Annotated in this window: 44 protein-coding genes, 1 other RNA gene and 1 pseudogene; 25 read left to right on the forward strand and 21 right to left on the reverse strand. The window is 68.5% G+C overall.

The window, feature by feature from the left end; translation table 11 throughout:
* From HWY45_RS34235 to HWY45_RS34260, 6 genes are all read left to right on the forward strand, one after another.
* Positions 1 to 893: PqiB family protein (locus tag HWY45_RS34235; RefSeq protein ID WP_176118435.1), on the forward strand; the 893-nt coding region annotated here is incomplete at its 5' end.
* Positions 890 to 1606, forward strand: coding sequence for a PqiC family protein (locus tag HWY45_RS34240; protein ID WP_059880758.1), 717 nt, complete (start codon positions 890 to 892; stop codon positions 1604 to 1606). The genes HWY45_RS34235 and HWY45_RS34240, both read left to right, overlap by 4 nt.
* A gap of 411 nt (positions 1607 to 2017) precedes the next feature.
* On the forward strand, positions 2018 to 4141 hold the full coding sequence (locus HWY45_RS34245; RefSeq protein WP_059880755.1) for a site-specific recombinase: 2124 nt from the start codon (positions 2018 to 2020) through the stop codon (positions 4139 to 4141).
* A gap of 169 nt (positions 4142 to 4310) precedes the next feature.
* The gene (locus HWY45_RS34250) at positions 4311 to 5609 is read left to right on the forward strand and encodes a THUMP domain-containing class I SAM-dependent RNA methyltransferase (RefSeq protein ID WP_059565212.1); all 1299 of its coding nucleotides are present in this window, start codon (positions 4311 to 4313) and stop codon (positions 5607 to 5609) included.
* 353 nt (positions 5610 to 5962) lie between these two features.
* Positions 5963 to 6361, forward strand: a complete 399-nt coding sequence (locus HWY45_RS34255) for a VOC family protein (RefSeq protein WP_059565470.1) — start codon at positions 5963 to 5965, stop codon at positions 6359 to 6361.
* A 73-nt stretch (positions 6362 to 6434) separates the two neighbouring features.
* Positions 6435 to 7121, forward strand: a complete 687-nt coding sequence (locus HWY45_RS34260; protein WP_059565211.1) for a helix-turn-helix transcriptional regulator — start codon at positions 6435 to 6437, stop codon at positions 7119 to 7121.
* 174 nt (positions 7122 to 7295) lie between these two features.
* Here the strand turns inward: HWY45_RS34260 and HWY45_RS34265 are convergent, their stop codons facing one another.
* The 3 genes from HWY45_RS34265 to HWY45_RS34275 are packed head-to-tail and all read right to left on the reverse strand — an operon-like array spanning position 7296 to position 10225.
* Entirely contained in the window at positions 7296 to 8750 is a 1455-nt protein-coding gene (locus HWY45_RS34265; protein WP_059880752.1) for an NAD(P)(+) transhydrogenase (Re/Si-specific) subunit beta, read from the reverse strand.
* The gene (locus HWY45_RS34270; protein WP_059880749.1) at positions 8747 to 9073 is read right to left on the reverse strand and encodes an NAD(P) transhydrogenase subunit alpha part 2; all 327 of its coding nucleotides are present in this window, start codon (positions 9071 to 9073) and stop codon (positions 8747 to 8749) included. The genes HWY45_RS34265 and HWY45_RS34270 overlap by 4 nt, the downstream gene beginning before the upstream one ends.
* A 12-nt stretch (positions 9074 to 9085) precedes the next feature.
* Positions 9086 to 10225 carry a Re/Si-specific NAD(P)(+) transhydrogenase subunit alpha gene (locus tag HWY45_RS34275; RefSeq protein ID WP_059880746.1) on the reverse strand — a complete coding sequence of 380 codons (1140 nt, stop codon included), beginning with the start codon at positions 10223 to 10225 and terminating at the stop codon, positions 9086 to 9088.
* A gap of 282 nt (positions 10226 to 10507) precedes the next feature.
* Here HWY45_RS34275 and HWY45_RS34280 point away from each other — a divergent pair, with 282 nt between their 5' ends.
* The 3 genes from HWY45_RS34280 (at position 10508) to HWY45_RS34290 (ending at position 13891) form a co-directional block, all read left to right on the forward strand.
* Entirely contained in the window at positions 10508 to 11017 is a 510-nt protein-coding gene (locus HWY45_RS34280) for an NUDIX hydrolase (protein WP_059565207.1), read from the forward strand.
* Positions 11014 to 12153: a tRNA 2-thiouridine(34) synthase MnmA gene (mnmA, locus tag HWY45_RS34285; protein WP_059565206.1), complete on the forward strand. Its 1140-nt coding sequence runs from the start codon at positions 11014 to 11016 to the stop codon at positions 12151 to 12153. The genes HWY45_RS34280 and mnmA overlap by 4 nt, the downstream gene beginning before the upstream one ends.
* Before the next feature lie 118 nt (positions 12154 to 12271).
* Positions 12272 to 13891, forward strand: coding sequence for an FMN-binding glutamate synthase family protein (locus HWY45_RS34290; protein ID WP_059565205.1), 1620 nt, complete (start codon positions 12272 to 12274; stop codon positions 13889 to 13891).
* 94 nt (positions 13892 to 13985) lie between these two features.
* Here the strand turns inward: HWY45_RS34290 and HWY45_RS34295 are convergent, their stop codons facing one another.
* On the reverse strand, positions 13986 to 14600 hold the full coding sequence (locus HWY45_RS34295; RefSeq protein ID WP_059565204.1) for a glutathione S-transferase family protein: 615 nt from the start codon (positions 14598 to 14600) through the stop codon (positions 13986 to 13988).
* A 177-nt stretch (positions 14601 to 14777) separates the two neighbouring features.
* On the opposite strand from HWY45_RS34295, the gene HWY45_RS34300 reads away from it, so the two are divergent.
* The 9 genes from HWY45_RS34300 (at position 14778) to HWY45_RS34340 (ending at position 23986) form a co-directional block, all read left to right on the forward strand.
* Positions 14778 to 16175: an aminopeptidase P N-terminal domain-containing protein gene (locus HWY45_RS34300; protein ID WP_059565468.1), complete on the forward strand. Its 1398-nt coding sequence runs from the start codon at positions 14778 to 14780 to the stop codon at positions 16173 to 16175.
* Positions 16176 to 16215: 40 nt separating this feature from the next.
* Positions 16216 to 17403 carry a UbiH/UbiF/VisC/COQ6 family ubiquinone biosynthesis hydroxylase gene (locus HWY45_RS34305; protein ID WP_059565203.1) on the forward strand — a complete coding sequence of 396 codons (1188 nt, stop codon included), beginning with the start codon at positions 16216 to 16218 and terminating at the stop codon, positions 17401 to 17403.
* A 110-nt stretch (positions 17404 to 17513) separates the two neighbouring features.
* A complete protein-coding gene (gene dusB / locus HWY45_RS34310) occupies positions 17514 to 18584 on the forward strand; it encodes a tRNA dihydrouridine synthase DusB (protein ID WP_059565466.1) in 1071 nt (356 codons plus the stop codon).
* Positions 18581 to 18814, forward strand: a complete 234-nt coding sequence (locus tag HWY45_RS34315; RefSeq protein ID WP_017333386.1) for a Fis family transcriptional regulator — start codon at positions 18581 to 18583, stop codon at positions 18812 to 18814. Before dusB ends, HWY45_RS34315 begins: the two co-directional genes overlap by 4 nt.
* A 44-nt stretch (positions 18815 to 18858) precedes the next feature.
* The gene (gene purH / locus HWY45_RS34320) at positions 18859 to 20424 is read left to right on the forward strand and encodes a bifunctional phosphoribosylaminoimidazolecarboxamide formyltransferase/IMP cyclohydrolase (RefSeq protein ID WP_059880743.1); all 1566 of its coding nucleotides are present in this window, start codon (positions 18859 to 18861) and stop codon (positions 20422 to 20424) included.
* A gap of 153 nt (positions 20425 to 20577) precedes the next feature.
* Positions 20578 to 21120: a crossover junction endodeoxyribonuclease RuvC gene (ruvC, locus tag HWY45_RS34325; RefSeq protein WP_059565201.1), complete on the forward strand. Its 543-nt coding sequence runs from the start codon at positions 20578 to 20580 to the stop codon at positions 21118 to 21120.
* Between the two features lie 132 nt (positions 21121 to 21252).
* Positions 21253 to 21834, forward strand: a complete 582-nt coding sequence (ruvA, locus tag HWY45_RS34330; protein WP_059811071.1) for a Holliday junction branch migration protein RuvA — start codon at positions 21253 to 21255, stop codon at positions 21832 to 21834.
* A gap of 99 nt (positions 21835 to 21933) precedes the next feature.
* The gene (ruvB, locus tag HWY45_RS34335; RefSeq protein ID WP_059565199.1) at positions 21934 to 23001 is read left to right on the forward strand and encodes a Holliday junction branch migration DNA helicase RuvB; all 1068 of its coding nucleotides are present in this window, start codon (positions 21934 to 21936) and stop codon (positions 22999 to 23001) included.
* A 25-nt stretch (positions 23002 to 23026) separates the two neighbouring features.
* A complete protein-coding gene (locus tag HWY45_RS34340; RefSeq protein WP_059811070.1) occupies positions 23027 to 23986 on the forward strand; it encodes an oxygenase MpaB family protein in 960 nt (319 codons plus the stop codon).
* Positions 23987 to 24120: 134 nt separating this feature from the next.
* On the opposite strand, the gene HWY45_RS34345 is transcribed toward HWY45_RS34340, so the two are convergent.
* Genes HWY45_RS34345 through tyrS form a run of 3 tightly spaced genes read right to left on the reverse strand, consistent with a single transcriptional unit; the run spans position 24121 to position 26508 of the window.
* Positions 24121 to 24786, reverse strand: a complete 666-nt coding sequence (locus HWY45_RS34345) for a histidine phosphatase family protein (RefSeq protein WP_059565197.1) — start codon at positions 24784 to 24786, stop codon at positions 24121 to 24123.
* Positions 24787 to 24811: 25 nt separating this feature from the next.
* Positions 24812 to 25270 (reverse strand): D-aminoacyl-tRNA deacylase, encoded by a 459-nt coding sequence (gene dtd, locus HWY45_RS34350; protein ID WP_059880740.1) that lies wholly within the window; start codon positions 25268 to 25270, stop codon positions 24812 to 24814.
* A complete protein-coding gene (gene tyrS, locus HWY45_RS34355) occupies positions 25267 to 26508 on the reverse strand; it encodes a tyrosine--tRNA ligase (RefSeq protein ID WP_059565195.1) in 1242 nt (413 codons plus the stop codon). Before tyrS ends, dtd begins: the two co-directional genes overlap by 4 nt.
* Before the next feature lie 198 nt (positions 26509 to 26706).
* Between tyrS and HWY45_RS34360 the strand changes: the two genes are divergently transcribed.
* Complete coding sequence (locus HWY45_RS34360) at positions 26707 to 27801, forward strand: anhydro-N-acetylmuramic acid kinase (RefSeq protein WP_230942064.1); 1095 nt, start codon at positions 26707 to 26709, stop codon at positions 27799 to 27801.
* A 79-nt stretch (positions 27802 to 27880) separates the two neighbouring features.
* Here the strand turns inward: HWY45_RS34360 and erpA are convergent, their stop codons facing one another.
* The 3 genes from erpA to rplM form a co-directional block, all read right to left on the reverse strand.
* On the reverse strand, positions 27881 to 28252 hold the full coding sequence (gene erpA / locus HWY45_RS34365) for an iron-sulfur cluster insertion protein ErpA (protein ID WP_059565193.1): 372 nt from the start codon (positions 28250 to 28252) through the stop codon (positions 27881 to 27883).
* 218 nt (positions 28253 to 28470) lie between these two features.
* Positions 28471 to 28863, reverse strand: coding sequence for a 30S ribosomal protein S9 (gene rpsI / locus HWY45_RS34370; protein WP_059565192.1), 393 nt, complete (start codon positions 28861 to 28863; stop codon positions 28471 to 28473).
* Positions 28864 to 28874: 11 nt separating this feature from the next.
* Complete coding sequence (rplM, locus tag HWY45_RS34375; protein WP_009687896.1) at positions 28875 to 29303, reverse strand: 50S ribosomal protein L13; 429 nt, start codon at positions 29301 to 29303, stop codon at positions 28875 to 28877.
* 297 nt (positions 29304 to 29600) lie between these two features.
* Between rplM and HWY45_RS34380 the strand changes: the two genes are divergently transcribed.
* Both HWY45_RS34380 and HWY45_RS34385 read left to right on the forward strand, forming a co-directional pair.
* The gene (locus HWY45_RS34380; RefSeq protein WP_059880737.1) at positions 29601 to 29903 is read left to right on the forward strand and encodes a DUF1090 family protein; all 303 of its coding nucleotides are present in this window, start codon (positions 29601 to 29603) and stop codon (positions 29901 to 29903) included.
* Between the two features lie 418 nt (positions 29904 to 30321).
* On the forward strand, positions 30322 to 30786 hold the full coding sequence (locus tag HWY45_RS34385; RefSeq protein ID WP_081059826.1) for an OsmC family protein: 465 nt from the start codon (positions 30322 to 30324) through the stop codon (positions 30784 to 30786).
* 66 nt (positions 30787 to 30852) lie between these two features.
* On the opposite strand, the gene rnpB is transcribed toward HWY45_RS34385, so the two are convergent.
* The 3 genes from rnpB to pyrC all read right to left on the reverse strand — a co-directional run bounded on the left by rnpB (position 30853) and on the right by pyrC (position 33229).
* Positions 30853 to 31266, reverse strand: an RNA gene (gene rnpB / locus HWY45_RS34390) — RNase P RNA component class A.
* Positions 31267 to 31295: 29 nt separating this feature from the next.
* The gene (locus HWY45_RS34395; RefSeq protein ID WP_059880734.1) at positions 31296 to 32168 is read right to left on the reverse strand and encodes a DUF3025 domain-containing protein; all 873 of its coding nucleotides are present in this window, start codon (positions 32166 to 32168) and stop codon (positions 31296 to 31298) included.
* Complete coding sequence (gene pyrC / locus HWY45_RS34400) at positions 32165 to 33229, reverse strand: dihydroorotase (protein ID WP_059880728.1); 1065 nt, start codon at positions 33227 to 33229, stop codon at positions 32165 to 32167. Before pyrC ends, HWY45_RS34395 begins: the two co-directional genes overlap by 4 nt.
* A gap of 211 nt (positions 33230 to 33440) precedes the next feature.
* On the opposite strand from pyrC, the gene HWY45_RS34405 reads away from it, so the two are divergent.
* Positions 33441 to 34343: a class II glutamine amidotransferase gene (locus HWY45_RS34405; RefSeq protein WP_059565187.1), complete on the forward strand. Its 903-nt coding sequence runs from the start codon at positions 33441 to 33443 to the stop codon at positions 34341 to 34343.
* A gap of 96 nt (positions 34344 to 34439) precedes the next feature.
* Here the strand turns inward: HWY45_RS34405 and HWY45_RS34410 are convergent, their stop codons facing one another.
* The 6 genes from HWY45_RS34410 to HWY45_RS34435 form a co-directional block, all read right to left on the reverse strand.
* Complete coding sequence (locus HWY45_RS34410) at positions 34440 to 35165, reverse strand: amino acid ABC transporter ATP-binding protein (protein ID WP_059908072.1); 726 nt, start codon at positions 35163 to 35165, stop codon at positions 34440 to 34442.
* On the reverse strand, positions 35162 to 35839 hold the full coding sequence (gene gltK, locus HWY45_RS34415) for a glutamate/aspartate ABC transporter permease GltK (RefSeq protein WP_059564509.1): 678 nt from the start codon (positions 35837 to 35839) through the stop codon (positions 35162 to 35164). Before gltK ends, HWY45_RS34410 begins: the two co-directional genes overlap by 4 nt.
* Positions 35839 to 36579 (reverse strand): amino acid ABC transporter permease, encoded by a 741-nt coding sequence (locus HWY45_RS34420; protein WP_017333367.1) that lies wholly within the window; start codon positions 36577 to 36579, stop codon positions 35839 to 35841. The genes gltK and HWY45_RS34420 overlap by 1 nt, the downstream gene beginning before the upstream one ends.
* An 84-nt stretch (positions 36580 to 36663) precedes the next feature.
* Positions 36664 to 37557, reverse strand: a complete 894-nt coding sequence (locus HWY45_RS34425; RefSeq protein WP_059880853.1) for a glutamate/aspartate ABC transporter substrate-binding protein — start codon at positions 37555 to 37557, stop codon at positions 36664 to 36666.
* A 217-nt stretch (positions 37558 to 37774) separates the two neighbouring features.
* On the reverse strand, positions 37775 to 39061 hold the full coding sequence (locus HWY45_RS34430; protein ID WP_059564510.1) for a Glu/Leu/Phe/Val family dehydrogenase: 1287 nt from the start codon (positions 39059 to 39061) through the stop codon (positions 37775 to 37777).
* 186 nt (positions 39062 to 39247) lie between these two features.
* A complete protein-coding gene (locus HWY45_RS34435) occupies positions 39248 to 40201 on the reverse strand; it encodes a LysR substrate-binding domain-containing protein (protein WP_059564511.1) in 954 nt (317 codons plus the stop codon).
* A gap of 407 nt (positions 40202 to 40608) precedes the next feature.
* Here HWY45_RS34435 and HWY45_RS34440 point away from each other — a divergent pair, with 407 nt between their 5' ends.
* The gene (locus HWY45_RS34440) at positions 40609 to 42000 is read left to right on the forward strand and encodes an MFS transporter (protein WP_059880850.1); all 1392 of its coding nucleotides are present in this window, start codon (positions 40609 to 40611) and stop codon (positions 41998 to 42000) included.
* A 325-nt stretch (positions 42001 to 42325) separates the two neighbouring features.
* Positions 42326 to 43714, forward strand: coding sequence for an adenylosuccinate lyase (purB, locus tag HWY45_RS34445; protein ID WP_059564513.1), 1389 nt, complete (start codon positions 42326 to 42328; stop codon positions 43712 to 43714).
* Positions 43715 to 43872: 158 nt separating this feature from the next.
* Here the strand turns inward: purB and HWY45_RS34450 are convergent, their stop codons facing one another.
* Positions 43873 to 45291 carry an NAD(P)/FAD-dependent oxidoreductase gene (locus tag HWY45_RS34450; protein WP_059564514.1) on the reverse strand — a complete coding sequence of 473 codons (1419 nt, stop codon included), beginning with the start codon at positions 45289 to 45291 and terminating at the stop codon, positions 43873 to 43875.
* A 286-nt stretch (positions 45292 to 45577) separates the two neighbouring features.
* On the opposite strand from HWY45_RS34450, the gene HWY45_RS34455 reads away from it, so the two are divergent.
* Positions 45578 to 46234 (forward strand): TetR/AcrR family transcriptional regulator, encoded by a 657-nt coding sequence (locus HWY45_RS34455; RefSeq protein ID WP_059564515.1) that lies wholly within the window; start codon positions 45578 to 45580, stop codon positions 46232 to 46234.
* A 52-nt stretch (positions 46235 to 46286) separates the two neighbouring features.
* On the opposite strand, the pseudogene HWY45_RS34460 reads toward HWY45_RS34455, so the two are convergent.
* Positions 46287 to 46463, reverse strand: a pseudogene (locus tag HWY45_RS34460) (gluconokinase); the annotation flags it as partial.

A 46463-nucleotide genomic window follows, 5' to 3' on the forward strand; every position in this document is an offset into this window, starting at 1 on the left:
GGCTGAAGCTGAACACGCAGTCGCTCGCGACGGTGATCCTCGGCGGCATCGCGTTCCAGACGCCGCCGAACCAGACCACGGGCGCGACGGCGCCGGGCAACACGACGTTCCGCCTCGCCGCCGACCAGGCCGACGCGATGCGCGACCCGGATGGCCCGCCGCTTCAGGTCGTGATGGACTTCAACCAGTCGCTGCGCGGGCTGGCGGTGGGCGCGCCGGTCGACTTCCGCGGCATCGTGCTCGGCGAAGTGACCAACATCGGCATCGACTACGACCCGAAGACGAAGAACTTCACGATGCCGGTGACGATGAGCATCTTCCCGGAACGGCTCGGCCGGCGCTTCCGCGAGTCGATCGAGAGCAAGGGCGAACCGGCCCGCCGCGAGATCGTCGAGCGGCTCGTCGCACGCGGGCTGCGCGGCCAGCTGCGCACCGGCAACCTGCTGACGAGCCAGCTGTACGTCGCGCTCGACTTCTTCCCGAAGGCGCCGGCAGTGAAGATCGACGCGGCGCGCGTGCCGCTCGAGCTGCCGACCGTGGCGAACGAGCTCGAGGAGCTGCAGGTGCAGGTCGCCGACATCGCGAAGAAGCTCGACAAGGTGCCGTTCGAGCAGATCGGCAAGAACCTGAACAGCACGCTCGCGAACGCCGACCGGCTGTTCAAGCAGCTCGACTCGCAGGTCATGCCCGAGGCCCGCGACACGCTGTCGGCCGCGAAGCAGACCTTCTCGGCCGCCGAAGCGACGCTGCAGCAGGATTCGCCGATGCAATCCGACGTGCGCGGCGCGCTGAAGGAACTCACGCGCACGCTGCAATCGCTGAATGCGCTCTCCGACTATCTGGAGCGCCACCCCGAATCGCTGCTCAAGGGCAAGCCAGGAGATCAAAAATGACGACACGCGTGAACGGTTTCGCGAGCGGCGCGGCGGCGGTGCTCGCCACGCTGGCGCTCGCCGCGTGCAGCTCGCCGCCCGCGCGGTTCTATACGCTGAGCCCCGCCGACGCGGCGCGTGCGGTGCGCACGACGCCCGCCAATCCGCCGTTCCTGATCGAGGTGCCGGCCGTCGGCGTGCCCGAGCAGGTCGCGAAGAGCCAGCTCGTCGTGCAGAAGGACAGCGCGCAGGTCGACGTGCTCGAACTGGAACGCTGGGCGTCGCCGCCCGCCGACGAGATCCGCCGTGCGCTGTCCGACGATCTCGCCGCGCAGCTCGACACGATCGATGTCGTGAATTCCGCGTATCCGCCCGGCACGCCCGTGTACCGGGTGAGCGTCAACGTGCAGCGCTTCGAGTCGTGGCCCGGCAAGCGCGCGGCGATCGACGCGGTGTGGAGCGTGCGCGCCGTCGGCACGCAGACGGTGATGACCTGCCGCACGAGCGTCGCCGAGCCGGTCGGCAGCGGCTACGACGCGCTCGTCGCCGGCCACCGGCGCGCGCTCGACGCGATCGCGACGCAGGCGGCCAGCGGCGTGCGCGCGATGGCCGCGCGCCGCGCCGCCACGCCGGCGGCGACATCCGGCGGCAAGAACGCCGCGCCGCCCGTGCCCTGCCCGGCCAACACGGCGTCCGGCGACGCCGCCGGCGCGACCGGGAAGAACGGGACGTAAGCGGCCGCGGCCGCCCGTGCGCGCGACGTCCGCGACGCACGGGCCGCCGGGCCGCCGGGCCGCCGGGCCGCTGGTCCGCTGGTCCGCCAGTCCGCGATCTTGCATTGTTTGTCAAAATCCACCGGAACCGGTGCCCGGCCATCCGGTCGACTTGCGTTTTTACGTCCGATTGACGATCCTACGCACGTTTGCGCCTTGACCGGCCGTCGACTGCGCCGCTCACCCGCACGAGGCAGCACGAAGCCGCACGCAGGCGCATCGCAATTCGCCCGCGCACGATGCCGCGCGGGCCGTAGTATCGAACGGGCCGTTCCCGGGCCATCGCGCCCGCCGGGCGGACCGGACCGTCACACCGGTCATCCAGTCACCGCGTCCGCAACCCGCCCGTCCAGGGCATTTGCCATTCCGTTTATGTTTCGTTCCCTGACGACCCTGATCAAGAAGTGGCGCGCGTCGCGCAGCGCGAGCCACCAGCTCGACGCGCTGCTCGCGCACGCCGACGCCGACGCGTCCTATGCCGAGCGCAGCGAATGGCTGATCGAGCTCGCGCACTGGCTGCGCCGCAGCGGCACGATGCAGGCCGCGCAGGACGCCGCGGCCGAGCGCGACGACGACGCGCGCGCCTATCCCGCGCACGCGCGGCTGCGCTACCTGTTCCACGTGCTCGACCGCAACCCGGCCTGGAAGTCGCACGCCGCGCGGATCCTGCGCGGCATCCTGCGCGAATGCGACGGCATCTCGCTGTTGTGCGACGCGGGCATGCCCGTGCATTCGGGCTTCTTCGGCGCGCTGTTCGAGCGGCTCGATTCGTCGATGATCCCGCCCGCGCCGAACCGCCGCGAGCTGACGGCGCTGTTCACGCTGATGTTCCCGGCGCCGGAAGACGTGCAATGGATCGACGCGCTGCCCGACGACCTGCTCGCGCGCGTCGCCGAACTGATCGCGTTCGACGTCACCGAAGCGGAGCGCCACGAGCCCGGCTCGCTGTCGCGCGACCTGCTGGCGGCGCTGCACAACCTGACCTGCCAGATCAGCTCGACCGGCCTGTCGCAAACGGTGCGCAGCCGGCTGTCCGACGACGACGCGCGCACGCCGCTCGAGACGCAGCCGTTCTACCGGCTCACCCGCGCGATGCTCGCGGTCGAGAGCGCGCACGCGGCCGTCGAGGACGGCGGCGACCCGAGCAAGCTGCTGCATGAAGTGAACTACCTGCGCATGCTGCTCGACGAATGCCGCATCGCGGTCGACGACGTGTTCTCGCACCTGTACCGCAACGGCGTGTCGGTCGACATCGTGTTCCAGGTCGAGCGGATGCGCATGCGCATCCTGCGCGCGGAAACGCTGCTGAACGCGTGGATGGCGCGCGACGACCTGCGCGGGATGGCGCACCTCACCGCCGAGCTCGTCGACGCGAATCAGAACAGCCAGAGCGTGTCGCACCTGATCCGCAGCAATTTCTCGCTGTTCGCGCGCAAGCTCGTCGAGACCAACGCGGATACCGGCGAACACTACATCTCGCGCGGCCGCGCCGAGTACCTGAAGATGCTGCGGATGGCGGCCGGCGGCGGGCTCGTCACCGTCGTGACGGTGTGCATGAAGTTCGCGATCACCGGCGCGCACCTGCAGTCGATGCTCGAAGGGCTGCTCGCCGGCATCAACTACGCGGCGAGCTTCATGCTGATGCACTTCCTGCACTTCACGCTCGCCACCAAGCAGCCCGCGATGACCGCGCCGACGCTCGCACGCGAACTCGACGGCACCAGCCACGACGAAGGCGTGAAGCAGTTCGTCGCATCGGTGATCGCGCTGATCCGCACGCAGGCGGCCGCGATCTGCGGCAACGTGCTCGTCGTGCTGCCGGTGTGCCTGCTCGTGCAGCTGTTCGCCGGCGGCGTGCTGCATGCGAACCTGATCTCGCCGCAGAAGGCGCATGCGACGCTGCAGTCGTTCTCGCTGCTCGGCCCGACGCCGCTGTACGCGGCGCTCACGGGCGTGCTGCTGTGGGCGTCGAGCCTGATCGCTGGCTGGGCCGACAACTGGTTCGTGCTGCATCGCGTCGGCGACGCCCTCACCTACAACCGCCGGCTGCGCCTCACGCTCGGCGCGGCCGGCGCGGCGAAGCTCGCGCACTTCTGCCGGTCGAACGTCGCCGGCGTGGTCGCGAACGTCGGCCTCGGCCTGATGCTCGGCCTCGTGCCGGCGATCGTCTCCGGGATCCTGTTCTCGTTCGAGGTGCGGCACGTGACGCTGTCGGCGGGCTCGATCGGCATCGCGCTCGGCGTGCTCGGCGAGCAGACGCTGCGCACGCCCGAGCTGTGGTGGGCGACAGCCGGCGTGCTCAGCATGGCGATCCTCAACGTGCTGGTGAGCTTCGCGCTCGCGTTCACGATGGCCGTGCGCTCGCGCAGCCTGCGGCCGACCAAGGTGCGCGCGCTCGTCGCCGCAATCGGCCGCGCGGTGGCCGCGAATCCGCTCGTGCTGGTCTGGCCGGCGCGCGACCAGGCGGCCCGCCCGGGCCCGTCCGGGTCGCACTGACCGCCGTCGCGGCGTCCGCGGCAGGCCGCCGCGGACGGGCCGCATGAGCGGGGCGGCGGCGCCGCACCCGCCCATGCGCCGCCCGGCGCCCCCCAATTCGCGCCGACACGCCGGCCCTGGCGCCCGCGCCGCGTACAATACTGGACTTTTGTCCGTCTTCACCCGCCTTATGTCCTCGCCCACCCTGTACGAATTCTTCGCCCCCTGCCCGCGCGGCCTCGAAGCGGCGCTCGCCGCCGAGCTGGCCGAGATCGCCGGCCGCCACCTGGACGGCGCGCCGTTCACCGCGGGCGCGCAGGTGCCGGGCGGCGTCCATTTCCGGGGCGGCTGGGCCGCCGGCATGGCCGCGAACCTGCATTCGCGGATCGCGAGCCGCGTGCTGCTGAAGATCGCGCACCGCCCGTACCGCAACGAGCAGGACGTGTACGCGCTCGCGCTCGAGCAGCCCTGGGAGCGCTGGTTCGCGGCGACGCAGACGCTGCGCGTCGACATCACCGCGATCAAGTCGCCGCTGAAGAGCCTCGAGTTCGCGACGCTGCGCGTGAAGGACGCGATCTGCGACCGGATGCGCGACAAGACCGGCGCGCGCCCGAGCATCGACACCGGCGCACCCGACGTGCGCGTGTTCGCGTTCCTGACCGCCACCGACTGCACGCTGTACCTCGACACGTCCGGCGAGCCGCTGTTCAAGCGCGGCTGGCGCCTCGACAAGGGCGCGGCGCCGCTGCGCGAGAACCTCGCCGCCGGCATCCTGCGCCTGACCGGCTGGACGCCCGGCACGGCGCTGTACGACCCGATGTGCGGCAGCGGCACGTTCCTCGCGGAAGCCGCGCAGATCGCGCTCGGCGTGGCGCCCGGCGTCGAGCGCCGGTTCGGCTTCGAAAAGCTCAAGCAGTACGACATCACCGCGTGGCAGGGCCTGAAGGTCGCGGCAATCGACGCGAAACGCGCGGCGCGCGGCAAGCGCGACGACCTCGGCGTCTACGGCAGCGACATTTCCGGCGACATGCTCGAGAAGGCGCGCGCGAACCTCGAACGCGCGGGCGTGCCGTCGGTGTGGCTCAAGCAGGTCGATGCGCGCGGGATGACGCCGCCGAGCAGCGCGCCGGGGATCATCGTCGCGAACCCGCCGTACGGCGAGCGGATCGAGGTGCGCGGCCGCAGCGCGCGCGGCGAGGTGCGCGAGACCGGCCGCAACCGCGGCAACGACGACGCGTTCCGCCGCACGCACGCCGACACCCCCGACAGCGAGTTCTTCAACGCGCTCGGCGATGCACTGAAGCAGCGCTTCGCCGGCTGGCAGGCGTTCCTGCTGACGTCCGACCGCGCGCTGCCCGGCCAGCTCCGGCTGCGCGAATCGGCGAAGACGCCGCTGTTCAACGGCGCGCTCGAATGCCGGCTGTTCCGCTTCGACCTGATCGCGGGCAGCGTGAAGGCGCGCCCGGCCGCACCGGACGGCGACGCATAAGCGATCGCACCCCGCTTCGGGCGGCGCCGCACCGGTGCCGCCCGCCGGCGCGCATCGCGCGCGCCCATCGCATTCTGCACGCGGCCGTCATGCCCGACGGCCGCCAGCCCTGCCCCTTATCCCGCCAGACCGGCAACACCGCGCGCCTCCCGCCGCCCTTTCCTGACGCTCAGCCCCTCCCGGCGACACGCCGGCGCACGGCACGCGCACGCCGCAACGCCCACCCCGCCGCGCGACATGTCAGCACCGACGCATCTACTGACAGCACGCTGTCAGCAGCCCCCGCTCACACTGCAATCCCGGCGCATTGCAACGCTGGTTTCCACATGAATCGAATGAAAAAGGAGCAGGTCATGACGTCCGCCACCCAGGCCCAGGAACGCGCCATCGCATGGTTCGACATTCCGTCCCTCGATTTCGACCGGGCGATCCGCTTTTACGAAACCGTGCTGCAGACGACGCTGCAGCGCGAGGTGATCGGCGGCGTGCCGATGGCGGTGTTCGGCCACGAGGAGGCGAGCACCGGCGGCAGCATCGTCTACGATCCGCAGCAGATGAAGCCGAGCGCCACCGGCGTGCTCGTCTACCTGAACGCGGGCGACTCGGTCGTCGCGGCGCTCGAACGCGCCAAGCGCGCGGGCGGCATCGTGCAGGGCTCGGTCGTCGAGCTGCCGAACAACTACGGTTACATCGGGTACCTGATCGATACCGAAGGCAACCGCGTCGGCCTGCACGCGCCGAAATGCCACTGAGCGGCGCGTTCACGCGGCAGGCGCGGCGCTATCATCGCGGGGTCTCCTGCTTCGACGGAATCGAGGTGCATCCATGACGCGTCGCGCCGACCGCCTGTTCCAGATCGCCGAGCTGCTGCGCGGCCGGCGCCTCACGACCGCGCAGCAGCTGGCCGACTGGCTGTCGGTGTCGCCGCGCACCGTGTACCGCGACGTGCGCGACCTGCAATTGTCAGGCGTGCCGATCGAAGGCGAGGCCGGCATCGGCTACCGGCTGAACCGCAACGCGAGCCTGCCGCCGCTCACCTTCACCGCGGAGGAGCTCGCGGCGCTCGCCGCGGGCGCGCGGATGCTCGAGACCTGGGGCGGCGCGCGGCTCGCGGGCGGCGCACGCTCGGCGCTCGCGAAGATCGCGTCGGCGATGCCGGCCGACAAGCGCACCACGCTCGACCGGCTGCCGGTGTACGCGCCGTCGTTCCACATCGACGCCACGTTCTCGCTGAAGGTCGATGCGATCCACCAGGCCGTCGACACGCGCCACGTCGTCGGCTTCGCTTACCGCGACCGGCTCGGCGCGCACACGCAGCGCCGCGTGTGGCCGCTGGGGCTCGTCTATTGGGGCGGGCGCTGGACGATCGGCGCGTGGTGCGAGCTGCGCGGCGACTTTCGCACCTTCGACATCGCGCGGATGGGCGACATCACCGTGCACGAGCAGTTTCCGGACATGGAAGGGCGCCGGATCGCCGATTACATGCGGATCGCGGAAGCGCCGATGCGCTGACATGCGCGGGCGGCGGGCGACCACTCGGCCGCGCCGCTTTCGCTCCCCGCCCTGAAAGACAGGGTTTCTCGGCGCAAACCGGATGAAAAAAGCCCGATCGGCATAGGCCGAATCGGGCTGTCCCGCTCGGGCGGGTGGACGGACGCCCCGCCGCCCGCACTGAACGCGCACGCGTCAGTCGACCGCCTTCACCATGTCCTCGATGACCTTCTTCGCATCGCCGAAGACCATCATCGTCTTGTCCATGTAGAACAGGTCGTTGTCGAGCCCCGCATAGCCGGCCGCCATCGAGCGCTTGTTGACGATCACCGTGCGCGCCTTGTACGCCTCGATGATCGGCATCCCCGCGATCGGCGACTTCGGATCGTTCTTCGCGGCCGGGTTCACCACGTCGTTCGCGCCGAGCACCAGCACCACGTCGACCTGGCCGAACTCGCCGTTGATGTCCTCCATCTCGTGCACGATCTCGTACGGCACCTCGGCTTCCGCGAGCAGCACGTTCATGTGCCCCGGCATCCGCCCGGCCACCGGGTGGATCGCGTATTTCACGTCGATCCCCTTCTCGACCAGCTTGTCGGTCAGCTCCTTCAGCGCGTGCTGCGCGCGCGCGACCGCGAGGCCGTAGCCCGGCACGATCACGACCGTTTCGGCGTTGCCGAGCATGAACGACGCGTCCTCCGCCGAGCCCGACTTCACCGGGCGCTGCTCCTGCGCGCCGCCCGCCGCCGCCGCGCCGGCCTCCCCGCCGAAACCGCCGAGGATCACGTTGAAGAACGAGCGGTTCATCGCGTGGCACATGATGTACGACAGGATCGCGCCCGACGAGCCCACCAGCGACCCGGCGATGATCAGCATCGCGTTGTTCAGCGAGAAGCCGATGCCCGCCGCCGCCCAGCCCGAGTAGGAATTCAGCATCGACACGACCACCGGCATGTCCGCGCCGCCGATCGGGATGATGATCAGCACGCCGAGCACGAACGCGATCGCCGTCATGATGATGAACGGCAGCCACGACTGCGTCAGCACGAACAGCACGCCGAAGCCGAGCATCGCGACGGCAAGCATCAGGTTGATCAGGTGCTGCCCCGCGTACACGACCGGCGCGCCCTGGAACAGCCGGAACCTGTACTTGCCCGACAGCTTGCCGAACGCGATCACCGAGCCCGAGAACGTGATCGCGCCGACGAACGTGCCGATGAACAGCTCGACGCGGTTGCCGTACGGGATGAAGTTCGACGCCACCGCGTCCTGCGGCACGAGCCCGAACGCTTCCGGCTCGGCCACCACCGCATACGCGATGCAGACCGCCGCGAGACCGATCAGCGAGTGCATCGCCGCGACGAGCTCCGGCATCTTGGTCATCTCGACGCGCGCGGCGACGAATGCGCCGACCCCGCCGCCCACCACCAGCGCGCCGAGCAGGAGCCCGAGGCCGAGCGGCAGGTTCGCGTCGAGCAGCGCGGCCTGCTTGACGATCAGCGCGATCGTCGTGAGGATCGCGATGGCCATCCCGACCATCCCGAACAGGTTGCCGCGCCGGGCGCTCTTCGGGTTCGACAGCCCCTTGAGCGCCTGGATGAAGCAGACCGATGCGATCAGGTAAAGGAGCGTAACCACGTTCATGCTCATCGCGCGCCCTCCTTGCCGCCCTCGATGCGCTTGGGTTCCTTCTTGCGGAACATCTCGAGCATCCGTCTCGTGACGAGGAACCCGCCGAACACGTTGACCGCCGCGAGCGCGACCGCCAGCGTGCCGAAGAACTTGCCGACCCCGCCGACCGTCAGCGCGGCGGCGAGCATCGCGCCGACGATCACGATCGCCGAGATCGCGTTGGTCACCGCCATCAGCGGCGTGTGCAGCGCCGGCGTCACGTTCCACACCACGTGATAGCCGACGTACACCGCCAGCACGAAGATGATCACGTTGATCACCGTATGATTGATGACTTCCATGGTCTTCCCCGGTTATTTGCGCGCGACTTCGCCGTCGCGGCAGAGCAGCGTCGCGGCGACGATGTCGTCGGTCAGGTCGATGTTGAGCGTGCCTTCCTTCGTGACGATCAGCTTCATGAAGTCGAGCAGGTTGCGCGCATACAGCGCGGACGCATCCGACGCGACCATCGACGCGAGGTTGGTGTAGCCGGCGATCGTCACGCCGTCGTGCACGATCACTTCGTCGGCGACGGTCAGCGGGCAGTTGCCGCTCTTGCGGCCGTCGAACTCCGGCCCGCGGCCGGCCGCGAGGTCGACCAGCACCGAGCCCGGCTTCATCGACTGCACGGTCTCGACCGAGATCAGCGTCGGCGCGGGGCGGCCCGGGATCAGCGCGGTGGTGATGATGATGTCGGCCTGTTTCGCGCGCTCGTGCACGAGCGCGGCCTGGCGGCCGAGCCACGACGCGGGCATCGGCCGCGCGTAGCCGCCGACGCCCTGCGCGGCGTCGCGCTCCTCGTCGGTTTCGTACGGCACGTCGAGGAACTTCGCGCCGAGCGATTCGATCTGCTCCTTCACGGCCGGGCGCACGTCGGATGCCTCGATCACCGCGCCGAGCCGCTTCGCGGTCGCGATCGCCTGCAGCCCCGCCACCCCCGCGCCGAGGATCAGCACGCGGGCCGCCTTCACGGTGCCGGCGGCCGTCATCAGCATCGGGAAGAAGCGCGGATACAGCGCGGCGCCGACCAGCACGGCCTTGTAGCCCGCGATGTTCGCCTGCGACGACAGCACGTCGAGGCTCTGCGCGCGGGTCGTGCGCGGCGCGGCCTCGAGCGCGAAGCCGGTCACGCCGGCCGCCGCGAGCCGCGCGGCCTGCTCGCCGTCGAACGGGTCGAGCATGCCGATCAGCACGGAGCCGCGCTTGAGCGACGGAATTTCGATGTCGGTGGGCGCCTGGACCTTCAGCACGATGTCCGCATCGAATGCGCCCGACTGATCGGTCAATTCGGCGCCGGCGGCGGCATAGGCTTCGTCGGGATAGCTGGCCGCGACACCCGCCCCCTTCGCCACGCTCACGCGGTGGCCGGCGGCCGCGTATTTCTTGACGGTCTCCGGCGTCGCAGCCACGCGCGTCTCGTTCGCCCGCGTTTCAGCAGGCACTCCGATATGCATTGTCCAATCCTCCAGTCATCGTCAGTAATTGATTCTTGCTTTCAATTCTTACTGCGACTGCAAGCCGGACAGGCTGACATACCGGCTCACGGGCAACGGCGATCACGCTGCACTTTAACCGAAAGCCGCAGCCGCGCCAGCGCTTTACGCACGATCGTGCGAGCCTGTTGAGTTGCAGCACTGGACAAGCGTGCGCCGCCCGATGCGCCGATCCGTGCGGGGTCGGAACCACCCTAGCCGTGCTCGGGCAGCGTCCGGGCGCAACCGGTAAAATGCCGACCCATGAAACCCGAAATCTGGACCCCGCATGTGACCGTCGCGGCGCTCGTCGAGCGCGACGGCCGCTTTCTCGTGATCGAGGAAGAAACCTCGACGGGCCTGCGCATCAACCAGCCCGCCGGCCATCTCGAAGCCGGCGAATCGCTCGCCGACGCCGTGATCCGCGAAACGCTCGAGGAAACCGCGCATCCGTTCGAGCCCGAAGCGCTCGTCGGCGTGTATCTCGCGCACTACGACCGCCCCGGCACGGCCGGCGCCACCTACCTGCGCTTCACGTTCTGCGGCACCGCGCGCGACGCGATCGCCGGCCACCGGCTCGACGACGGCATCGTCCGCACGCTGTGGATGACGGCCGACGAGCTGCGCGCCTGCAGCGAGCGTCACCGCTCGCCCGCGGTGATGCGCTGCGTCGACGACTATCTCGCCGGGCGGCGCATTCCGCTCGATTTCGTGCATACGCATTCGGTCGCGCCGCGGCCGGACGCATTCGATCGTCAGGCGGTGGACAAATGAGCAAGCGCCGTATCGTGGTGGGCATGTCGGGCGGCGTCGATTCGTCGGTGACCGCGTGGCTGCTGAAGCAACAGGGCTACGACGTCGTCGGCCTGTTCATGAAGAACTGGGAAGACGACGACGACGGCGAATACTGCTCGACGCGCCAGGACTGGATCGACGTCGTGTCGGTGGCCGACCTGATCGGCATCGACGTCGAGGCCGTCAACTTCGCCGCCGAATACAAGGATCGCGTGTTCGCCGAGTTCCTGCGCGAATACTCGGCCGGCCGCACGCCGAACCCGGACGTGCTGTGCAACGCGGAGATCAAGTTCAAGGCATTCCTCGACCATGCGATGTCGCTCGGCGCGGAAACGATCGCGACCGGCCACTACGCGCGCGTGCGCGAACGCGACGGGCGCTTCGAACTGCTGAAGGCATTCGATCATACGAAAGACCAGTCGTACTTCCTGCACCGGCTGAACCAGGCGCAGCTGTCGAAGACGATGTTCCCGCTCGGCGAGATCCCGAAGACGAAGGTGCGCGAGATCGCCGAGCAGATCGGCCTGCCGAATGCGAAGAAAAAGGATTCGACCGGCATCTGCTTCATCGGCGAGCGGCCGTTCCGCGATTTCCTGAACCGCTATCTGCCGACCCAGCCCGGCCCGATGAAGACGCCCGACGGCAAGACGGTCGGCCAGCACATCGGCCTCGCGTTCTACACGTTCGGCCAGCGCAAGGGCATCGGCCTCGGCGGCAGCAAGGACGGCAGCGGCGATCCGTGGTTCGTCGCCGCGAAGGACATCCCGTCGAACACGCTGTACGTCGTGCAGGGCCACGATCACCCGTGGCTGCTGTCGCAGCGGCTCGTCGCCGGCAACGTGAGCTGGACCGCGGGCGAGCCGCCGGCCGAAGGCTTCGCGTGCGGCGCGAAGACCCGCTACCGGCAGGCCGATGCCGCGTGCACGTTCGCGCGGGACGGCGGCGAACGCTTCTCGCTCGCCTTCGACGACGCGCAATGGGCCGTCACGCCCGGCCAGTCGGCCGTGCTGTACGACGGCGAGATCTGCCTCGGCGGCGGCATCATCGAGTTCGCGGCGACCGGCCGCCCGGGCCACGCCGCGGCCGGCGCGCCGGCGCTCGTCGAGGCACGCTGACGCGCATTCGGTTTAGACTTGCGGCACGCCGCGCCCGGCGGAACACGATTCCACCCCGGCCGGCGCGCCGCCGCGCGGCGTACGCATGGCGGCATTCCAAATTCCTTACGGAGTCCCCATGCTTTCACGACGCTATCTGGCGATGTGGTGTGCCGTCCTGTTGCTCGTCGCGACGGCCGCGCTCGCGTCATGTCACGTACTCTCGTGGCTCTGGCTCGCCATCCCCGCCGCCCTCGTCGCGCTCGGCCTGTACGACCTGAACCAGGATCGTCACGCGATCCTGCGCAATTACCCGCTCTGGGGCCACCTGCGCTTCCTGTTCGAATTCATCCGGCCGGAAATCCGCCAGTATTTCGTCGAGGACGACACCGACGAGAAACCGTTTTCGCGCGCGCAGCGCAGCCTCGTGTACCAGCGCGCGAAGAACGTCGGCGACAACCGCCCGTACGGCACCGAGCTGAACGTGAAGGCGGTCGCGCACGAATGGATCAGCCATTCGCTCGCGCCGACCAAGCTGCCGAACCACGATTTCCGCATCCGCGTCGGCGCGAACCGCGCGCAGCCGTACGACATCTCGATCTTCAACATCTCGGCGATGAGCTTCGGCTCGCTGTCCGCGAACGCGATCCGCTCGCTGAACCTCGGCGCGAAGAAAGGCGGCTTCGCGCACGATACCGGCGAGGGTTCGCTGTCGAAATATCACCGTGAACACGGCGGCGACATCATCTGGGAAATCGCGTCCGGCTACTTCGGCTGCCGCAACGACGACGGCACCTTCAACCCGGACAAGTTCGCGAAGCAGGCGGCCGATCCGCAGGTGAAGATGATCGAGGTCAAGCTGTCGCAGGGCGCGAAGCCGGGCCACGGCGGCGTGCTGCCGGCCGCGAAGATCACGCCGGAAATCGCCGAGACGCGCGGCGTGCCGATGGGCAAGGACTGCATCTCGCCCGCCACGCACTCGGAATTCTCGACGCCGCGCGGCCTGCTCGAATTCGTCGAGCGGCTGCGCACGCTGTCCGGCGGCAAGCCGACCGGCTTCAAGCTGTGCGTCGGCCATCCGTGGGAATTCTTCGGCATCGCGAAGGCGATGCTCGAGACCGGCATCGTGCCGGACTTCATCGTCGTCGACGGCGCGGAAGGCGGCACGGGCGCGGCGCCGCTCGAATTCACCGACCACGTCGGCGTGCCGCTGCAGGAAGGGCTGCTGCTCGTGCACAACACGCTCGTCGGCATCGGCGTGCGCGAGCGCGTGAAGATCGGCGCGAGCGGCAAGATCATCACCGCGTTCGACGTCGCGCGCACGCTCGCGATCGGCGCGGACTGGGTGAACTCGGCGCGCGGCTTCATGTTCGCGGTCGGCTGCATCCAGGCGCAGACCTGCCACACGGGCCGCTGCCCGACCGGCGTCGCGACCCAGGACCCGGTGCGCCAGCGCGCGGTGGTCGTGCCGGACAAGTCGGATCGCGTCTACAACTTCCACCGCAACACGCTGCATGCGCTGCAGGAACTCGTGCAGGCGGCCGGGCTGGCGCATCCGTCGGAGCTGCGCGCACATCACATCGTGCAGCGCATTTCGCCGCACGAAGTCCGGCTGATGTCGCAGCTGCTGAAATACCTGAAGCCCGGCGCGCTGCTCGACGGCGGCCACTGCGGCTATTCGCTGTACGACCAGTGGTGGCCGATCGCGCGCAGCGATGCGTTCACGCTCGGCGACGCCGCCTACGCGCCGCTCGGGTGACGCGCCCGCTCGTCGTCGCGACCATGAAAAACGCGCCCTTCGGGGCGCGTTTTTTCGTCTGCGGAATGCCCAGCCGGCGACGCCGCCGGCCGCGTCACCCCTGCGGCACGGTGTCGACGAACGACGGCCGCTGCATCAGCTTCGCGAAATGCTTGTCGAGGTTCGGGTGGCGGTCGCGCCAGTTCAGCTCGGGCATCCGGAAATCGAGATAGCCGAGTGCGCAGCCGAGGGAGATGTCGGCGAGCGTGTAATGATTACCGACGCACCACATCTTGCCGCCGAGGCCCTGCGACATCGCGACGAGCGCATCGTCGATCTTGCGCTGCTGGCGGGCAATCCAGCTTTCGCTGCGCTGATGCGCTTCGCGCTGCACGTTCTCGATGCGGATCATGACCGACGCGTCGAGCGCGCCGTCGCACAGCGCTTCCCAGCAACGCACTTCGACGCGCTCGCGGCCGGACGGCGGAATCAGCTTGCCGACCGGGGACAGCGTATCGACGTATTCGCAGATCACGCGGGAATCGAACACCGCGGCGCCATCTTCCATCACGAGACACGGAACCTTGCCGAGCGGGTTCGAGGCATGAATGTTCGTGTCCGGCGCCCAGACGTTTTCGAGCTCCAGCTTGTAGTCGATCTTCTTTTCAGCAAGCACGATGCGCGCCTTTCGCACGAACGGGCTGCTGAGCGAACCGATTAATTTCATCATCTGCCTTTGTTGGGGAACCGCCGAGAGTATACGTTGTCGCCGATCATAACCGGGCGGCGACAGCCGGTAGAAAATCGCCCATCCGGCCTGTGGATGGTTTGCAACAGCCGCGGCGGCGCGCCCGCGCCGCGCCCCCGCCCCCTCACGCGCCGCGTCCGGCGGCGCTACAATCGCACGATGAATGCGCCCCTCGATACCGCCATCGCCGTCGACGTCTACCGCCAGCGCCGCGAGCGCGTGCTTGCCGCACTGCGCGCGGCGGGCGGCGGCGTCGCCATCGTCCCCACCGCGCCGGAAATGCTGCGCAACCGCGACACGGGCTACCCGTACCGCCACGACAGCTATTTCTACTACCTGACGGGATTCGCCGAGCCGGACGCCGTGCTCGTGCTGAACGCGTCCGCGCCGCACGGCGCGCCGCAATCGATCCTGTTCTGCCGTGCGAAGAATGCCGAGCGCGAAACCTGGGAAGGCTTCCATTACGGCCCCGACGCCGCGCGCGACGCGTTCGGCTTCGATGCGGCGTTCGCCGCCGACGTGCTCGACGCGGAAATGCCGCGCCTGCTCGCCGACGCGGGCACCGTGCATTACCGGTTCGGCGCGTCCGCCGAGTTCGACCGCCAGCTCGAGCGCTGGATCGACGCGGTGCGCGCCCAGGCGCGCACCGGCGTCGCCGCGCCGGACGCGCTGCTCGATCTCACGCCGCTGCTGGACGACATGCGGCTCGTCAAGGACGAGCACGAGCTCGCGATCATGATGCGCGCCGCGCACATCTCGGCGCTCGCGCATCGCCGCGCGATGCAGGCATGCCGCCCCGGCATCCGCGAATACGAGCTCGAGGCCGAGCTGCTCTACACGTTCCGCAAGCACGGCGCGCAGGCGCCCGCGTACGGCTCGATCGTCGCGGCAGGCGCGAACGCATGCGTGCTGCACTACCCGGCCGGCAACGCGGCCGCGCGGGACGGCGACCTGATCCTGATCGACGCGGCGTGCGAGCTCGACGGCTATGCGTCCGACATCACCCGCACGTTCCCGGCCAACGGCCGCTTCTCGCCCGCGCAGCGCACGCTGTACGACATCGTGCTCGCCGCGCAGCAGGCCGCGATCGACGCGACGCGCGCCGGCGTGCCGTTCGAGGCGCCGCACGACGCGGCGGTGCGCGTGCTCGCGCAGGGCCTGCTCGACACCGGCATCATCCCGAAGACGCACTTCACGAACGTCGACGACGTGATCGCCGAACGGGCGTACGCGCGCTTCTACATGCACCGCACCGGCCACTGGATCGGCATGGACGTGCACGATTGCGGCGACTACCGCGAGCGGCTCGCCGCGCGCGACGCCAACGGCGCGCTGCCGTGGCGCACGCTGAAGGCCGGCATGACGCTGACCGTCGAGCCGGGCCTGTACGTGCGCGCCGCCGACGACGTGCCGCCCGAATACTGGAACATCGGCATCCGCATCGAGGACGACGCGATCGTGCGCGAGCACGGCTGCGAGCTGATCACGCGCGACGTGCCGGTGGCGGCCGCCGAGATCGAGGCGCTGATGCGCGCGGGCGCGGCGCACGGCGCATGAGCATGCGGCGCCGACCGTTTCCTTCGTTTCACGATTCCCGATGACGACCGACTCCTCCCCGGCCACGCCGGACTACGACATCGCCATCGTCGGCGCGGGCCCCGTCGGGCTCGCGCTGGCCGGCTGGCTAGCGCGGCGCAGCGCAACGCAGCACTGGTCGATCGCGCTGATCGACGCGCGCGAGCCCGCCGCGAGCGCGAACGACCCGCGCGCGATCGCCGTGTCGCACGGCAGCCACGTGCTGCTCGACTCGCTCGCGTGGCCCGCCGACGCGACGCCGATCGAACACATCCACGTGTCGCAGCGCGGCCATTTCGGCCGCACGCTGATCGACCGCGACGAGCATGACGTCGCGGCGCTCGGCTACGTCGTGCGCTACGGCTCGATCGTGCAGGCGCTCGCGGGCGCGGTGCGCGGCACGCGCGTCGACTGGCTCACGTCGACGTCCGCGCGCGCGCCGCAGCAGGATGCCGACGGCGTCGCGCTGACGCTCGACACGCCGCAGGGCGAGCGCACGCTGCGCGCGCGGATCGTCGTCAACGCCGAAGGCGGGCTGTTCCAGGACCAGCGCGCCGACGACGGCAAGCACCGCCGCGACTACGGACAGACCGCGCTCGTCGGCACGGTGACCGTGTCCGCGCCGCGCCCGAACGTCGCGTGGGAACGCTTCACCCATGAAGGGCCGCTCGCGCTGCTGCCGCTCGGCGGCCCGCAACAGGCCGACTACGCGCTCGTGTGGTGCTGCGAACCGGGCGAAGCCGCGCGCCGCGCCGCGCTGCCGGACGACGCGTTCCTGCGCGAGCTCGGCACCGCCTTCGGCGAGCGCATGGGCCGCTTCGTCGCGATCGCCGGGCGCGCGTCGTTCCCGCTCGGCCTGAACGCTGCGCCGACCCTCGTCGACCGCCGCATCGCGATCGTCGGCAATGCCGCGCAGACGCTGCACCCGGTCGCAGGCCAGGGGCTGAACCTCGGCCTGCGCGACGTGCATACGCTCGTCGATGCGCTGTCCACGCACGGCGCCGTGCCGGCCGCGCTCGCGGCCTTCAACGCGCGGCGCGCGCTCGACCGGCGCTTCACGATCGGCGCGACCGACACGCTCGCGCGGCTGTTCACGATCGAATCGGGCCCGCTCGCGCTGCTGCGCGGCGCGGCGCTCACCGCGCTCGAGTTCGTGCCGCCGCTCAAGACCGCGATCGCCCGCCAGATGATGTTCGGCCAGCGCGGCTGACGCACGCCCGACAAACCGGGTCAAATCGGCGAGGCGGGGGAATACGGTAAAATGCGCGTTTTCCCTCCGCCCTTTTGATGCCCGCGCCCGCCGCGGGCGGTGCCATTGCGATGCCCGTTATCGGCTCTCACGTATTGCGTAACAACCTGTTCGTCGCCCCGATGGCCGGCGTGACGGACCGGCCGTTCCGCCAGCTGTGCAAGCGGCTGGGGGCCGGCTACGCCGTGTCCGAGATGGTCGCGTCCAATGCCCAGCTGTGGAAAAGCGCGAAGACGATGCGGCGTGCGAACCACGAGGGCGAAGTCGAGCCGATCGCGGTGCAGATCGCCGGCGCCGATCCGGCGATGATGGCCGAAGCGGCCCGCTACAACGTCGACAACGGCGCGCAGATCATCGACATCAACATGGGCTGCCCGGCGAAAAAGGTCTGCAACGTCGCGGCCGGGTCCGCGCTGCTGCAGAACGAGCCGCTCGTGAAGCAGATCGTCGAGGCGGTGGTCGGCGCGGTCGGCATCGGGCCGGACGCCGTGCCCGTCACGCTGAAGATCCGCACCGGCTGGGATCGCGAGCACAAGAACGCGATCACCGTCGCGCGCCTCGCCGAGGCCGCCGGCATCTCGATGCTCACCGTGCACGGCCGCACGCGCGCCGACCTGTACCGCGGCGACGCCGAATACGAGACCATCGCGGCCGTGAAGGCCGCCGTCGGCATTCCGGTCGTCGCGAACGGCGACATCACGTCGCCGCAGAAGGCGAAGGCCGTGCTCGACGCGACGGGCGCCGACGCGCTGATGATCGGTCGCGCCGCGCAAGGCCGGCCGTGGCTGTTCCGCGAAATCGATCATTTCCTGCAAACCGGCGAGCTGCTGCCGCCGCCGCTGATCGACGAGATCCAGCAGGTGATGAACGAGCATCTGGAAGATCACTACGCGTTCTACGGGGAATTCACGGGAGTCCGTACTGCGCGCAAGCACATCGGCTGGTACACTCGCGGCCTTTCCGGCGCCAACGGGTTCCGGCACCGGATGAACACGCTCGATTCCACCCGCGAGCAGCTCGCCGCCGTCAATGCATTCTTCGAGGCACAGAAGGCGCTGTCCGACCATCTCGTCTACGTCGACGAGGATGAGGACGAGCGCGGCCACGGCGAGTCGGACGACCATAACCAGTTAGCAGCATGAGCAAGCACAACATCGAACAATGTGTCCGCGAGAGCCTGGACGTGTATTTCCGGGATCTAGACGGCTCCAATCCGCACGACGTCTATGAAATGGTGATGTCCTGCGTCGAAAAGCCGATGCTCGAGGTCGTGCTCGACCAGGCCGGCGGCAACCAGTCGCTCGCCGCGGAGTACCTCGGCATCAACCGCAACACGCTGCGCAAGAAGCTGCAGCAGCACGGCCTGCTGTAGCCGGCCGCCCCGTCCCCGTTTTCCTGGCTATTGGTGGTTCCATCATGATCAAGCAAGCGCTCATTTCCGTTTCCGACAAGACCGGCATCGTCGACTTCGCGAAGTCGCTGTCCGACCTCGGCGTCAAGCTGCTGTCGACGGGCGGCACCGCGAAACTGCTCGCCGACGCGGGCCTGCCCGTCACCGAAGTGGCCGACTACACCGGCTTCCCGGAAATGCTCGATGGGCGCGTGAAGACGCTGCATCCGAAGGTTCACGGCGGCATCCTGGCGCGCCGCGACCTGCCGGAACACATGCAGGCGCTCGAAGCGCACGACATCCCGACGATCGACCTGCTCGTCGTGAACCTGTACCCGTTCGTCGCGACGATCGCGAAGGACGACTGCACGCTGGCCGACGCGATCGAGAACATCGACATCGGCGGCCCGACGATGCTGCGCTCGGCCGCGAAGAACCACCGCGACGTGACGGTCATCGTCGATCCGGCCGACTACGCGGTCGTGCTCGATGAAATGATGGCGAACGGCAACACGGTCGGCTACCCGACCAACTTCCGCCTCGCGACGAAGGTGTTCGCGCACACCGCGCAGTACGACGGCGCGATCACGAACTACCTGACGAGCCTGACCGACGAACTGAAGCACGCGTCGCGCAACGCCTACCCGGCGACGCTGAACATGGCGTTCGACAAGGTGCAGGACCTGCGCTACGGCGAAAACCCGCACCAGAGCGCCGCGTTCTACCGCGACATCGCGACGCCGGCCGGCGCGCTCGCGAACTACCGCCAGCTGCAGGGCAAGGAACTGTCGTACAACAACATCGCCGATTCGGACGCAGCGTGGGAATGCGTGAAGACGTTCGACGCGCCCGCCTGCGTGATCATCAAGCATGCGAACCCGTGCGGCGTCGCGGTCGGCAACGATTCGGCCGACGCGTATGCGAAGGCGTTCCAGACCGATCCGACGTCGGCATTCGGCGGCATCATCGCGTTCAACCGCGAAGTCGACGAAGCCGCCGCGCAAGCGGTCGCGAAGCAGTTCGTCGAAGTGCTGATCGCGCCGTCGTTCACCGATGCCGCGAAGCAGGTATTCGCCGCGAAGCAGAACGTGCGCCTGCTCGAGATCGCGCTGGGCGAAGGCCACAACGCGTTCGACCTGAAGCGCGTGGGCGGCGGCCTGCTGGTGCAGTCGCTCGATGCGAAGAACGTGCAGCCGCACGAGCTGCGCGTCGTCACGAAGCGCCACCCGACGCCGAAGGAAATGGACGACCTGCTGTTCGCGTGGCGCGTCGCGAAATACGTGAAGTCGAACGCGATCGTGTTCTGCGGCAACGGCATGACGCTCGGCGTCGGCGCGGGCCAGATGAGCCGCGTCGATTCGGCTCGCATCGCCAGCATCAAGGCGCAGAACGCAGGCCTGACGCTCGCGGGTTCGGCCGTCGCGTCGGATGCGTTCTTCCCGTTCCGTGACGGCCTCGACGTCGTCGTGGCGGCCGGCGCGACCTGCGTGATCCAGCCGGGCGGTTCGGTGCGCGACGACGAAGTGATCGCGGCCGCCGACGAGCACAACATCGCGATGATCCTGACGGGCGTGCGCCACTTCCGTCACTGATCGACCGCGCGCGGCCGCCACGGCCGCGACATCCGGGCCCGGCGGCATCGCACCCGCCGGGTTTTTTATTGCACGGCGCGGGCCGGCGCGACACGACGGCGTGCCGCGTCTTTCGTTGTAGTATCGCTGCTGCATCACGCAACTCCTCCCGACATGCGAATTCTCGGCATCGACCCTGGCCTGCGCGTCACCGGCTTCGGCGTCATCGACGTCAGCGGCCACCACCTCGCGTACGTGGCGAGCGGCGTGATCCGCACGCCCACGGCCGACCTGGCCACCCGGCTCGGCACGATCTTCCAGGGCGTCTCGACGCTCGTGCGCGAACACGCGCCCGACCAGGCCGCGATCGAGAAGGTGTTCGTCAACGTCAACCCGCAGTCGACGCTGCTGCTCGGCCAGGCGCGCGGCGCCGCGATCTGCGGCCTCGTCGCGGGCGGGCTGCCGGTGGCCGAGTACACGGCGCTGCAGCTCAAGCAGGCCGTGGTCGGCTACGGCCGCGCGACCAAGGCGCAGATGCAGGAAATGGTCACGCGCCTGCTGAACCTGTCCGGGCAGCCCGGCAGCGACGCCGCCGACGCGCTCGGCATGGCGATCTGCCACGCGCACGGCGGCAACACGCTCAGCACGCTCGGCGGCCTCGCGCCGGCGCTCGCGAAGAAGGGGCTGCGCGTGCGGCGCGGCCGGCTCGTCGGCTGACGCCGGGCGCACGGGCGCACGGGCGCGCAGTCGCCCGGCGCGCCGCGCGTCGGTTCGGCCTGACGGCCGCCCCATCGGCATTCCGCCGTGCGTGCGCTACACTCGCGCTTTCTTCCTCGCCTCGCTCACTCCATGATCGGTCGCATCGCCGGCATCCTCCTCGAAAAGAACCCGCCTCACCTGCTCGTCGACTGCAGCGGCGTCGGCTACGAAATCGACGTGCCGATGAGCACGTTCTACAACCTGCCGCAAACCGGCGAACGGGTCGTGCTGCTCACGCAGCAGATCGTGCGTGAAGACGCGCACCTGCTGTACGGCTTCCTGACCCAGCAGGAACGCACGACCTTCCGCGAACTGCTGAAGATCAGCGGCATCGGCGCGCGCATGGCGCTTGCCGTGCTGTCCGGCATGAGCGTGCAGGAGCTCGCGCAGGCCGTGACGATGCAGGACGCCGCCCGCCTGACCCGCCTGCCCGGCATTGGCAAGAAGACGGCCGAGCGCCTGCTGCTGGAACTGAAGGGCAAGCTCGGCGCCGACCTCGGCGCGCTCGCCGGCGCCGCATCGCCGTCCGACCACGCGACCGACATCCTCAACGCACTGCTCGCGCTCGGCTACTCGGAAAAGGAAGGCCTCGCCGCGATCAAGAACGTGCCGGCCGGCACCGGCGTGTCCGAAGGCATCAAGCTCGCGCTGAAGGCGCTGTCGAAGGCGTAACGGCCACGCGTCCGACGCAGTGTCGCGCCGCCGCGCGCGGCGCGCCAGTCGGTCGTTCGGCCAGGTTTGCCGTGCACCGGTGCGCGGTACAATGGCCGCATGATTGAAACCGACAAACTCGCCACCGAGCGGATCATCGCCGCCACGCCCGCCTCGTCGCACGAGGAGGTGTTCGAACGCGCGCTGCGGCCGCGCCAGCTCGACGAATACGTCGGCCAGGAAAAGGTGCGCGGCCAGCTCGAGATCTTCATCGAGGCCGCGAAGCGCCGCGCCGAGCCGCTCGACCACGTGCTGCTGTTCGGGCCGCCCGGCCTCGGCAAGACGACGCTCGCGCACATCATCGCGCGCGAAATGGGCGTCAACCTGCGCCAGACGTCGGGCCCGGTGCTCGAACGCGCGGGCGACCTCGCGGCGCTGCTGACGAATCTCGAGGCGAACGACGTCCTGTTCATCGACGAGATCCACCGGCTATCGCCGGTCGTCGAGGAAATCCTGTATCCGGCGCTCGAGGATTACCAGATCGACATCATGATCGGCGAAGGCCCGGCCGCGCGCAGCGTGAAGCTCGACCTGCAGCCGTTCACGCTCGTCGGCGCGACCACCCGCGCCGGGATGCTGACCAACCCGCTGCGCGACCGCTTCGGGATCGTCGCGCGCCTCGAGTTCTACGATGCCGAGCAACTGTCGCGCATCGTGCGCCGCTCGGCGTCGCTACTCAACGCGCAGATCGATCCGAACGGCGCGCTCGAAATCGCGAAGCGCTCGCGCGGCACGCCGCGGATCGCGAACCGGCTGCTGCGCCGCGTGCGCGATTATGCGGAGGTGAAAGCCGACGGCAACATCACCGCGGCCGTCGCCGATGCGGCGCTCGCGATGCTCGACGTCGATCCGGTCGGTTTCGACCTGATGGACCGCAAGCTGCTCGAAGCAATCCTGCACAAGTTCGACGGCGGCCCGGTCGGCATCGACAACCTCGCCGCGGCCATCGGCGAGGAACGCGACACGATCGAGGACGTCCTCGAGCCGTACCTGATCCAGCAAGGCTTCCTGCAACGCACGCCGCGCGGGCGCGTCGCGACGTTGCTCACCTACCGCCACTTCGGGCTCGCCGCGCCCGACGCGGCCAACCCGGCGCGCGGCGCATGGGAGGCGTCCGACGGGCAATGACCGCCCGCCCGACGCCACGCACGCGATGACGACGCCCTCCAACCCGCACCCCGGCACACCCGCGTCGCACCCGCGCTGGCTCGAACCGTTCCGCAAGCGGCTCGTGGCCGGCGTCACGCACCTGACGACGGGCGGCGGCGGCCCGTCGCTCGACTTCTCGTCGCCGCCCGGCGATCCGGGCCTGTTCGGCCCCGACGCCGTCTGCTGGCGCGTACACGCGGATTTCGCGTCGATGATGACAGGCGGCATTTCCGCGCTGCTGCTTCAGGCATTGCATCCGCTCGCGCTCGCCGGCGTATGGGATCACTCGTCGTTTCGCACCGACATCCTCGGGCGGCTGCGGCGCACCGCGACGTTCATTTCCGGCACCACCTTCGGCAACAGTGCGGACGCGCTCGCGCTGATCGAGCGCGTGAAGGCGATCCATGCGAAGGTGTCCGGCGTTGCGCCGGACGGGCGGCCGTACCGCGCCGACGATCCGGCACTGCTGACCTGGGTGCACGTCGCGGAGGTGTCGAGCTTCCTCGCCGCGCATCTGCGCTACGTGAACCCGGCGCTGCCGGGCGAACTGCAGGATCGCTATTACGCGGAAACGGCACGCATCGCCGAAATGCTCGGCGCGCAGGGCGTGCCCCGCTCGCGCGCCGAGATCGCCGCATATCTGACGCGCATGCGGCCCGAGCTCGAGGCCGGGCCGCGCACGTTCGAGGTGATGCGGATCCTGCTCAACGCACCGGTCGCGAGACCGGTCATGCGGCCCGCCGCGACCCTCGTCATGCACGCCGGTATCGACCTGCTGCCGCCCTGGGCGCAGGACATGCTCGGGGTCTCGACGCTCGCGCCGCTGCGGCGCGCGTTCGTCCGGCCCGGCGTGCGCGCCGTCGCGCCGGTGCTGCGCTGGGCGCTCGTCAACGGCGCGTCGAAGCGCGCGCGTCGGCGGGCAACGGCACACAATGAGACGCAATCGAAAGGGAAAGGAAGCTGACGCCCGGTGCGCTGCCCGCAGCGGTCGCCGTTGGGTGAAGCGACGGCTCGCATACGCGCAGCCCGGCCGGCGAGCTCGCGCGCATGCTGCGCGCGAGCTGTATCCACGACGCCGTTGCGGCTCGCGGCCTGCGCCTACAGCACCTTGCTGTAACCGTCCTCGTCGTCGCTTGCCTCGCTCAGGTGCGAGATGTCGGCCCACTGCACGACTTGCGCGCGGCCGCCTGCGTAATCGACGACGTTGATGCTCGTATTGAGCAGTTGATAGTTGCGCGGCGCGGCGAGTTCGAGCCCGTTCGCGAAGCGGTACACGCAATCGAGCACGCCGCCATGCGCGACACATGCGATCCGGCCGCCCGGATGGGCGGCAACGATCGGCTCGAGCGCATGCAGCACGCGGTGATAGAACGCGCGCTGCGACTCGCCGCCTTCCGGCTCGAAGCCCGGGTCGCGCGTCTGCCACGCCGCATAGGCGTCCGGGAAGCGCGCTTCGATCTCCGTGCTGTCATGCCCCTGGAACACGCCATATGCGCGCTCGCGCAAGCCTTCGCGCAGCACGAGCGGCAGGCCCAGCGCGTCGGCGGCCGGCTGCGCGGTCTGCTGCGCGCGCATCAGGTCGCTCGAATAGATCGCGTCAATCCCTGCGCCGTCGCGCGCCTCGCGCGCCAGACGCGCGGCGAGCCGCTGCGCCTGCGCGAGGCCCGTATCGGCCAGCGGAATGTCGATATGGCCCTGGATGCGCTTGATGCGGTTCCAGGCGGTCTCGCCGTGGCGAATGAAGAGGATCTGCGTGGTGGCCATTGCGGCGGCGCCTCAGGGGAAAGAATCAGGGCCGCACTTGCAGCCAGAACGTCACCGGCCCGTCGTTGACGAGCGAGACCTGCATGTCGGCGCCGAATTCGCCCGTCGCGACGTGCGGATGGCGCCCCCGCGCCGCGTCGACGAAATAGTCGAACAGGCGCGCGCCCTCGTCGGGCGGCGCCGCGGGCGTGAAGCTCGGGCGCAGGCCGCTGTTGGTGTCGGCGGCGAGCGTGAACTGCGACACGAGCAGCAAGCCGCCCGCGCGCCCTTCGCCGTCGATATTCGACACGGGCAGGTTCATCTTGCCGGCCGCGTCGCTGAACACGCGATAGCCGAGCACCTTCGCGAGCAGCTTGTCGGCCGCCGCCTCGGTGTCGCCGCGCTCCGCGCAGACGAGCGCGAGCAGGCCCGCGCCGATCTCGCCCGTCACACGGTCGCCGACGCGCACGTCGGCGCGCTTCACGCGCTGGATCAGCGCGATCATGCGGTGAGCGTCACGCGCGCGAAGCGGCGCTTGCCGACCTGCACGACGAATTCGCCGGCCTCGATCTTGAGGCCCTTGTCCGACACCGTGGCGCCGTCGATCTTCACGCCGCCCTGCTCGATGTTGCGCAGCGCTTCGCTCGTCGACGGCACGAGCCCGGCCTGCTTCAGCAACTGGCCGATCGCGAGCGGCGCACCCGCGAGCGTCACCGACGGGATGTCGTCCGGCACGCCGCCCTTCGCGCGATGGTTGAAATCCTCGAGCGCGCGCTCGGCGTCGGCCTGCGAATGGAAGCGCGCGACGATTTCCTGCGCGAGCAGCACCTTGAAATCGCGCGGGTTGCGGCCCGCTTCGGCCTCGCGGCGGAAGCCGACGATCTCGTCCATGCTGCGGAACGACAGCAGCTCGAAGTAACGCCACATCAGCGTGTCCGAGATGCTCATCAGCTTGCCGAACATGTCGGTCGGCTTCTCGCTGATGCCGACGTAGTTGCCCTTCGACTTCGACATCTTCTCGACGCCGTCGAGGCCCTCTAGCAGCGGCATCGTCAAGATGCACTGCTGTTCCTGCCCGTACTGCTTCTGCAGTTCGCGGCCGACCAGCAGGTTGAACTTCTGGTCGGTGCCGCCGAGCTCGAGGTCGGCGTTCAGCGCGACCGAGTCGTAGCCCTGCATCAGCGGGTAGAGGAATTCGTGGATCGAGATCGGCACGCCGCCCTGGAAGCGCTTCGTGAAATCCTCGCGCTCGAGAATGCGCGCGACCGTGTAGCGCGACGCGAGCTTGATCATCCCGTCGGCGCCGAGCGGCATCGACCATTCGCTGTTGTAGCGGATCTCGGTCTTGTCGCGGTCGAGCACCAGCGCGGCCTGCTCGAAATAGGTCTTCGCGTTCGCCTCGATCTGCTCGCGCGTGAGCGGCGGGCGCGTCGCATTGCGGCCGGACGGGTCGCCGATCAGCGACGTGAAATCGCCGATCAGGAAGATCACCGTGTGGCCGAGGTCCTGCAACTGGCGCATCTTGTTCAGCACGACCGTGTGGCCGATGTGGATGTCGGGCGCGGTCGGGTCGAGGCCGAGCTTGATGCGAAGCGGCGTGCCGGTGGCGGCGCTGCGCGCGAGCTTCTGCGCGAACTCCTCCTCGATCAGCAGCTCGTCGACGCCGCGCTTCGTGACGGCAAGCGCATGCCGGACTTCGTCGGTGATCGGGAAAACGGGCTTGGAACTGGGTTCGGTGCTCATCGGTGCCAGGAAGAATGTCGCAAAAACAGGGATTTTCCCATAACTTGCGCGCGCATCGCTTAACGGCGGCGCCGCTTGCGCGGATAATCGGTCGCGAAGCGCGCGGCACCGGCCGCCGCCGCACGATTCGGGAGGGCTCACGTGCCGCTAAGACGTCCGCCATCCGGCCATCCGGCCGACGGTATCTATTTCGGGTTGATGTCGGGAACGAGCATGGACGGCGTCGACGGCGTCGCCGTGCGCTTCGAGGCAGGCAAGGCGCCGGCCGTGCTCGCCGAAGCCTGCGTCGGGTTCGCGCAGACGCTGCGCGACGCGCTGTTCTCGCTGCAGCAACCGGGCGACAACGAGATCGAGCGTGAATCGCTGGCCGCCAACGCGCTCGCGGCCCGCTACGCGGTGTGCTGCCACGAACTGCAGCGCTCGGCGGGCCTCCCGCCCGACCAGGTGCGCGCGATCGGGGTGCACGGCCAGACGGTGCGCCATCGTCCCGAACGCGGCTACACGCGGCAGATCAACAATCCGGCACTGCTCGCCGAGCTGACGCACATCGACGTGATCGCGGATTTCCGCAGCCGCGACGTTGCCGCGGGCGGCCAGGGCGCGCCGCTCGTGCCGGCGTTCCACGCAACCGTGTTCGGCGCGCCGGGCGAGATGCGGGTCGTCTGCAATCTTGGCGGTATCAGCAACATCACGATCCTGCCCGGCGACGGCAGCGACCGGGTGCGCGGCTTCGACTGCGGCCCGGCCAACGCGCTGATCGACGCGTGGGCGGGCCGCCACCTCGGCAAACCCTACGACGACGGCGGCCGCTTTGCCGCGCGCGGCGCCGTGCATGCGCCGCTGCTCGACGCGCTGCTCGACGAAGCGTATTTCTCCGCGCCGCCGCCGAAGAGCACGGGGCGCGACCTGTTCAATCCGGCCTGGCTCGACGCAAAGCTCGCCGCGTTCGCGCAGGTCGCGGCGGAAGACGTGCAGGCGACGCTCACGGCGCTCACCGCGGTCACGGTCGCCCGCGAGATCGCACGGCACGCGCCGGGTTGCAAGGCCGTGTACGTATGCGGCGGCGGCGCCCGTAACCCGGTGCTGCTCGATGCGCTCGCAACCGCGCTGCACGACTGCGGCGTCAGTGCGACCGTCGACACCACCTCCGCGCTCGGCGTGCCGCCGCAGCAGGTCGAGGCGCTCGCGTTCGCGTGGCTCGCGTATCGCTTCACCGCACGCGAGCCGGGCAACCTGGCCACGGTCACCGGTGCGGCCGGCGACCGCGTGCTCGGCGCACTCTATCCGCGCTGACGCGCCGCGCGAGCGGCAGGCGGGCACAAAAAACGGGGCATGAAGCCCCGTTTTTCATTCGGACCGGTACGGCCGTTCGTCAGACCGAGAACGACGAGCCGCAACCGCAGGTGGTCGTGGCGTTCGGGTTCTTGATCACGAACTGCGCGCCGTTCAGATCGTCCTTGTAGTCGATCTCGGCGCCGACCAGATACTGATAGCTCATCGAGTCGATCAGCAGCTGGACACCGTTCTTGTTCATCACGGTATCGTCCTCGTTGACTTCCTCGTCGAACGTGAAGCCATACTGGAAGCCCGAGCAGCCGCCGCCCTGCACGAACACGCGCAGCTTCAGGTCGGGGTTGCCCTCTTCGTCGATCAGTTGCTTGACCTTCTCGGCCGCCGCGTCGGTGAAGACGAACGGTGCCGGCATTTCTTCAGTCGTGGCTGCGGATTCGGTAACAGCGTTCATGCGAACTCTCCAAAAAGCTTTAGCCGCTATTGTAGGGCCGATCTCAAGATCGTGCTGATGTCCATGAAATCAACAGGTTCTTGTCGATTTCGTCAAACCGGGCGGCGCGCACGCCCGCGCGGCGCGGAATCGCGCGCGCATAAAAAAACCGCCAGCATGAAAGCTGGCGGTTTTTTCGGGCGGACACCGCGCAGGCGCGGCGGCCAACCGTGAAGCGCTTAACGCTTCGAGAACTGCTTCGCGCGGCGTGCCTTGCGCAGACCGACCTTCTTACGCTCGACTTCACGCGCATCGCGCGTAACGAAGCCTGCGGTCGACAGCGACGGCTTCAGCGTCGCGTCGTAGTCGATCAGCGCGCGGGTGATGCCGTGGCGCACTGCGCCTGCCTGACCCGTTTCGCCGCCGCCCGTCACGTTGACCTTGATGTCGAACGTTTGAGCGTGGTTCGTGAGTTCCAGCGGCTGACGCACGATCATCAGCGACGTTTCGCGCGAGAAGTAGTCAGCGATAGGCTTGCCGTTGACGATGATGTCGCCCTTGCCAGCCTTGATGAAGACACGAGCGACTGCGCTCTTGCGGCGGCCCGTACCGTAGTTCCAGTTACCGATCATGTGGGCTCCCGTTAGATCTCGAGCGCTTTCGGCTGTTGAGCCGAGTGCGGATGCGTCGCTTCAGCGTAGACCTTCAGCTTCTTGATCATCGCGTAGCCGAGCGGGCCCTTCGGCAGCATGCCCTTGACCGCCTTCTCGAGCGCACGGCCCGGGAAGCGTTCTTGCATCTTGCCGAACGTCGTTTCATAGATGCCGCCCGGGTAGCCCGAGTGACGGTAGTACTTCTTGTCCAGCGTCTTGTTGCCCGTGACCTTCAGCTTGCTCGCGTTGATGATGATGATGAAATCACCAGTGTCGACGTGCGGGGTGAACTCAGGCTTGTGCTTGCCGCGCAGACGGCGTGCCACTTCGCTGGCAACACGGCCGAGAACCTTATCCGTCGCGTCAATCACGTACCATTCGCGCGTCACCTCATGGGCTTTTGCGGAAAACGTCTTCATGATCGATCCAAAAAAAATGCTTTGCCCGATGTGTTCTTTCCTGCTTGTCTAGGTGCGCTTCGAGGCGCAGTGCAGGCTCTCCCTGTTCTTTTTCCGTGGGCATGAATGCGGAAAAGCCCTGAATTATAAAGGAAATGCCGAGGCGCGGTCAAAGGGAATCCACATCCGGGTGCCCGCCGCGCCGGAAATCGGCCAAAATCCGGCCGTGCCCCGTTGCAACGGGCGATTCCGAGCGCCCGGGGGCACGCAGCAACGCACGCAAGACCGCGTGCCGGACCAGGAAAAACAACAAACACGATGAAGAACCGACTCTCACCCTTCCTCGCGGCCGTATTGATTGGCGCCGCCACCTCGCCCGCCCATGCCGACCCGACCGGCTGCGACGCAAAGCTGGATTCACTCGACGCGCGCATCGCCGCGGCCCGGGATGCCCGCGCCGACGATCGCGTCGCCCGGCTGCGCGCGGTGCGCGAACGCGTCCGCCACTTCTGCTCGCGCCGCCACGGCCAGGCATCCGCCGTGCAGCCCCCCGCCGCCGGCCCGCGCGGCGCGACGGCCGACGGGGCGTCGCAGGCCGCCGGCCGGCAGCCCGCCGTGTAAGGTGCGGGAGGCGCGCTGTGCGCGCCGATGTTTGCATCAGACGAAAAAAAGCCCGAACGGCTGGTTCGGGCTTAATCCACCATAGGAGGAGGGTGGAGGAGACATTCGGAGGTTGCCGCAGCGCGACAACCAATGTCACGCATTATACGAACGCCCCGTCGGCAGCACAAGAAAATTTGCATTGCGAAATCTACAACCATAATGCGGAATGTTGACGTTTTGCTTCCAATTCCGGATTTCTCCATTTAAATCAACAGCTTGCGAAGACCACCGAGTGCCGCCCGCGCAGGCCGACTAGAGCGAAACCCCTAAAAGTCCGGCGGATTTCCCCGCCCTGCGTCGCCGCGCGCGGCGCTTGCCGCCGCCCGCTTCCGCGCATCGTGCGGCGCATCAGCCGGCCGCGGCGGCGCGGGCTACAATGCCGGTTCGAACTCGAATCAGGCAACGCTGGAGCGCAAGCATGGAATGCAAAGTAAGCTGGATGGGCCAGGACGGCATGGCGTTTTCCGCCCAGACCGGAAGCGGGCACCTCGTCGCGATGGACGGCGCGCCGGAAGGCGGCGGCCATAATCTCGCCCCGCGGCCGATGGAAATGGTGCTGGTCGGCACCGGCGGCTGCACCGCGTACGACGTCATGCTGATCCTGAAGAAAAGCCGCCAGGACGTCACCGGCTGCTCGGTCACGCTGAAGGCCGAGCGCGCGAGCGAGGATCCGAAGGTCTTCACGAAGGTGCACTTCCACTTCACCGTCACCGGCCGCAACCTGAATCCCGCGACCGTCGAGCGTGCGATCAACCTGTCGCACGACAAGTACTGCTCCGCGTCGATCATGATCGCGAAGACGGCCGAGCTCACGCATTCGTTCGACATCGTCGCGGCCTGACGCGCAGCGCATCGGATGAAAAAAGGGCCGGCGTCCCGTCTGGGGCGCCGGCCCTTCGCATGCGAGCGGCAAAGCAGGCCGATAAGCCGGATTCTGTGCACGCCGCGCGTCCGAAGACGCGCGGCGCGTGGCAGCCATTCCTCTAGGCGCGCCATTGCTGACGCGCTCAAGCTTCCTACCCGCAGACGAGACGGGGGCCCCGTCCTGCATCCGAAAATGCGCGCCTGCCTACTTGGAATTGCTCCGGGTGGAGGTTACCGTGCCGGCGAACGTCGCCGTCGCCGCGGTGCGCTCTTACCGCACCGTTTCACCCTTACCTGATCCCGGCTTGCGCCGGGCCATCGGCGGTTTGCTTTCTGTTGCCCTGTTCCGCGTGTCGCCACGGATGGCCGTTAGCCATCACCCTGCCCTGTGGAGTCCGGACTTTCCTCGCCCCCGCCTGCCCGAAGGCGGCGAGGCCGCGACTGCCTGGCCTGCTTTGCGACGCGCATTCTAGCACCGCGCGCCGTTCATGACAGCGGCCGCGCGCGCCGCCCGCTGCGGAACACCGCCGGATCGTCATAGAACGCAGGATCGGCGTTCTCCGCGCACCAGCCCGGCACGCCCAGCACCGGCAGCGGCGACAGGTCGCGGCTCGTCAGCGCGCGCGTCGCGAGCGCATCCGCGACCCGCGCGTCGACGTGCGCCGCACGGCGCGCGGCCGGCCAGCCGAAATAGTCGGCGCTCACCTCGACGATCCAGGCGTGCGCGGTACACGACTTGTACGGCGCGACGAGCTTCTCGAGCAGCGCGTGTCCGACGAGCCGCACCTCGCAACGCGCGCCCCACGCCCCGCGCGCGGCCACCAGCAGCCGCGGCCAGTCGAAGCCGCGCAGCGCGTCGCCGAGCGCCGGGTCGGCCGTCACGAGCAGCGCCGCGTTCTCGTCGAACAGCGTCAGCGCGTCGCGCAGCGTGCCGCGCACCGGGCCGACGCCGCCCGCCGCGTCGATCGCCGCGGCCTGGCGCGCGTTCAGCGCGGCCTTGATGCGCGGATACGCGAGCCACACGAGCGCATTGAAGAAATCGTGGAGATTGTGGCGGGTCGGCACCCCGCCGGTTTCGGCGATATGGCTCTCGTACGCGACGCCGGCCGGCAGTTCGGCTTGAGGAATGAAGCGCAGCGGCCTGCCGCGGCCGCTCGCGAGCGGCGTCTCGCCCGCCTTGGCCGCCGCGCCGTTCAGCGCGGCGAGCAGCGCGGGCTCGCCGTCGAGCGCGGCCGACTGCGCGGCACGGCCCGTTTCGGCAAAGCCCGCGAGCCACGGCGCGGACCAGTCGATCCGCGCAAACGCCGCCGCGCCGACACCGGCCGACTGGCCGGCCCCGCGCGGCGGCGCGGCATTCACGCGAGTTTCCAGCCGATCGACTCGCCGGCGCGCAGCGGCACGACCGGCGTATCGCCCGCGAGGATCTCGAGCGGCAGCTCCCACGGTTCGCGGCGCAGCGTCACCGTTTCCGGGCTGCGCGGCAGGCCGTAGAAATCCGCGCCGAAGAAGCTCGCGAACCCTTCGAGCTTGTCGAGCGCGCCCGCATTGTCGAAGGCTTCCGCATACAGCTCGAGCGCGTGCAGCGCCGTGTAGCAGCCCGCGCAGCCGCAGGCGGCTTCCTTCGCGTTGCGCGCATGCGGCGCGCTGTCGGTGCCGAGGAAGAAGCGCGGGTTGCCCGACGTGGCCGCCTCGACGAGCGCGATGCGATGCGTCTCGCGCTTGAGCACCGGCAGGCAGTAGTAATGCGGGCGGATCCCGCCGACGAAGATCGCATTGCGGTTGTACAGCAGGTGATGCGCGGTGATCGTCGCGCCGATCAGGCCGGGCGCCGCATCGGCGTCGCGCACGTAGTCGGCCGCGTCCTTCGTCGTGATGTGCTCGAACACCACCTTCAGGCCCGGGAAGTCGCGGCGCAGCGGCGTCATCACGCGGTCGATGAACACCTTTTCGCGGTCGAACAGGTCGATCGACGCGTCGGTCACTTCGCCGTGCACGAGCAGCGGCATGCCGGTTTCCTGCATCGCCTCGAGCGTCTTCGCGCATTTCGCGAGATCGGTCACGCCGTGGTCCGAATTGGTCGTCGCGCCCGCCGGATACAGCTTCACGCCATGCACGAAGCCGCTTTCGCGCGCGCGGCGGATCTCGTCGGGCGGCGTGTTGTCGGTGAGGTACAGCGTCATCAGCGGCTCGAACGTCACGCCGGCGGGCACCGCGGCGAGGATCCGCTCCCGGTACGCCTGCGCCTGCGCGGTGGTCGTCACGGGCGGCTTCAGGTTCGGCATGATGATCGCGCGGCCGAACTGGCGCGCGGTGTGCGGCAGCACGGCGGCCAGCATGTCGCCGTCGCGGACGTGCAGGTGCCAGTCGTCGGGACGGGCGAGCGTCAGCGTCGCCGGGGAGGAAGCGTTCGAGGCAGTCATAGGAGGCGTCATGAGAAACGGAAGCGGAAAACGGTGCCGAATGCCGCCGGCGCGGGCCGGCTGACGGCTAACCGCAACACGGGGCCGTTCGTCGGCGGAATCCGCTTTTTACCGCTGTTGGCTCGGTGATATGCTAGAAGCATGCATTGTACCGGGGTTCGCCCGGTCCCAACCGGTTCGATACCCGCTTCAGCCTGCCGCCCCAAGTAAAATGTGCCAACTCTTAGGAATGAACTGCGCCGCGCCGACGGACGTCACATTCTCCTTTACGGGCTTCGCGGCCCGGGGCGGGCTCACCGACCACCATGCCGACGGCTGGGGCATCGCGTTCTTCGAAGATAAAGCCTGCCGCCTGTTCATCGATCACCAGGCATCGGCCACGTCGCCGATCGCCGAAATGGTGAAGCGCTACCCGATCAAATCGAAGAACACGATCGCGCACATCCGCAAGGCAACGCAGGGCCATATCCTGCTCGAGAACAGCCATCCGTTCATGCGCGAGCTGTGGGGCCGGCACTGGATCTTCGCGCATAACGGCGACCTGCACGACTATGCGCCGGACATGGAGGGCAGCGTCTATCACCCGGTCGGCACGACCGACAGCGAGCAGGCGTTCTGCGTGCTGATGCAGGGCCTGCGCGAAGCGTTTCCCGGCGCGCAGCCGCCGCTGCCCGAGCTGTTCGAGCGGGTCGGCGAGCTGACCCGCGGCATCACCGACCACGGCGTGTTCAACTTCCTGATGTCGAACGGCCAGGCGCTGTTCGCGCACTGCTCGACGCGCCTGCACTATCTCGTGCGCCGCTGGCCGTTCTCGACCGCGCATCTCGTCGACGAAGACCTGTCGATCGACTTCGCGAAATACACGACGCCGGAGGATCGCGTCGCGGTGATCGCAACCCAGCCGCTCACCGACAACGAAGTCTGGACCGCGTTCGAGCCGGGCGAGCTGATCATGTTCCAGTGCGGTGACGTCGCGGCGCGGATGCAGATCCCGGTGCCGCCCGCCGTGCTCGAGAAGCTGCGCAACCCGGCGCTCGATGCGTCGGCGTCCGCGCCCACGCGGCCGTTGCCCGCGGTCGAAGCGGACGTCAGCGAGGACGCGTTCGACTTCTAAGCGCGCCGCCCGCCCACGGATGACAAAACGCCCGGCATTCGCCGGGCGTTTCCATTTGACGCACCGCACGAAGGGCGGCCCCGCCGCCCTGCCCGCTCAGTGCAGGATCTTCGCGAGGAAGTCCTTCGCGCGATCCGATTTCGGGTTCGCGAAGAATTCTTCCTTGCGGTCGTCCTCGACGATCGCGCCCTTGTCCATGAAGATCACGCGGTGCGCAACCTTCTTCGCGAAGCCCATCTCGTGCGTGACGACCATCATCGTCATTCCTTCCTGCGCGAGTTCGACCATCACGTCGAGCACTTCGTTGATCATCTCCGGATCGAGCGCCGAAGTCGGCTCGTCGAACAGCATCGCGATCGGATCCATCGACAGCGCGCGCGCGATCGCGACCCGCTGCTGCTGGCCGCCCGACAGCTGGCCCGGATACTTGTGCGCGTGCGCCTTCAGGCCGACGCGATCGAGCAGCTTCAGCCCCTTCTCGTTCGCCTCGTCCTTGCCGCGGCCGAGCACCTTGATCTGCGCGAGCGTCAGGTTCTCGGTGATCGACAGGTGCGGGAACAGCTCGAAGTGCTGGAACACCATGCCGACCTTCGAACGCAGCTTCGACAGGTTCGTCTTCCTGTCGCCCACCGACTGGCCGTTGACGAGGATCTCGCCCTGCTGGAACGGCTCGAGGCCGTTCACGGTCTTGATCAGCGTCGACTTGCCCGAGCCCGACGGCCCGCACACCACCACCACCTCGCCCTTGTTCACTTCCGTCGTGCAATCGGTGAGGACCTGAAACTGGCCGTACCACTTCGAAACGTTCTTGATGGAAATCATCTTGTGACCTTTTTCTGGAGACCTTTGACGAGGGCGGACGCCACCGAGCAAATCACGAAATAGCATGCGCCTGCGAACAGGATCATCTCGACGCTCGTGCCGTCGCGATCGCCGATGTTCGCGGCCGTGCGGAAGAAGTCCGCGAGACTGATCACGTAGACGAGCGACGTGTCCTGGAACAGCACGATCGCCTGCGTGAGCAAGAGCGGCACCATCGCGCGGAAGGCCTGCGGCAGGATCACGAGGCGCATCGCCGTCGCGTAGTTCATGCCGAGCGCGAACGCGGCATTCACCTGCCCGCGCGGCACCGCCTGGATGCCGGCACGGATGATCTCCGAATAATACGCGGCCTCGAACAGCGAGAACGCGACCATCGCCGATGCGAGCCGGATATCGATCGTCGGCGACAGCCCGAGCACGCCCTGCAGCACCTGCGGCACGATCAGGAAGAACCACAGCAGCACCATCACGAGCGGGATCGAGCGGAACACCGTCACGTAGCCCTGCGCGAACCATGCGAGCGGCTTCACGCCCGACAGCCGCATCAGCGCGAGCAGCGTGCCCCAGACGATCCCGACGACGATCGCGAGCACGGTGATCTGCAAGGTGATGACGGCGCCCGTCCAGAGCGTCGGCAGCGCGCCGGGAATACTACTCCAGTCGAACTGATGCATCACTTGCCTCCGATGTAGCCGGGCAGCCGCGAGCGGCTTTCGATCCAGCGCATGAACGCCATCACGACGAGGTTGATGATCACGTACGCGAGCGTGACCGCGATGAACGACTCATACGTCTGCGCGGTGTAGTCGACGAGCTGGCGCGCCTGCGCGGACAGGTCGAGCAGGCCGATCGTCGACGCGACCGCCGAGTTCTTGAAGATGTTCAGGAATTCCGACGTCAGCGGCGGCACGATGATCCGGTAGGCAACCGGCAGCAGTACGTAGCGATACGTCTGCCACTGCGTGAAGCCCATCGCGAGGCCGGCGGCGCGCTGGCCCTTCGGCAGCGCGTTGATGCCCGAGCGCACCTGCTCGCACACGCGTGCGCCGGTGAACAGGCCGAGACAGACGATCGACGCGGTGAAGAACTGCGTGCCCGGCGGCAGCTGCTTGATCCAGGTGCCGATCGACGCCGGCAGCAGTTCGGGCACGACGAGGTACCAGACGAAGAACTGCACGATCAGCGGAATGTTCCGGAAGATCGACACGTACAGCGTGCCGAGCGCGGACAACCATTTGTTCGGGACGGTGCGCAGCACGCCGAACAGCGAACCGACGATCAGCGCGATGACCCAGGCGACGAGCGACACCTTGATCGTCACCCAGAAGCCCGACATCAGCCAGCCGAGATACGTCGTCGGCTCGCCGGTCGAGACGGGGCTCAGGAAGATGCCCCAGTTCCAGTGGTATGACATGGGCAAGACTCCAGCAAAAAGAAACGGAAGAAGCGTGGCCTCTTCCGTTTCATCAGCGTCAACACTGCATCAACGGACGCGGGGTCAGTCGAGTGCCTTGTCGTTCGGGTTCGCGTAGAGCTTCTTCATCGATTCGCTCAGCGGGAAGTTCAGGTTCAGCCCCTTCGGCGGGATCGGGTTCTCGAACCACTTCGCGTAGATCTTCGCGGCTTCGCCCGACTTCTCGACCTGCGCGATCGCGTCGTCGACCACCTTCTTGAACTCCGTATCGCCCTTGCGCATCATGCAGCCGTAGGCTTCTTCCGACTGCGGCGTGCCGACGATCGCCCAGTCGTCCGGCTTCTTGGCCTTCGCGCGCTCGCCTGCCAGCAGCGCGTCATCCATCATGAACGCGACCGCGCGGCCCGATTCCAGCGTATTGAACGAATCGCCGTGATCCTTCGCGCTGATGATGTTCATGCCGAGCTGCTTGTCGTTGTTCATCTTGCGCAGCAGGCGCTCGGACGTCGTGCCGGCCGTCGTCACGACGGTCTTGCCCTTCAGGTCCGCGAAATCCTTGACGCCCGAATCCTTCTTCGTCATCAGGCGCGTGCCGATCACGAAGATCGTGTCGGAGAAGGCAGCCTGCTGCTGGCGCTCGACGTTGTTGGTCGTCGAGCCGCACTCGATGTCGACCGTGCCGTTCTGCACGAGGGGGATGCGGTTCTGCGACGTGACCGGGATGTTCTTCACCTGCAGGTTCGGCAGGCTCAGCTTCTTCTTCACCGCATCGACGACCTTCAGCTGGATCTCGCGCGAATAGCCGACCACCTGCTGGTTCTGGTCGTAGTAGGAAAACGGAATCGACGATTCGCGGTGGCCCAGCGCGATCACGCCCGTGTCCTTGATTTTCTTCAGCGTGCTGGTCTCCTGGGCATGGGCGCCGCTCGCGAACGCGCAGAGCGCGGCGGCCATCAGGACTGCCTTGTGGTATTTCATTTTGTTCATCTCCTTGGCGAAAACCCGAGCCAGTGTATCAAAGTAATATTTATGAAAGTACTGTTGTTTACCGCACTACGGATCGCCCCATCGGAAGCCGTCCTCCCGGCTTCGGGCACCCGGAATGCGCGCGCGGGCGGCACCGGATTCGGTGCCGCCCGCGGGGCTCATGCACGCAACCGGGTGGATTGCGTCATGCCTTGATCGAGTTCGACGATCAGGGGTACAGGCCGCGCATTTCGCGCGCCATCAGGATGCGCTTGCACGCGACGATGAACGCCGCGGTACGCACCGACACCTTGTGCTCTTCCGCGACCGCCCATACGCCGGCGAACGCTTCGCGCATCACGCGCTCGAGACGGTGGTTGATCTCGTCTTCCGTCCAGAAGAAGCTCGAGAAATCCTGCACCCACTCGAAGTACGACACGGTCACGCCGCCCGCGTTCGCGATCACGTCCGGGATCACGAGCACGCCGTTCGCGCTCAGGATGTCGTCCGCCGCGGTCGTCGTCGGGCCGTTCGCGCCTTCGACGATGATCTTCGTGCGGATCTTCGCTGCGTTCTTCTCGGTGATCTGGTTTTCCAGTGCCGCCGGGATCAGGATGTCGGTTTCGACCGTCCAGAACTCGTCGTTCGGCATCGGCTCCGAGCCCGGGAAGCCCGCGACGCCGCCGGTCTGCGCGACGTGGTCGAGCAGCTTGCTCGCGTCGAGGCCGGCCGGCTGGTAGATCGTGCCGGTGTGATCCTGCACCGCGATCACCTTCGAGCCCGCTTCCTGGAACAGCTTAGCCGCGATGCCGCCGACGTTGCCGAAGCCCTGCACCGCGATGCGCGCGCCTTCGATCTCGAGGCCCTTCTTCTTCGCCGCTTCGCAGCCGACCACGAACACGCCGCGGCCGGTCGCTTCCTTGCGGCCGAGCGAACCGCCGAGCGAGATCGGCTTGCCGGTCACGACGCCGGTGGCCGTCTGGCCCTGGTTCATCGAGTAGGTGTCCATCATCCACGCCATCACCTGTTCGTTGGTGTTGACGTCCGGCGCCGGAATGTCGGTGTTCGGGCCGATGATGATGCCGATTTCGCTGGTGTAGCGGCGCGTCACGCGCTCGAGCTCGCCGCGCGACAGCTTGCGCGGGTCGACGCGGATGCCGCCCTTCGCGCCGCCGTACGGCACGTTCACGGCTGCGTTCTTCACCGACATCCATGCCGACAGCGCCATCACTTCCGACAGCGTCACGTCCTGGTGGTAGCGCACGCCGCCCTTGCCCGGGCCGCGCGACACGTTGTGCTGCACGCGATAGCCCTCGAAGTGCGCGACGGTGCCGTTGTCGAGCTCGATCGGCACGTCGACGACCAGGATGCGCTTCGGACGCTTCAGCGTTTCGAGCCAGCGCGACAGCGAGCCGAGGTACGGCGCGACGCGGTCGACTTGCTGAAGGTAGTTGCCCCACGGGCCGAGATCGTCGGCGTGCAAGTAGGACGGGATGGACTGCAGTTGCGAAGACATGGATTCTCCAACGGTCAACGGATGGCGCACATTGTCGAAAAACCCGTTTTTTTTATCCAATGCCGTTTGCTTATTCGATTATGCGTTTCATGCATGATCGTTATTTTTCGCAAAAGTGCGGTCGATTTGCGCAAGAACGGCCGCGATCGGCCGTCGATCCGCCGCCGCGCGAATGCCGCATGAATGCTATGCGGCCGCGTCGCGCAGCTCGTTGCTCACCACGTCCCACAGCGCGCGCACGAGCTTCTGCCGCGGCTCGTCGCCCTGCAGCGCGACCTTGTCGCAGTACAGGCGGATCTCCATCGTCAGCGTGAACGGATGCGCGCCGCCGCGCCCGCCGCGGTCGAGCCGGATCAGGCGGCCGCCCGCGACCGCGTCCTCGACCGCGCTGTGCGGCAGGAAGGCGATGCCGTGGCCGGCGAGCGCCATCGCCTTCAGCCCTTCCGCCATGTCGGTTTCGTACACGCGGTCGAGGAACAGCGGCGCCGGCGCGTTCGCGATGATCACCTCGGTCATCCGGCCGAGATACGCGTTCGGCGTATAGGACAGATACGGCACGCGCGCGTCCGCGGTGCCGGGCAGCGTATAGCGCGGCCGCCCGGCCCGGCCGGGCGCCGAGAACGGGCTGATCGGCTCGCTGCCGAGCGCCAGCATGTCGTAGCGCGCGGGGTCCAGCGCGACCGGATGGCTCGGGTGGTGATAGCCCATCACGAGATCGCAGCCGCCCTCGACGAGCGACAGCACCGCGTCGTGCACGTTCAGCGCGCGCAGCCGCGTATGAACCGGCCCCATCTTCGCCTCGATGCGTTGCAGCCAGCGCGGGAAATAGGTGAGCGACAGCGTGTGCGGCACCGCGAACTCGATCGTCGGCACCGGCGCGCCGACGTGGCCGCGCAGCAGCGTGCGCGCCTCGTGCGCCTGCGACAGCATCGTCAGCGCCTGCTCGTAGAAGATCTGGCCGGCCTGCGTGAGCCGGGTCGGATAGACCGAACGATCGATCAGTTCCGTCGCGAGCCACGCCTCGAGCGCCTGGATGCGCCGCGAGAACGCCGGCTGGGACACATGCCGCAACTCGGCGGAGCGGCTAAAGCTGCGCGTCTCCGCGAGCGAGACGAAGTCTTCGAGCCATTTCAGTTCCATGCGGGCGGGCGCGGCGGGCGGCGGTCGGGAAGAAGCCTGCATTCTACCGGCGCCGCGGGGGCGCGGCGTGCGGCGCGGCGGCGCCGGCCCGCCCCGGCATGAACACTTCCCCGCGGTGCACCGCCGGGCGCATGACATCCGTTGTGCATCGCCGCACCAGCGCCGCGCCGCGCGCACGCCCGCGGTGCCGGTGCCCTGCATTGCGCCCGCGGGTGCACGTCCCGGCCGGCTCCCCCCGCGCGCGGCCCGTGCAGGCCGGACGCCGCATCAGGCAACGGCCCGGCAAAAGTCGCCGCGCGTTGGCATGGACATTGCGGAACGGATTCCCGGATCCGCCGCCGCGCGGCCGCCCGACGTTCCATCCGGCCTCGCCCGGCTTCGCGGCCGCAACCCCGGAGGCTCCACCGATGAAGACCTTGCGCACTTCCCTGCAGAGCGGCAACTGGCGTTCGCTGCTCGCGTGCTTCCTGTACTTCGACACCGGCTTCACCGTCTGGGTGCTGTACGGCCCGCTCGCGCCGTTCATCGGCAAGGACATCGCGATGTCCGCCGCGCAGCAGGGCTTTCTCGTCGCGGTACCCGTGCTCGCCGCCGCGATCCTGCGCGTCACGCTCGGCAACCTGTACCAGTCCGCGAACGGCCGGCGCGTCGCGCTGATGGGCGTGCTGCTGTCCGCGTTGCCCGCGGTCGTGCTGCCGTGCGTGCCGGGCACGCCGTCGTACGCGCTGCTGCTGGTGCTCGGCGTGTTCCTCGGGATCGGCGGCGCGAGCTTCGCGGTCGCGCTGCCGATGGCGGGCAGCAGCTACCCGCCGAAGGTGCAGGGCCTCGTGCTCGGCCTGGCCGCGGCCGGCAACATCGGCGCGGTGCTCGACGGGTTCATGTTTCCGCATGTCGCGGCCGCGCTCGGCTGGCAGTTCTCGACCGCCGCCGCGCTGCCGCTGCTCGCGATCGCCGGCTTCGCGCTGTTCGCGTGGGCCGACGACCGCGGCGAGAAATCGGGCAGCGCACCGCGCGCGCTCGGCGCGTTCGCGATCACGCTCGCGGGCCTCGTCGCGCTCGTGCTCGCGGTGCACGGCGGGCTGTTCGGCGCCGGCAAGACCGGTGTGCTGCTGCTGCCGGTGATGGGCGCGCTGCTCGCGATCGCGGTGCTGCCCGCGCGCTACCGCGCGGTGCTCGCCGAACGCGACACGTGGGCCGTCATGCTGATCTACAGCATCACGTTCGGCGGCTTCGTCGGCATGTCGTCGTATGTGACGCTGCTGCTCACGACGCTCTATCAGATGCCGAAGATCGAGGCCGGCCTGCTCATGTCGCTGCTGGCCTTCCTCGGCGCGATCGTGCGGCCGTTCGGCGGCCACCTCGCCGACCGCGTCACCGGCGTGCGCGCGCTGATCGTGCTGCTCGCCGCGATCGCCGCCGCCGATTTCGCGTTCGCCGCGTGGATGCCGCCGGTGACGGGCGGCATCGCGCTGCTGATCTGCCTGTACGTCGCGTTCGGGCTCGGCAACGGCGCGACGTTCCAGCTCGTGCCGCACCGCTGGCCGGGCAAGACCGGCCTGCTGTCGGGCATCGTCGGCGCGGCCGGCGGGATCGGCGGCTTCTATCTGCCCGTCGTGATGGGCATCGCGAAGGAAAGCACCGGCAGCTACCAGCTCGGCTTCGCGACGTTCGGCGCGCTCGCCGCCTGCGCGTGCGGCGTGCTTGTGCTGCTGCGCGCGCCGTGGCTGCGCTGGGCCGCGCCCGCGGCGGTGGCCCCGGCCGTCCCGGTTCCCGCGCCGCTCGCCGGCGCCGCGGACTGACGGGCCGCCGCGCCTGCCGGCCGCCGGCCCCGCCCGCCGACGCGCGCGCCCGGGCCATGCGCCGGGCCGCGCGCCGGGCCATGCGCCGGGCCATGCGCCGGGCCATGCGCCGGGCCATGCGCCGGGCCATGCGCCGGGCCATGCGCCGGGCCATGCGCCGGGCCATGCGCCGGGCCATGCGCCGGGCCATGCGCCGGGCCGCGCGGCCGGCGAGCCGGCGCGGCCCGGCCGCGATCGACGCCCGACTGGGGGCGGCCCCGCGCCGATGGTAAAATCACGGATTCTCCTCCCCCTCGTTCGACCCGGCTCCAAGGCCCGCCCGATCATGTCCGACACTCGTCCCGATACGCTTTTCGCCCTCACCGCGCTCTCGCCCATCGACGGCCGCTACGCCAGCAAGACCGAAGCGCTGCGCGACTGGCTCTCCGAAGCCGCTTTCATGCGTCACCGCGTCACCGTCGAGGTGCACTGGCTGATCGCGCTGTCGCGCGCCGGCTTCGCCGAAGTGCCGCGCTTCTCCGACGCCGCCGAGCAGTTCCTGCTGCAGCTCGTCGAGCGCTTCACCGCGCACGACGCCGCGCGCATCAAGGACATCGAGCGCGTCACGAACCACGACGTGAAGGCCGTCGAATACTGGCTGAAGGAATCGGTGAAGGGCCAGGCCGAACTCGAGAAGGCCAGCGAATTCATCCACTTCGCATGCACGTCCGAGGACATCAACAACACGTCGCACGGCATGATGCTGGCCGGCGCGCGCGAGCACGTGATCCTGCCGGCGCTGCGCACCGTCCACCAGCGCCTCGTCGCGCTCGCGCACGCGCACGCCGACCAGCCGATGCTGTCGCGCACGCACGGCCAGCCGGCCAGCCCGACGACGCTCGGCAAGGAACTCGCGAACGTCGCGGCGCGCCTCGCGCGCGCGATCGCCCGCATCGAGAAGGTCGAGATCCTCGGCAAGATGAACGGCGCGGTCGGCAACTTCAACGCGCACCTGTCCGCGTATCCGGAATTCGACTGGGAAGCGTTCTCGCGCGACGTGATCGAGAACCGCCTGAAGCTGACGTTCAACCCGTACACGATCCAGATCGAGCCGCACGACTACATGGCCGAGCTGTTCGACGCGGTCGCGCGCGCGAACACGATCCTGCTCGACCTCGACCGCGACGTGTGGGGCTATATCTCGGTCGGCTACTTCAAGCAGAAGACCAAGGCGGGCGAAATCGGCTCGTCGACGATGCCGCACAAGGTCAACCCGATCGACTTCGAGAACTCGGAAGGCAACCTCGGGCTCGCGAACGCGACGCTGCGCCACCTCGCCGACAAGCTGCCGGTGTCGCGCTGGCAGCGCGACCTCACCGATTCGACGGTGCTGCGCAACATGGGCGTCGCGCTCGGCTACTCGCTGCTCGCGTATGACTCGCTGATCCGCGGCCTCGACAAGCTCGAAGTGAACCCGCAGCGCCTGAACGAAGACCTCGACAACTGCTGGGAAGTGCTCGCCGAGCCGGTGCAGACGGTGATGCGCCGCTACGGCATCGAGAACCCGTACGAGCAGCTGAAGGAACTGACGCGCGGCAAGGGCATCACGCGCGACGCGCTGCAGGAGTTCGTCGGCACGCTCGCGATCCCGCAGGACGCGAAGGATCGCCTGCTCGCGATGACGCCCGCGTCGTACATCGGTAAGGCCGTCGAACTGGCGAAGCGGATCGCGTAACACCGCGCGCCCTCCGCGCCAAGGAAAAACGCCCGATGCATTGCGCATCGGGCGTTAATGAGATGGTCAGCCCGATCCCCACACAGCGAACTACGCTGAGTGGGGATTGTTCTTTTTGGGGACCATCGTTTGTGCTACCGGCGACCCGCGTCGCGCGATCAGAACGAGATCATCTTCCCCGGATTGAGCGCCGTCATCACGCTCATCGCCGCCTTCGCGGCCGGAATCGCGATCGGCGACAGCTGGCGGCCGAGCGGAATCGCGCGGTGATCGATGCCGGTCAGCATCGAGAAATCGTCGTTGCGGCCGACGAAGTCGTCGCAGATCGCCTTGCCGATCCGCACCGTCTGCGCGACGCCGTGGCCGCTCCAGCCCTGCACCATGTACATCGGCACGCGGCCGTCGGTCTTGCGGCTGTCGGTCGCGCCGTTCAGCGTGAAGTCGCTGACGCCGCTCCAGCAGTAGTCGAGCGCGAAGCGGCCGTCGACTTGCGGAAACACCGCGTTCAGCCGCGTGAGCAGGTACGCGTTCACGTCCGGCTGCGCCCAGCAGGTGCCGGTGCCCTGCCCGCCGAACAGCAGGCGGTTGCCGCGCACGGGCCGGTAGTAGTCGATCTGGAACTGCGTGTCGTAGACCGGCATCCCGGCCGGCATCAGCGTCGCGACATCGACGTCGAGCGGCTTCGTCACGCTCACGTACGTGAAGAACGGCACGGTCGTCGCCGCGCCGTCGTCGAGCAGCCGGAACGTGGCGTTGTGCAGCGCGAGCACGACGCCCTTGCGCGCGGTGATCGTGCCGCCGGCGGTGGTCGCGACGACGCCGGCCGGCGTCTCGTCGAGCTCGAGCACCTCGGTGCCTTCGTACAGCGCGCCGCCGTTCAGGCGGAAGCCGTGGACCAGGCCGCGCACCAGCGCGAGCGGATGGATCTGGCCGCCCAGCGCGTCGATCGCCGCGCCGTAGTACAGCGCCGAGCGCACGTATTCGTCCTGGAGCTGATGCTTGCCGGCGAGCGTCACGCCGGCGTCGCCCAGATGGCGGCGCGCATCCGCGCCGTCGAGCAGCGCGCTCATGTGGCCCGGGTGAATCGCGGCCGTGATGTGGCCGCGCTTGCGGTCGAGGTCGAGCGCGTAGCGCGCGCCGATCGCGTCGATCAGGTCCATCGACTCGGCCGACGCGAAACGCCACAGGCGCTTCGCGTCGTCATGCGACAGCTGTTCGATCATGTCGGCCGCTTCCCAGCGCGCGAGGCCGGGCGTCAGCTGGCCGCCGTTGCGGCCCGATGCCGCGGAGCCGACGTGGTGCTTGTCGACGAGGATCGTATCGACGCCCGCCTCGGCAAGATGCAGCGCCGCGGACGCGCCGAGCAGGCCGGCGCCGATCACGAGCACGTCGCACACGGCGTCGTGCGCGAGCGGCGCGCCGTTTTCCCAGCGCGACAGCGACGCCTCGTACCAGTTGGCCGGACGTTCGCCGTCGTAGCCGGCCGGATCGCACCAGTTCCAGTTGTCTTTTTCGATGTTCAGTTGCGTTGGTTCGAAACGCGATTCGCCCTGGATCAGGGGTTTATTCGAGATCATGTTTGCACTTGCATGGTCTTGGGCCGCCTGTCGAAGAGCCATCTGGCTTCGCGGGTGGGGCAGCCGGTTCCACTTGGGTGTCAACGAGAAAGGGGCGCCATGGCCCGTGTTGACGGCGTGCACGCTCGTGCCGCCTGGATCCCGGACCGTGCGAAAGCACGCATTGAAAGGTGCCGGGACACCCAATTTCTACACCGCAGAAATAATTCTACAGCGTAGAATATGCTTTCGTCAAGCTTACGGTTCGGCATGCCTTCGGGCGTGCGCCGGCCGATCTCCCGCACCGATGAAGGACAAACCCGCCCAAGGCCCGCGCGGCCTCGACAAGGACGCGATCGTCGCGGCCGCGCTGACGCTGCTCGAAGACGTCGGCGAAGCGGCGTTCAGCGTGCGCAAGCTCGCGCAGACGGTCGGCTGCGATCCGATGAGCGTGCTCTACCACTTCAAGTCGAAGGAGGGGCTGAGCCGGGCGATCGCGAATGCGCTGTCGCGCTCGCTGACGCCGGTCGACGACAGCCTCCCGTGGCGCGACCGGCTGCGCGACCTCGCGCGCCAGTATCGCGCGCTCGCATGCCGCTATCCGGCCGCGTTCGCGCTGCTGCAACGGCACGTCAGCACCGGGCCGGCCGATCTCGCGCACATCGAGGCCGTGCATCGCGCGCTGGCCGACGCCGGCGTGCCGCACTCGGCGCGGGCGGGCGTGTGCGTGGGCTGGTATGCAAGCGTGATCGGGCTCGCCGCCGCCGAAGCCGGCGGCCTGACGCGGCCGGCCAACGACGTCGAGCTCGCGGAAATAGATGCGCTGTCCGACGCGGAGCATCCGCTCGTGAAATCGGCCGCGCCGCTCTATGCGCAGCTCGATCCGGCCGTCGTGCACGACACGATGCTCGACGTGCTGCTCGACGGTATCGCGCATCGCGCACGAACACCGGCCGCAGAATGAGCACGGGCGCCCCGCGGGGCGCCCGTGCCTGTCAGATTGCCGCGAACCGCGCTCAGTGCTGCTGCGCGCTGCCGATCTTCTGCAACACCTGATCGACGATCTGTTCCGGCGTCAGCTCGATGCTGACCTCGATCGCTTCGTCCGGGCCCGGCTCCTCGAGCGTGTCGAGCTGGCTCTGCAGCAGCGACGGATCGAAGAAATGGCCGGTGCGGCTCTTCAGGCGCTCGTG

Source organism: Burkholderia stagnalis, assembly GCF_902830275.1.
Classification (GTDB): domain Bacteria; phylum Pseudomonadota; class Gammaproteobacteria; order Burkholderiales; family Burkholderiaceae; genus Burkholderia; species Burkholderia stagnalis.

Excerpts from the sequence above, each read along its gene's own strand:
- HWY45_RS34240 (WP_059880758.1), top strand. The coding sequence starts at position 890 with ATGACGACACGCGTGAACGGTTTCGCGAGCGGCGCGGCGGCGGTGCTC.
- HWY45_RS34245 (WP_059880755.1), top strand. The coding sequence starts at position 2,018 with ATGTTTCGTTCCCTGACGACCCTGATCAAGAAGTGGCGCGCGTCGCGC.
- HWY45_RS34250 (WP_059565212.1), top strand. The coding sequence starts at position 4,311 with ATGTCCTCGCCCACCCTGTACGAATTCTTCGCCCCCTGCCCGCGCGGC.
- HWY45_RS34255 (WP_059565470.1), top strand. The coding sequence starts at position 5,963 with ATGACGTCCGCCACCCAGGCCCAGGAACGCGCCATCGCATGGTTCGAC.
- HWY45_RS34260 (WP_059565211.1), top strand. The coding sequence starts at position 6,435 with ATGACGCGTCGCGCCGACCGCCTGTTCCAGATCGCCGAGCTGCTGCGC.
- HWY45_RS34265 (WP_059880752.1), bottom strand. The coding sequence starts at position 8,750 with ATGAGCATGAACGTGGTTACGCTCCTTTACCTGATCGCATCGGTCTGC.
- HWY45_RS34270 (WP_059880749.1), bottom strand. The coding sequence starts at position 9,073 with ATGGAAGTCATCAATCATACGGTGATCAACGTGATCATCTTCGTGCTG.
- HWY45_RS34275 (WP_059880746.1), bottom strand. The coding sequence starts at position 10,225 with ATGCATATCGGAGTGCCTGCTGAAACGCGGGCGAACGAGACGCGCGTG.
- HWY45_RS34280 (WP_059565207.1), top strand. The coding sequence starts at position 10,508 with ATGAAACCCGAAATCTGGACCCCGCATGTGACCGTCGCGGCGCTCGTC.
- mnmA (WP_059565206.1), top strand. The coding sequence starts at position 11,014 with ATGAGCAAGCGCCGTATCGTGGTGGGCATGTCGGGCGGCGTCGATTCG.
- HWY45_RS34290 (WP_059565205.1), top strand. The coding sequence starts at position 12,272 with ATGCTTTCACGACGCTATCTGGCGATGTGGTGTGCCGTCCTGTTGCTC.
- HWY45_RS34295 (WP_059565204.1), bottom strand. The coding sequence starts at position 14,600 with ATGATGAAATTAATCGGTTCGCTCAGCAGCCCGTTCGTGCGAAAGGCG.
- HWY45_RS34300 (WP_059565468.1), top strand. The coding sequence starts at position 14,778 with ATGAATGCGCCCCTCGATACCGCCATCGCCGTCGACGTCTACCGCCAG.
- HWY45_RS34305 (WP_059565203.1), top strand. The coding sequence starts at position 16,216 with ATGACGACCGACTCCTCCCCGGCCACGCCGGACTACGACATCGCCATC.
- dusB (WP_059565466.1), top strand. The coding sequence starts at position 17,514 with ATGCCCGTTATCGGCTCTCACGTATTGCGTAACAACCTGTTCGTCGCC.
- HWY45_RS34315 (WP_017333386.1), top strand. The coding sequence starts at position 18,581 with ATGAGCAAGCACAACATCGAACAATGTGTCCGCGAGAGCCTGGACGTG.
- purH (WP_059880743.1), top strand. The coding sequence starts at position 18,859 with ATGATCAAGCAAGCGCTCATTTCCGTTTCCGACAAGACCGGCATCGTC.
- ruvC (WP_059565201.1), top strand. The coding sequence starts at position 20,578 with ATGCGAATTCTCGGCATCGACCCTGGCCTGCGCGTCACCGGCTTCGGC.
- ruvA (WP_059811071.1), top strand. The coding sequence starts at position 21,253 with ATGATCGGTCGCATCGCCGGCATCCTCCTCGAAAAGAACCCGCCTCAC.
- ruvB (WP_059565199.1), top strand. The coding sequence starts at position 21,934 with ATGATTGAAACCGACAAACTCGCCACCGAGCGGATCATCGCCGCCACG.
- HWY45_RS34340 (WP_059811070.1), top strand. The coding sequence starts at position 23,027 with ATGACGACGCCCTCCAACCCGCACCCCGGCACACCCGCGTCGCACCCG.
- HWY45_RS34345 (WP_059565197.1), bottom strand. The coding sequence starts at position 24,786 with ATGGCCACCACGCAGATCCTCTTCATTCGCCACGGCGAGACCGCCTGG.
- dtd (WP_059880740.1), bottom strand. The coding sequence starts at position 25,270 with ATGATCGCGCTGATCCAGCGCGTGAAGCGCGCCGACGTGCGCGTCGGC.
- tyrS (WP_059565195.1), bottom strand. The coding sequence starts at position 26,508 with ATGAGCACCGAACCCAGTTCCAAGCCCGTTTTCCCGATCACCGACGAA.
- HWY45_RS34360 (WP_230942064.1), top strand. The coding sequence starts at position 26,707 with ATGTCGGGAACGAGCATGGACGGCGTCGACGGCGTCGCCGTGCGCTTC.
- erpA (WP_059565193.1), bottom strand. The coding sequence starts at position 28,252 with ATGAACGCTGTTACCGAATCCGCAGCCACGACTGAAGAAATGCCGGCA.
- rpsI (WP_059565192.1), bottom strand. The coding sequence starts at position 28,863 with ATGATCGGTAACTGGAACTACGGTACGGGCCGCCGCAAGAGCGCAGTC.
- rplM (WP_009687896.1), bottom strand. The coding sequence starts at position 29,303 with ATGAAGACGTTTTCCGCAAAAGCCCATGAGGTGACGCGCGAATGGTAC.
- HWY45_RS34380 (WP_059880737.1), top strand. The coding sequence starts at position 29,601 with ATGAAGAACCGACTCTCACCCTTCCTCGCGGCCGTATTGATTGGCGCC.
- HWY45_RS34385 (WP_081059826.1), top strand. The coding sequence starts at position 30,322 with ATGCCGGTTCGAACTCGAATCAGGCAACGCTGGAGCGCAAGCATGGAA.
- pyrC (WP_059880728.1), bottom strand. The coding sequence starts at position 33,229 with ATGACTGCCTCGAACGCTTCCTCCCCGGCGACGCTGACGCTCGCCCGT.
- HWY45_RS34405 (WP_059565187.1), top strand. The coding sequence starts at position 33,441 with ATGTGCCAACTCTTAGGAATGAACTGCGCCGCGCCGACGGACGTCACA.
- HWY45_RS34410 (WP_059908072.1), bottom strand. The coding sequence starts at position 35,165 with ATGATTTCCATCAAGAACGTTTCGAAGTGGTACGGCCAGTTTCAGGTC.
- gltK (WP_059564509.1), bottom strand. The coding sequence starts at position 35,839 with ATGCATCAGTTCGACTGGAGTAGTATTCCCGGCGCGCTGCCGACGCTC.
- HWY45_RS34420 (WP_017333367.1), bottom strand. The coding sequence starts at position 36,579 with ATGTCATACCACTGGAACTGGGGCATCTTCCTGAGCCCCGTCTCGACC.
- HWY45_RS34425 (WP_059880853.1), bottom strand. The coding sequence starts at position 37,557 with ATGAAATACCACAAGGCAGTCCTGATGGCCGCCGCGCTCTGCGCGTTC.
- HWY45_RS34430 (WP_059564510.1), bottom strand. The coding sequence starts at position 39,061 with ATGTCTTCGCAACTGCAGTCCATCCCGTCCTACTTGCACGCCGACGAT.
- HWY45_RS34435 (WP_059564511.1), bottom strand. The coding sequence starts at position 40,201 with ATGGAACTGAAATGGCTCGAAGACTTCGTCTCGCTCGCGGAGACGCGC.
- HWY45_RS34440 (WP_059880850.1), top strand. The coding sequence starts at position 40,609 with ATGAAGACCTTGCGCACTTCCCTGCAGAGCGGCAACTGGCGTTCGCTG.
- purB (WP_059564513.1), top strand. The coding sequence starts at position 42,326 with ATGTCCGACACTCGTCCCGATACGCTTTTCGCCCTCACCGCGCTCTCG.
- HWY45_RS34450 (WP_059564514.1), bottom strand. The coding sequence starts at position 45,291 with ATGATCTCGAATAAACCCCTGATCCAGGGCGAATCGCGTTTCGAACCA.
- HWY45_RS34455 (WP_059564515.1), top strand. The coding sequence starts at position 45,578 with ATGAAGGACAAACCCGCCCAAGGCCCGCGCGGCCTCGACAAGGACGCG.